The sequence below is a fragment of the Paenibacillus sp. FSL K6-0108 genome (genome assembly GCF_045040695.1).
GTDB classification, from domain to species: Bacteria; Bacillota; Bacilli; order Paenibacillales; family Paenibacillaceae; genus Paenibacillus; species Paenibacillus pabuli_B.
In genome coordinates this window covers 173014-230684 of sequence record NZ_CP150288.1, presented here as the reverse complement: position 1 = coordinate 230684, position 57671 = coordinate 173014, and the positions used below count along the sequence as shown (strand labels likewise).

The 57671-nt window shown below is 44.7% G+C and carries 44 protein-coding genes, 1 tRNA gene, 2 other RNA genes and 1 pseudogene (2 of these 48 only partly in view); 8 read left to right on the top strand and 40 right to left on the bottom strand.

Annotated features, from left to right (window positions below; genetic code table 11):
• The 4 genes from MHB49_RS01065 to MHB49_RS01050 form a co-directional block, all read right to left on the bottom strand.
• Positions 1–164, bottom strand: partial view of a PspA/IM30 family protein gene (locus MHB49_RS01065; protein WP_405157015.1) — the 5' end (the start) only. Its footprint begins 541 nt before the window's first position; only the first 164 of its 705 coding nucleotides appear in the window; the start codon lies at positions 162–164; its stop codon lies off the left edge, out of view.
• Positions 165–369: 205 nt separating this feature from the next.
• Entirely contained in the window at positions 370–1323 is a 954-nt protein-coding gene (locus tag MHB49_RS01060) for an alpha/beta fold hydrolase (protein WP_405154698.1), read from the bottom strand.
• A gap of 189 nt (positions 1324–1512) precedes the next feature.
• Complete coding sequence (locus MHB49_RS01055) at positions 1513–2367, bottom strand: class I SAM-dependent methyltransferase (RefSeq protein WP_405154697.1); 855 nt, start codon at positions 2365–2367, stop codon at positions 1513–1515.
• Positions 2342–2818, bottom strand: a complete 477-nt coding sequence (locus MHB49_RS01050; RefSeq protein WP_405154696.1) for a MarR family winged helix-turn-helix transcriptional regulator — start codon at positions 2816–2818, stop codon at positions 2342–2344. The genes MHB49_RS01055 and MHB49_RS01050 overlap by 26 nt, the downstream gene beginning before the upstream one ends.
• Before the next feature lie 173 nt (positions 2819–2991).
• Between MHB49_RS01050 and MHB49_RS01045 the strand changes: the two genes are divergently transcribed.
• The 4 genes from MHB49_RS01045 to pdxA all read left to right on the top strand — a co-directional run bounded on the left by MHB49_RS01045 (position 2992) and on the right by pdxA (position 8210).
• Positions 2992–4701: a PrpR N-terminal domain-containing protein gene (locus MHB49_RS01045; RefSeq protein ID WP_405154695.1), complete on the top strand. Its 1710-nt coding sequence runs from the start codon at positions 2992–2994 to the stop codon at positions 4699–4701.
• Positions 4702–4867: 166 nt separating this feature from the next.
• Positions 4868–5854 carry a 2-keto-3-deoxygluconate permease gene (locus MHB49_RS01040; protein WP_379386250.1) on the top strand — a complete coding sequence of 329 codons (987 nt, stop codon included), beginning with the start codon at positions 4868–4870 and terminating at the stop codon, positions 5852–5854.
• Between the two features lie 62 nt (positions 5855–5916).
• Positions 5917–7212 carry a four-carbon acid sugar kinase family protein gene (locus MHB49_RS01035; RefSeq protein WP_405154694.1) on the top strand — a complete coding sequence of 432 codons (1296 nt, stop codon included), beginning with the start codon at positions 5917–5919 and terminating at the stop codon, positions 7210–7212.
• Complete coding sequence (gene pdxA, locus MHB49_RS01030) at positions 7209–8210, top strand: 4-hydroxythreonine-4-phosphate dehydrogenase PdxA (protein ID WP_405154693.1); 1002 nt, start codon at positions 7209–7211, stop codon at positions 8208–8210. The genes MHB49_RS01035 and pdxA overlap by 4 nt, the downstream gene beginning before the upstream one ends.
• Before the next feature lie 228 nt (positions 8211–8438).
• Here pdxA and MHB49_RS01025 read toward each other — a convergent pair whose 3' ends face one another.
• The 5 genes from MHB49_RS01025 to MHB49_RS01005 form a co-directional block, all read right to left on the bottom strand.
• Positions 8439–9566 carry a glycoside hydrolase family 88 protein gene (locus MHB49_RS01025; protein WP_405154692.1) on the bottom strand — a complete coding sequence of 376 codons (1128 nt, stop codon included), beginning with the start codon at positions 9564–9566 and terminating at the stop codon, positions 8439–8441.
• 33 nt (positions 9567–9599) lie between these two features.
• A complete protein-coding gene (locus MHB49_RS01020) occupies positions 9600–11933 on the bottom strand; it encodes a helix-turn-helix domain-containing protein (RefSeq protein WP_405154691.1) in 2334 nt (777 codons plus the stop codon).
• 51 nt (positions 11934–11984) lie between these two features.
• On the bottom strand, positions 11985–12869 hold the full coding sequence (locus MHB49_RS01015; RefSeq protein ID WP_144424583.1) for a carbohydrate ABC transporter permease: 885 nt from the start codon (positions 12867–12869) through the stop codon (positions 11985–11987).
• Positions 12870–12898: 29 nt separating this feature from the next.
• A complete protein-coding gene (locus tag MHB49_RS01010) occupies positions 12899–13825 on the bottom strand; it encodes an ABC transporter permease (protein ID WP_405154690.1) in 927 nt (308 codons plus the stop codon).
• An 81-nt stretch (positions 13826–13906) separates the two neighbouring features.
• The gene (locus MHB49_RS01005) at positions 13907–15595 is read right to left on the bottom strand and encodes an extracellular solute-binding protein (RefSeq protein WP_405154689.1); all 1689 of its coding nucleotides are present in this window, start codon (positions 15593–15595) and stop codon (positions 13907–13909) included.
• 246 nt (positions 15596–15841) lie between these two features.
• Between MHB49_RS01005 and MHB49_RS01000 the strand changes: the two genes are divergently transcribed.
• Positions 15842–16993 (top strand): glycosyltransferase family 2 protein, encoded by a 1152-nt coding sequence (locus tag MHB49_RS01000; RefSeq protein ID WP_405154688.1) that lies wholly within the window; start codon positions 15842–15844, stop codon positions 16991–16993.
• A 180-nt stretch (positions 16994–17173) separates the two neighbouring features.
• Here the strand turns inward: MHB49_RS01000 and MHB49_RS00995 are convergent, their stop codons facing one another.
• The 3 genes from MHB49_RS00995 to MHB49_RS00985 form a co-directional block, all read right to left on the bottom strand.
• Entirely contained in the window at positions 17174–18028 is an 855-nt protein-coding gene (locus MHB49_RS00995) for an aldo/keto reductase (RefSeq protein WP_405154687.1), read from the bottom strand.
• 165 nt (positions 18029–18193) lie between these two features.
• Positions 18194–19438 carry a macrolide family glycosyltransferase gene (locus tag MHB49_RS00990; protein WP_405154686.1) on the bottom strand — a complete coding sequence of 415 codons (1245 nt, stop codon included), beginning with the start codon at positions 19436–19438 and terminating at the stop codon, positions 18194–18196.
• A gap of 446 nt (positions 19439–19884) precedes the next feature.
• Positions 19885–21138 carry a mechanosensitive ion channel family protein gene (locus MHB49_RS00985; protein WP_405154685.1) on the bottom strand — a complete coding sequence of 418 codons (1254 nt, stop codon included), beginning with the start codon at positions 21136–21138 and terminating at the stop codon, positions 19885–19887.
• A 200-nt stretch (positions 21139–21338) separates the two neighbouring features.
• Between MHB49_RS00985 and MHB49_RS00980 the strand changes: the two genes are divergently transcribed.
• Complete coding sequence (locus tag MHB49_RS00980) at positions 21339–22061, top strand: hypothetical protein (RefSeq protein WP_405154684.1); 723 nt, start codon at positions 21339–21341, stop codon at positions 22059–22061.
• An 89-nt stretch (positions 22062–22150) separates the two neighbouring features.
• Here MHB49_RS00980 and MHB49_RS00975 read toward each other — a convergent pair whose 3' ends face one another.
• The 18 genes and pseudogenes from MHB49_RS00975 to MHB49_RS00890 all read right to left on the bottom strand — a co-directional run bounded on the left by MHB49_RS00975 (position 22151) and on the right by MHB49_RS00890 (position 45351).
• Complete coding sequence (locus MHB49_RS00975; protein WP_405154683.1) at positions 22151–22771, bottom strand: polysaccharide deacetylase family protein; 621 nt, start codon at positions 22769–22771, stop codon at positions 22151–22153.
• 355 nt (positions 22772–23126) lie between these two features.
• Positions 23127–23469, bottom strand: a transfer-messenger RNA (tmRNA) gene (gene ssrA / locus MHB49_RS00970).
• Positions 23470–24182: 713 nt separating this feature from the next.
• Positions 24183–24461, bottom strand: a pseudogene (locus MHB49_RS00965) (endonuclease NucS domain-containing protein); the annotation flags it as partial.
• A 297-nt stretch (positions 24462–24758) separates the two neighbouring features.
• Positions 24759–25004, bottom strand: a complete 246-nt coding sequence (locus tag MHB49_RS00960) for a hypothetical protein (RefSeq protein WP_405154682.1) — start codon at positions 25002–25004, stop codon at positions 24759–24761.
• A gap of 331 nt (positions 25005–25335) precedes the next feature.
• A complete protein-coding gene (locus MHB49_RS00955) occupies positions 25336–25515 on the bottom strand; it encodes a hypothetical protein (RefSeq protein ID WP_405154681.1) in 180 nt (59 codons plus the stop codon).
• A gap of 531 nt (positions 25516–26046) precedes the next feature.
• The gene (locus MHB49_RS00950; RefSeq protein ID WP_405154680.1) at positions 26047–29037 is read right to left on the bottom strand and encodes a type I restriction endonuclease subunit R; all 2991 of its coding nucleotides are present in this window, start codon (positions 29035–29037) and stop codon (positions 26047–26049) included.
• A 15-nt stretch (positions 29038–29052) separates the two neighbouring features.
• Entirely contained in the window at positions 29053–30372 is a 1320-nt protein-coding gene (locus MHB49_RS00945; RefSeq protein WP_405154679.1) for a restriction endonuclease subunit S, read from the bottom strand.
• A complete protein-coding gene (locus MHB49_RS00940; RefSeq protein ID WP_405154678.1) occupies positions 30369–32381 on the bottom strand; it encodes an N-6 DNA methylase in 2013 nt (670 codons plus the stop codon). The genes MHB49_RS00945 and MHB49_RS00940 overlap by 4 nt, the downstream gene beginning before the upstream one ends.
• Positions 32382–32640: 259 nt before the next feature.
• Positions 32641–33005, bottom strand: a transfer-messenger RNA (tmRNA) gene (ssrA, locus tag MHB49_RS00935).
• Between the two features lie 683 nt (positions 33006–33688).
• Positions 33689–34171: an SsrA-binding protein SmpB gene (gene smpB / locus MHB49_RS00930; RefSeq protein ID WP_247900242.1), complete on the bottom strand. Its 483-nt coding sequence runs from the start codon at positions 34169–34171 to the stop codon at positions 33689–33691.
• A 179-nt stretch (positions 34172–34350) separates the two neighbouring features.
• Positions 34351–37125 (bottom strand): ribonuclease R, encoded by a 2775-nt coding sequence (rnr, locus tag MHB49_RS00925; RefSeq protein WP_405154677.1) that lies wholly within the window; start codon positions 37123–37125, stop codon positions 34351–34353.
• A 447-nt stretch (positions 37126–37572) separates the two neighbouring features.
• On the bottom strand, positions 37573–37806 hold the full coding sequence (secG, locus tag MHB49_RS00920) for a preprotein translocase subunit SecG (protein WP_053782964.1): 234 nt from the start codon (positions 37804–37806) through the stop codon (positions 37573–37575).
• Between the two features lie 217 nt (positions 37807–38023).
• Positions 38024–39310: a phosphopyruvate hydratase gene (gene eno, locus MHB49_RS00915; RefSeq protein ID WP_090904989.1), complete on the bottom strand. Its 1287-nt coding sequence runs from the start codon at positions 39308–39310 to the stop codon at positions 38024–38026.
• Between the two features lie 239 nt (positions 39311–39549).
• Positions 39550–41094: a 2,3-bisphosphoglycerate-independent phosphoglycerate mutase gene (gene gpmI / locus MHB49_RS00910; protein WP_405154676.1), complete on the bottom strand. Its 1545-nt coding sequence runs from the start codon at positions 41092–41094 to the stop codon at positions 39550–39552.
• Entirely contained in the window at positions 41094–41846 is a 753-nt protein-coding gene (gene tpiA, locus MHB49_RS00905) for a triose-phosphate isomerase (RefSeq protein ID WP_247900239.1), read from the bottom strand. The genes gpmI and tpiA overlap by 1 nt, the downstream gene beginning before the upstream one ends.
• 33 nt (positions 41847–41879) lie before the next feature.
• Positions 41880–43061, bottom strand: coding sequence for a phosphoglycerate kinase (locus MHB49_RS00900; RefSeq protein ID WP_247900238.1), 1182 nt, complete (start codon positions 43059–43061; stop codon positions 41880–41882).
• Between the two features lie 149 nt (positions 43062–43210).
• Entirely contained in the window at positions 43211–44218 is a 1008-nt protein-coding gene (gap, locus tag MHB49_RS00895) for a type I glyceraldehyde-3-phosphate dehydrogenase (protein ID WP_056695277.1), read from the bottom strand.
• A gap of 107 nt (positions 44219–44325) precedes the next feature.
• Positions 44326–45351, bottom strand: coding sequence for a sugar-binding transcriptional regulator (locus MHB49_RS00890; RefSeq protein ID WP_405154675.1), 1026 nt, complete (start codon positions 45349–45351; stop codon positions 44326–44328).
• A 484-nt stretch (positions 45352–45835) separates the two neighbouring features.
• On the opposite strand from MHB49_RS00890, the gene MHB49_RS00885 reads away from it, so the two are divergent.
• Positions 45836–45910: transfer RNA gene (locus MHB49_RS00885), tRNA-Arg, on the top strand.
• A gap of 179 nt (positions 45911–46089) precedes the next feature.
• The gene (clpP, locus tag MHB49_RS00880) at positions 46090–46686 is read left to right on the top strand and encodes an ATP-dependent Clp endopeptidase proteolytic subunit ClpP (RefSeq protein ID WP_072735760.1); all 597 of its coding nucleotides are present in this window, start codon (positions 46090–46092) and stop codon (positions 46684–46686) included.
• A 488-nt stretch (positions 46687–47174) separates the two neighbouring features.
• Here clpP and MHB49_RS00875 read toward each other — a convergent pair whose 3' ends face one another.
• The 10 genes from MHB49_RS00875 to MHB49_RS00830 all read right to left on the bottom strand — a co-directional run.
• On the bottom strand, positions 47175–48272 hold the full coding sequence (locus MHB49_RS00875; RefSeq protein WP_405154674.1) for a PdaC/SigV domain-containing protein: 1098 nt from the start codon (positions 48270–48272) through the stop codon (positions 47175–47177).
• 365 nt (positions 48273–48637) lie between these two features.
• Positions 48638–49393, bottom strand: a complete 756-nt coding sequence (locus MHB49_RS00870; RefSeq protein WP_405154673.1) for an SIMPL domain-containing protein — start codon at positions 49391–49393, stop codon at positions 48638–48640.
• A gap of 146 nt (positions 49394–49539) precedes the next feature.
• Positions 49540–49809 carry an HPr family phosphocarrier protein gene (locus MHB49_RS00865; protein WP_017691248.1) on the bottom strand — a complete coding sequence of 90 codons (270 nt, stop codon included), beginning with the start codon at positions 49807–49809 and terminating at the stop codon, positions 49540–49542.
• 183 nt (positions 49810–49992) lie between these two features.
• Positions 49993–50931, bottom strand: a complete 939-nt coding sequence (gene whiA, locus MHB49_RS00860) for a DNA-binding protein WhiA (RefSeq protein WP_405154672.1) — start codon at positions 50929–50931, stop codon at positions 49993–49995.
• A 6-nt stretch (positions 50932–50937) separates the two neighbouring features.
• A complete protein-coding gene (gene yvcK, locus MHB49_RS00855; protein WP_247900233.1) occupies positions 50938–51924 on the bottom strand; it encodes a YvcK family protein in 987 nt (328 codons plus the stop codon).
• Positions 51925–51937: 13 nt separating this feature from the next.
• Positions 51938–52837, bottom strand: coding sequence for an RNase adapter RapZ (gene rapZ / locus MHB49_RS00850; protein ID WP_053782949.1), 900 nt, complete (start codon positions 52835–52837; stop codon positions 51938–51940).
• A 54-nt stretch (positions 52838–52891) separates the two neighbouring features.
• Entirely contained in the window at positions 52892–53842 is a 951-nt protein-coding gene (locus MHB49_RS00845; RefSeq protein WP_405154671.1) for an ROK family glucokinase, read from the bottom strand.
• Between the two features lie 500 nt (positions 53843–54342).
• Positions 54343–55374: an AI-2E family transporter gene (locus MHB49_RS00840; protein WP_348773237.1), complete on the bottom strand. Its 1032-nt coding sequence runs from the start codon at positions 55372–55374 to the stop codon at positions 54343–54345.
• A gap of 160 nt (positions 55375–55534) precedes the next feature.
• A complete protein-coding gene (gene trxB / locus MHB49_RS00835) occupies positions 55535–56494 on the bottom strand; it encodes a thioredoxin-disulfide reductase (RefSeq protein WP_405154670.1) in 960 nt (319 codons plus the stop codon).
• 170 nt (positions 56495–56664) lie between these two features.
• Positions 56665–57671 carry the 3' portion of a tetratricopeptide repeat protein gene (locus tag MHB49_RS00830; RefSeq protein ID WP_405154669.1) on the bottom strand. 727 nt of this gene lie beyond the right edge of the window, so 1007 of the gene's 1734 nt are visible here — the last part of the coding sequence; its start codon lies off the right edge, out of view; it ends in the stop codon at positions 56665–56667.

Genomic DNA, 57671 nt, shown 5'->3' with positions numbered 1-57671 from the left:
CTCTCATCCGAGAGAACCGCAGCCGTCTCTGCCTTGACCTGACCCAGATCACTGCTCAAGCTCCGCATATATTCATTCACCGTCTTCTCCGGATCTTGTGCCCGAGCCAGCACATGGTTCACATTCGCTTTCATTACGTCCCTAAACCTCGATAAGATTCCCATCATTCGTTCCTCCTTCGATCAGTTCATATGTACTATAATACATGAATATGAGGTTGAAGGTTTCATTTACTGCCACTGCAACAATAAATTTGAAATAATCCAAGCGTGACATAATCTCCTTAGATTATAAAAGAAAAGACGATCGCCTATGGCGTCGCCTCATTAACTAAAACTCTCCCGAAATCTTTGTGTTCCTGTTCGTCATTCATAGTTCTCCTATAAATTTGATACTTTCCTCTGCAATTAGATCAGGATCAGTATCATGAACGTAATGACCGTTATGTAATAACAGATAGCGCCCATTCTTCACAGACTCAACATACTTCACTAAGTAATTTTTCCAGTTCTCAACAGGTAATTCCTCTCCATTCGATATAAAAAAATACATGGGCACATCCGGAATACCTCTTTCTAAAACTTGTTCTGCATTATTCCTAATCATTTTAACTTCTTCATTCATATTCAGTGTCTGGGTTCTCTTATAAAATAATGCCCTATAGATTTCCTCCTCTTTGGAAGACAACCGCTCCTCTTCAATGGCGGCGGACGAGTTAACGATGTCGGGGAAAAAACGAGTTATTCCAACACGAGCTCCTATGCCTGTAAGGCTCATCATACCTACTGAAGGTAGAGGATACTCCTCATAAACCTCTGGAATAGCAGGATCAAGACCAATGATAGCCTCAATTTCATTTGGATACATTTGTGCCCAATATAGCGCTTCTATGCCCGACATAGAATGCGGAAATAACACATAGGGCGGTGTTTCTCCCGCTAAGGTCAGAGCTGTTCTGGTTTCTTCCAACATCGTATCAATATCACGCGAGACTTTGGCCGTAGCACTGAAACCGTAGCCTGCCTTCTCAACAACAGCAATCTTGTATTGCTCCGACAATCTAGAATAGAGCGACTTAAAATCCAATACAGGAGAGGATGTGCCCCCACCTGACATAAAGACCAATGTATGTTCTCCGGAACCTTCTGTATAGACATGCATTGGGTGATTATTAACATCAACCATTACACCTGGGGGTGACAATATAGCCGCTTCTTTCTTTAATTTAATTGTATGATTCGTGAAACTAATCGCTATGAACAAAAGCAGGATACCCAATAAAGCCAAGGCACCATAACCCATTCGTTTAAGTACAATTTTCATTACATCCCCCCAAAAATTCTGTCCCATTTCCAATTATTATAACATGTGTTCATAGACGTATACTTCACCAGGATCCTACAGTAAGGCTACTGGAGCTGAAAGCATCGGGTACCGCCAATGTCATCACCGTGAATATGGCAAAACCTACAGTTTGAATCCATTGCTGATCCAATCTGGCAAGGAATCCATCTAGGATGGATTCCTTGAAGAATGAACCATTCTGGCGTTTGTACAAGAGAACATTCCGGAAGCCTTGCTAATGTGTATCTTCCCATTTGATTCTTTCATTTTCCTATCTAAAAAGACTTTAAAAGCTTGGGCCTCCTGAAGACTCATGACCTGTTCATTTCCTTCCAACCCATTCATGGATAATACATATTCGACGATGGCGTCTGGGCTTGTTATGGATAGCGAATCTTCATACACATGTAATTGCACATCAGCAAAGACATTTTCAAGTTGTTGCTTTCCGTTCTCCAAGGAAAATTTCGACTCAATCGTGCCAAGAATGCTGTCATATTGGCTATCCGGATTAAAAACTTTTATCAGCTCTTTCATCTCGGCCATATTTCGGGAACCGATGGTACTTGCATAGAAGGTCCCGTCCTTCTTAAGCACTCTCCCTATTTCGGACAATGCCCTCTCCAGGTTTCCGAGATGATATAACATATGATTAGCGATTACGATATCAAAGCTGTCTTCGGGAAAATGAATTTCCTCTGCATCCATGACACTCCATTGGACATTTGCCCCAAGATGGGCAAGATTGCGCTCGGCATCCTGAAGCATCCCCGACGATTTGTCTGTAATGGTTACATCCCAATGACCGGGAATGCGCCCGGCATTGGCCATCCACAACAATCCGTTTCCACCACCCAATTCTAAGACCCTGAGATCATCCATCTTTGGAAATTGGTCAAAGACCCAAAGAGGCCAAGGATATGGGTTGGTGCTGTATGTTTTATGCAAATGAATTCGCGCATTGAAATTACCGGAGTTTGCATATTGCTGAGCTTGCTCAGGATTTTCTTTTTTCCCCGACATTGGAGTCCGCTCCTTTAGCCAGACGCCATGTACGCATGGCATCCGCATAGTTTAATAACTGTTTGGCAAACCTCTGTACCTCACTGTCGTTCCAATCGCGCAAAATATGTGCCAAACCATCAATACTCACTTTAAGGAAATCAGACAATTCCTCTTCTCCCAATGGAGATAAGGTAACCAAACTGGATCGTAAATCATTCGGATCGGAGACCGCGACGATATGACCAGACTGCTTCAATCCTTGAATTCTCCGGGTGATTGATGAGGGATTCAGATCCAGTTTGCTGGCAATATCCGTGATCCTTACAGCTCCCTGTTCCTTGACATACAACAGAATTTCAAACGTTAAACGGTCCAGATCTGATCGAAGATTTTGTGCATGCGTAAATTCTTTAACTATTCTTAACGTACCGTAGGCCAATTTCTCAAGCTCATCTCGATTGCTTGCCAAAAATGATCACCTCCGATTTGATCATAATTTATTTGTTTGCGCAAAGCAAATAAATATTTTTTGAGTTTTGGTAGGTTGTTATAATAGCTCGACAGGCATAGGGATGCCATTCCCCTGCAAGTTGGCTATAATAAGGAAAGTCCTCTGGTCTGATGTACCAGAAGGAACCATGAATGATTTTTATAAAAGGCAGGAAAATTATGCGTACACGAGTTCATATTATCGCTCCTTACGAATCCATGACTACTATTATAGAAGAATGCATTCCGCTATTCCCCCAGTTAGCCATTCAATATGAGGTGGGTGACCTGACGAAAGGCGCCGAATTGGCGGCCCAGGCTGAACGAAACGGGGCAGAGATTATGATTAGCCGCGGTGGTACTGCCCAGCTGATTAAGGAAGCCGTAACCATTCCCGTCATTGATGTACAGTTGTCGGGATACGACATGATTCGTTCGCTGACACTGGCCAGCCAGTTCAACGGCCAGACGGCTATCGTTGGATTTGCCAACATTACTTCAGGGGCACAGTCCATTATCGATCTGATGGAATTACCTTTAAAGGTATATACCATACGCAGCTCTGAGGATGTGGCAAGGCTGCTGCTGGAGCTGAAGGCATCGGGCTACCGCCAGATTGTTGGGGATGTCATCACCGTGAATACAGCCAAATCGTATGGTTTGGAAGGCTTGCTGATCCAATCTGGCAAAGAATCCATTCTCAGAGCTCTTGAAGATGCACAGCTGGTATATCGGCATTTAAGCAAAAATCACGCGATATCCGTCATACTGAACAATCTGGTCACTCAAGAACATCCAAATCTTCTTGTTTTCAACGAACAGAACGAAGTTGTATTTGAGAACCTGACGGATTTTGAGCAAAATCCACTGTCCGACAATCACATTTATCTCACCAATACCAATCTGGAATTCCACCAGTCCCAAGTTCAAAATGTGTTCATGGTGGACGATTACCAGCTTACGGTGACCGCCTATGAAACGACATTAAGCAACAAGAGCTATAAAGTATATTTTCTTGAAAAAGGACAGCCGTACGCTTTTGCACAATTTGGCATAACGGCGTATACCGATATATCCATGGAACCGATTGTTGCCGAATCGCCTGCCATGCAGGCCGTGTTGAAGAACATCCGGGCGCTTTACGAGAATCATGAACCCATTTATCTGCTAGGTGAAGCGGATTCGGGCAAGTCTTTTCTGGTCAAACATATTCATCAGATGTACTCCAGCGGTGGGCTGATGCTCCAAATGGATCTGGACAAGGTACCTCCGGGTCATTTGCACAAAATTCCACTCTCTAAGGTACGCAACGTAGAAATTAATTATTGGGAAAACGGCTCGAAGGACGAGGAATTGATCGCATTCATTCAGACCTGTCTACAGAGGCAGATCGGGGTATTTATCCTCGGGGAACAGCAATTGAATTTTAGTGGAGCTTTGGACATCGAGCTGAATACGATCATTATGCCAAGCCTTATGGACAGACAGGAGGATCTTGCGCCTCTCATCCAGCATTTCCTCAGCGATTACTACCAGAAGTATGGGACAGTTGCAGTGAAGATGAAAGAGGACGCATTGCAGCTAATCAGAGATCAAGTTCCGCATATGACAGTGAACCAGTTGAGGCATCTGATCAAACAGGCTGCACTGAATGAACAGGACTACGTGATCTCAGCCGAGACCTTATCACATCTGCTTGGTGAGCAACCCTCATCCAATACGATGAAGCTCAGTGGTACGCTGAAAGAAATTGAAAAAGAAATTATTCAACTCGTTCTACATGAGGAAAACAACAATCAGTCCAAGGCGGCCGAACGCTTGGGGATTAACCGTGCCACGTTATGGCGTAAACTTAAAGAGTGACTTTAGGTTTACGCCTTTTTTATAATTATATGTGTTGCATATTTAAACATTTATAACTATTACTTAAAATTTACAATAAATAAGTGTTGCTAAAATAAACAATATGGGATAACATAATCCCTGCAAACGCTTTATAAAAACGATTACTTCATAAGGAGCCACTACTATGAACATTAAAGCAACATTAGATCGTATTCCTGGCGGCATGATGGTTGTTCCCCTGTTGCTCGGTGCAACCATTAACACATTCTTTCCGAATGCTTTGCGGATTGGGGGGTTCACAGAAGCCCTGTTCGTAAACAGTTCAAGCACATTGATCGCCCTGTTCCTGTTGATTGCCGGTACGCAAATCACGTTCAAGACGGCCGGTTCTTCGGTTGGTAAGGGCGTTACACTACTTGTGTTCAAGTGGGCAGTTGGTGCAATATTAGGTTTGATCGCCATATTCTTTGCAGACTCCAATGGTTTATTCCTTGGTTTGGCGCCACTCGCCATTATCGCCGCAATGACGAATTCTAATGGTGGACTGTACATCGCGCTGGCCGGACAATACGGCAAAGAAGATGACAAAGCGGCTTATCCGTTCCTCGCGCTCAGCGACGGACCGTTTCTCACCATGGTTGCTCTTTCCATCTTTGGTGCGATGGGCTTCGCCAACGGCATGTTCTCCCCGATGTCCTTTGTAGCTGTACTGCTTCCGCTAATCGTCGGCGTTGTTATTGGTAACCTGGATCGCAACATGGCTGAATGGCTGCATAAAGGCAGTGATAAGCTCGTTCCATTCTTCGCCTTTTCACTGGGTATGGGAATTAACTTCTCATCGATCATTCAAGGCGGACTCAGCGGTATCTTGCTGGGTGTACTGACTGTATTGATCACTGGTGGCATCGGTTTCTTGTTGTTCAGAGCTATTGGCTGGAACCCGATTGTCGGTGCTTCCGAAGGCTCCACAGCCGGTAACGCTGTAGGTACGCCTGCTGCCATCGTGGCTGCAAACGCTTCGTTTGCTCCAATTGCAGAGATTGCAACGGTGCAGATTGCTGCGAGTGTTGTGACAACTGCCATCCTGCTGCCGATCTTCATCGGATTCCTCTCCAAAAGGCTGGAGAAATCAGGCGGCGTCGAGAAATACAATCAAAGACCGTCCACATAAATGCAATGAACTTAGCTGACCGGACTTATATTTAATTTTGCTTTTCAAGGAGGGATGACTGCATGAAATTAGCCATTATTGCAGATGATTTGACCGGCGCCAATGACAGCGGGGTGCAGCTTGCCCGTCATGGATTAAAGACAAGCGTGCTTTTCAACATGGACGAAGATAACATTCGTCATTACGATGCGGTTGTGTTTGATACCGATAGCCGTTCCATCACACCGGAGGATGCGTATCAGCGGGTTCACCGGGCAGCCGAACTGCTGCTCAGGAACGGATTTGGCACCATTTTCAAAAAAATGGATTCGACCATGCGCGGTAACATCGGGATCGAGATCGACGCTCTGTATGATGTGGTCAAACCGGACTTCATGATGATCGCCCCGGGTTATCCCAAGAATAACCGCACCATTCTTAATGGCACGCATTATCTGAACGGTGTTCCACTGGCCGATACCGAGATTGCGAATGATCCAAAGACACCTGTGACCCATTCGTATCTTCCGGATTTGCTCAAGCTCCAGACCAAGTATGAAGTGGGCGAGATTTCAGTGAGTGATCTTGAATCGGGGACAGCTCATATACAGGCACAACTGGAAACCTTTAAGGCAAACGGCGTTCCTTACATTCTCGTCGACTCGACGGATGAGCAGCATTTGGAACAGGTTCTCAGGATCACCAGCGAGCTGGATTATTCATTCGCCTGGGCAGGCTCGGCGGGCATCGCGAACTACCTTCCCACTCATTACGGTTTGGGGGCACAGTCCGCGGAATTGACCATTCCGACGAATCCGGGACCAATCCTCACAGTCGTAGGGAGTGTGAACAAAAACTCTCGTGAACAACTCAAGCAGTTGCTACAGAAAACCAACGTATCCTCCATCCCGTTCCACTCCTTCAAAGCCGTATCGGAATCTGCAGATCGTGAGCAAGAAATCGATCGGGTGTATGAAGAAGTGAAGGCCAAAGCCGTGGAAGGCAATGATGTGGTCCTCTACTCGACCGCCGAACAGGTGGATATTGAACTGGCACGTGCTACAGGTGAGGTCCGAGGGCTTAATCACACCGAGGTCAGCAATGAAATTGTACGAGCCATAGGTGAAATCTGTGCCAAGCTGCTGGAGAATGGGTATTTCAAAGGGGTATCCATGACGGGCGGAGATACGGCCAAACAAATCTGTATGAAGTGGAATATCAGCGGTTTCGAACTGCTCGATGAGCTTGAAATTGGTGTACCGATATCGAAATTTATTGGAATTGAAGATTTGCACGTGATTACCAAAGCAGGCGGTTTCGGCCAGCCCGACGTCTTCATCCATGCGATTGAAAAATTAAAAGGAGGAGTTACCGTATGAAACCAACCGTTGGAATTACAATGGGTGATGCAGCAGGCATTGGACCCGAGATCATCATGAAAGCATTGGGCCATCAGGAGGTCTACAACAACTGCAATCCACTCGTCATTGGCGATGCCAAAATTTTGGAGCGTGTCCTGCCTGTTATCGGATCGAATCTGAAGGTAAATGCCATTCATGAGCCATCCGACGCCAAGTATGCATTCGGTACTGTGGACGTTATTGATCTGGACCTCGTTCCAGCTGATCTGGAATATGGTAAAGTATCTGCCGTTGCGGGTGATGCAGCGTTTCAGTTTCTGGCGAAAGCCATTGATCTGGCCAAAAAACAGCAGATTCACTCCATCTGCACAGCACCTCTGAACAAGGAAGCTCTGCATCTGGGTGGGCACCTGTATCCAGGTCACACCGAGATTTTGGCTGATCTGACCGATACCGAGGATTTCTCCATGATGTTGACTACACCCAATCTGCGCGTAATTCACCTTACGACACATATGGGCCTGATTGATGCCATTGCGAGCATCAACCCGGAAAGAACGTACACTGTGGTTAAACTGGCCCATGATACATTGAAAAAAGCCGGCTTCGAGAATCCGCGCGTTGCAGTATGCGGTATTAACCCGCATGCAGGTGAGAACGGACTGTTCGGTAATGGTGAAGAGGAAGAAAAACTGCAGCCCGGCATCGAACGTGCGCAGAAAGAAGGCATTAACGTCGTTGGTCCACTCCCAGCGGACACGTTATTCTTCCGTGCCGGTCGTGGCGATTTTGATATCGTTGTTGCTTGTTATCACGACCAGGGACATGCACCGATCAAAGTTATGGGTATTGAAGAGGGTGTGAACATTACAGTAGGTCTCAAAGGCGGTATTATCCGCACCTCTGTAGACCATGGAACGGCCTTTGACATCGCAGGCAAAAACATCGCTGACGATAAAAGCATGCTGGCTGCTATCCGTTCTGCCATTGAGCTTGCTCCCAAAACGCAAGTTTAAAGTAATAAAAGAGATTGTTACAGCAACGACCGTTTCCCATTCTTCTACTGGGCAACGGTCGTTTTTTTGTATAAGTCGTAGTAAGTGGAAATGGACGCCTATGCTACTTCGCAGATGATAACCATCCAGCACTGGATGATGCAACTTCTGGATGAACAGCAGCAACAAAAACGTCTGTATCCTCATCAACCTAGGATATAGGGGGATACAAAAACAACAACTCTCACCTTATCGATCATACCAATAGCCAGGAATGCCTCGTTCCAGACGCATCAACGCTTCAAGATAAAAATAATCGCCCCAGATCGTGTAATCGTCAGGTGAATCTCCACCTCTCACGGAGTAAGAACCATGCTTCAGCAGACCCTCGGCTGTGTCCGATCCCTGCGTGGAATAATGATGAATTAAGGATTTCATGGACGATTCCGCTGCTTTACGAAAAACCTCCCGCTCAGGATCAGCCTCATCAAGCCGTCCGGAAATTTCCAGCAGACCACAGGCAACAATGGCCGATGCAGAACTGTCCCGTTTCGGTTCAGGTGTCTGCGGGGCATCAAAATCCCAATACGCTACTTCGTCCTCCGGAAGATGGGCAAGGAAATAACGTGCGAGACGCTTCGCTGTCTCTAACATCTCTGCACTTTGCAGATAGCGGCTGCACAGTGCAAAACCATATATCCCCCATGCCTGTCCGCGAGTCCAGGTAGAGCCGTCATGGTAACCCTGATGCGTACCACCTCGAATAGCCTCTCCGGTAGCCTGGTCAAAATAAAACGTATGATAGCTTGAGTCGTCCCCACGTACAAGGAACCGGCGGCTTTTGAGCGCATGCAGCTCGGCAACGCGGCGATACTCCTCGTTATTCGTTTGTTCATACGCCCAGAACAGCAGTGGAAGGTTGAGCAGGCAATCGATAATGATTCGCCCTCCGTTGTTCACATCGCCTTTGCGCCCCCAAGCCTGGATCAGTCCGGCTTCTTCCCTCCAGCGTTTCATCAGCATATCCGCAGCTTCCAGCGTCAGTTTCCTTGCGGCATCATCTTGCTCCACAATCCATTGTGCCTTGGAAGACAACGAATAAAGGAAACCAATATCATGATGATCAAAAATGATTTTCTGATCCATTCGGCGACGGAAGTTATCGACGCTTTTTACGGCTGCCTCATGAAATTCAGGATCGTGGGTATACTCCGTGCATAACCATAGGATGCCTGACCAGAATCCAGCCGTCCATTCTGTATTATCGTTAAGCACATAATGCTCATCGCCGTTGCTAACATGGGGAAAGCGTCCCCCAAATCGATCTATATTACGTCGGGTGACATGTAACGCATCATCAATAGCTTTTTTCCACATGGAACAGTTCCTCCTCTAGGCAAGTATTATGCTTCAACCCTCTTGCTGGACAAGTCTTCTGTTTTGCTTATATTGGCCGGGTGTGATTCCCTCATACTTCTTAAAGACACGAATGAACGAATTGCTGTTCAGGAAACCCACCCGCTCGGAAACGTCCTGAATCGTCAGTTCCTCTGCCTGTAAAATTTTCTTGGATTGCTCAATTCGATATTGATTGATGTAATCGATCACGTTGACTCCAGTCTGTTCCTTGAAGTACTTAGAAACATAAGTTGGATGAAAACGAAAGCGCTCGGATAAATGGGTCAAGCCCAAATTGACATCCGCATAACTCTCATGGATAAATTCCACCAGTTGATCCTTCAATTCCTCACTGCGGGATCGCTTGCGTTCATGCACCGTCTGGCATACCGTCTCCAGTACTTGCAACAGCTCAGCCTCGATCTCCTCAAAGGTCTCACATGCAAACAATTGCCGGATCAGTTCGTTGCGCTGCGTCATCTCGTTCTGGTGGTCCGTCTTGATCTGTTCGGTAGCTTTCAGAAAGGTACCGATCAACTCAAACATCAGACAGCGAGCCAGTTCAACAGACAAGGGTTCTCCTGCAAAATTGGTCATGAGAATTTCGTTCATCACTTCCGTGGAACGGGCATAATTGCCTGTAGCGATATAATTGATAAGCTGTCTCTCCAGATCGAGAGGGTAATACAGCTCCTCCTTGGGCCGACGAATCCGGTTCGGATCAATAATCTGACCGATCCCCAGAATCAGCCTGTATTCCAGCGCTTCTTCCGATTCTCGGAAACAATCCGCGATCTCCGCCATACGGTGATGAACATGGCTAACGCCAACAGAAAAGTAGACACAGAATCGGGAGCCGATGAAACGCTGGGCTTCTTCGACTGCACGAATCAACCGCTGACTGGTGTCCTCCTCACAATCCCGAATATTAATCAGGAACGCGATCCTTCCATCAATGTCGGCAGAGTAGACATGGCCGATCGAGCCGATCATCTCCTCCAGCACATTGGTCAGAATCAGGTGTACAAATTGATGCTTCTCCTCCTGATCTTGCTCACGTACTCTGGAACGGAACAGCCCTTCAACATCCTCAATGTGAAGGAGCAATACGGCAAACGAATTTGTCTCGAACCGGATGCCCGAACGTTCCAGCGTTGAAGCAAAATCCTCACCCACCTGAACCCTTCCCTTCATCAGCTTGGAGAGCAGACTGCTCCGTATAACGCTTTGCTGATCCTTAAGCCTATTCGCAAATTGATCCTGCTCTTCCCAGGCTTGGATCAGAACAGATTGCAAAATGCCATATTCATCGTCCGGCTGTTCCAGTTTCCATTTGACCTTATCCGAGATAATGTTCATGATCCGTCCCAGCGGACGGTAATTCCGTCTGGTGAACCACCAGGCTGCCACCCCGCCAAGAAGAAGTCCTGCGGCAACGCCTCCAATCGTAATATCGCGGATAACCGTCAGCTTCTTGGCATAGATTCGGGTAGGTATGATGGATACATACTTCCAGTCCTGAATCTTGGAAGAAATCTGCGATATGGTCACGGATTCTCCGTTCCAATCGATCGTTTCCGTTCTTTTTCCAGCATCATCGAAAAGGTTAAGATCCTCCCCATTCATGTAAGGGGTTTCAAGTGATCCGGTAGAAAATAACGTTTGACCGTCGTGATCCAGAATGAACACGGTGCTCTCTTTTTCCAAACGTACGTTATCAATGGCTTGCTGGAATCGATTAGGGTCCAGGTTAACAACGAAGGTTGCAGGGCTGTCAGCGCCATTCTGAATAGGGAACGGCTGAATATAGACAAGCGTATCTTCAATCCGTCGATCTTCGCTCCGAACCTCCATCTTTCTGTACATACTCTTGCCGGAATCGTGCATAAGCCGGGTCCACGCTTCCTCGGTTACATTGGTGCCCTGATAGAATATGTCATATAGATACTTTTTCTGAATGAGTGAGGAAGAGGATAAGGCAATATCGGGTTGTTTGATATATATATACAGTTCACTAATCAAGCCGTTTCCGACGCGTGTGGATTTCAGGTTTTTGATCAGATCAATCCCCATGAACCTCCAGCGGGCATCCTGTTCAGACGCGTGATTAATGAAGCTCATCAGTTGTGAGTCGGCCATTAATTGATTGCTAATGCTGCCAATATCGCCAATCTGGTTATCAATGGTTTCCTGCACCTGAGATAACAGCACCATGTTGGAACGATTCACTTCTTCCTCAAGCAGCATACGAGACTCGGCAAATACAGCAGCACCGATCACAATGGGAATGAGCAGAATGACCATGTAAGAAATGCTCCAGGACAACAGGATGCTTTTCCTCTTCATTCGTCTCCTCCTCACACTGTGTTATTTGGCATGGCATGGCCTAAAGCAACTCTATTCTTTGATTGCTCCGATCATAACACCTTTAACAAAGTATTTCTGCAGAAACGGATAGATGAACAATATAGGCAGAGTGGCTACCATGACGGTTGCGTATTTTACACTTTCACCGATGGCCTCTTTGTCCATTGCGGTCGCTCCTGTCGTCATCGAGTCCGTACTGTTCTGAATCAGAATTTCGCGCAGCACCAGTTGAAGCGGAAACAGGTTCCGGTCCCGAATGTACAGGATGGCACTGAACCATGAATTCCAGTGACCGACACCGTAAAAGAGAATCATCACCGCAATGACGGGCATGGACAATGGTACAACGATCCGCCAGAGAATAAGCATCTCACCTGCCCCGTCTATACGGGCCGACTCTAACAGACTTTCCGAGATTTCTGCAAAGGAAGTCCGCATAATAATCAGATTATAGCTGCTGATCAGACCAGGTACAATCAGAGCCCACAGGCTGTTACCCATATGGAGCGTGTTATTGATCAACAGATAGGACGGGATGATTCCGCCGTTAAAAAACATCGTAAATACAATCGCCAGCATGATCGGATTGCGGAGCATAAAGCTTTTGCGGGACAACGTATACGCCCCCAGAATAGTGAACAGCAGATTCAGCGCCGTGCCCACCACCACAATGAATATCGTATTCCGGTATCCGGACAGAATGTTGGGGTTGCTCAGCACCAGCTTGTAGCTCTCCATCGTAATGCCTTTGGGGAAAAGCAGCAGACCTCGATGGGCCATGAGCTGACTTGAATCGCTAAGCGATGCATTTAGCACATGCAGCAGCGGATACAAGGTGACGATAATCAGCCCTGTCATCAGAATCGCGTTCGCACCGCCAAACAACCGCTCTCCAATGGATCTTTTCATTCGCAAAAAAATCCCTCCCTTCACCTCGTTCTTCGTTAGAACAGCTTCGTATTGGATATCACCTTGGACAGGCGGTTGGCACCGATTAGCAGCGCAAAGTTAATGACCGACTGGAACAAACCCACCGCAGTTGTATAGCTGAATTCGGCACTTTCACTAATCCCTTTGCGGTAGACAAACGTCGAGATCACATCTGCTGTATCATACACGTTCGGATTATAGAGCAGAATAATTTTCTCGAACCCAATCTCCATCAGTCCACCAATGCGGAGTATGAGGAGAATCATAATCATCGGAATGATGCCAGGCAGCGTGATATGCCACACCTGGCGAAGCCGACTCGCTCCATCCACGTTGGCAGCATCGTAGAGCTCGGGGTTAATGCCGCTAAGCGCAGCCAAATAAATGATGCTGGAGAAACCAAGCTCCTGCCAGATCGATGAGGCGGTATATATGGTACGGAAATTAGCCGGGTCACTGAGAAGCGCGCTGCTCTGACCGCCAAAATAACCAATAATGGTGTTAAACAGTCCATCCCGGGATGAGAAATCAACAATCATGCCGCAGACGACAACAAGGGAAATAAAGTGAGGAATGTATGAGATCGTCTGCACCGTGCGTTTGAAGATTTCATGCCTGAGTTCATTCAGCAGAAGGGCAAGAAGAATGGGAGCCGGGAAACCGAACAACAGCTGATAAAAGCTTAGCAAAAGAGTATTCTTCAGAATCCGCCAGAAATAATAACTCTGGAAGAAATCCCGAAAATGCTGCAATCCGACCCAATCACTGCCCCATATACCTTTGCCCACCGAGTAGTCTTTGAATGCAATGATGGCTCCGTACATCGGCAAGTATTTGAAAACGAGAAAATATAAAACGACGGGAAGAGCCATCCAGTAGATGGCCTTATTCTTTTTGTAATTGAGCCATAACAAGGAAAGCTTGTGCGACAACTCCTTCATCCCCTTCCTTTTTCATTCCAAAGAGGGCGTCCACGGCGGTAAAACCGTAAAAAGGCTTCACCATCCGTGGGCATCTCTTCCTTATCTGGCGTTATACCGGTCCAGGGCCGCTTGCTGAATTTCAATAGCCCGTTTCACGTTAAACTTGTTGATCTGATCCACAAACTTGTCAAAGTTCTCAATCGGCTCAACCCCAATGACAAACTTGACGAACATTTCGTCCCGATAGGTTCCAATATCACTCATGATTTTGCTGTACTCCGTGGATTCTTCTGTCGTCAGACTGGTCGGAGGAAGGCCCACCTTCAACGTATTCTCGCTGTATTTGGAGAACAGAACCGCCGCATCCTTCTGCTGTTGGAGCTGATAATACTGCTCGTTGTATCGGTCGTCATCCTCCCCAACGAAGGGATAGTTCGCAATAAAATGTTTGGCCATGGCTTGAGCAACTGACAGGCCGTCCGGATTTTTCAAAATCTCATCCGTATAGGTCGGGTAACCGTCCTTCATCGTGTAGGTGAGGCCCTCCACCCCAAAATTTTTGAGCATATGTCCTTCTTCACTGAAGAAATAATCGAGTGCTTTGACCGTTTCCTCCGGATGTTTGTTGCTATTGGTTAGCACAACGCCGCTACTGCTCCATTCCCAGGAACGTCCGGTAAACAGTGGTTCATCCCCCTTATTCAACACCGGATACTGGGTGGCAGTCAGATTGGCGTTCGGATCCGTTTCCTGCAGAGCGGGCAGATAGCGGCCTACACCTCCACCGATGAAGGTGAAAAAAGCACCCGCTTGACTGCTCAAAATTTTGGCGTCGTATGTTTTCTGGTCATTGGTAGCAAAATCGGGATCAATCAATCCCTCCTGATACCAGCGATGGAACATCGTTAGAAATTCCTTATATTCCGGCTCGATGGGTCCATAGACCACCTTGCCATCTTTCATGAACGTATTATTAGTGATACCGTAAGCCTCCAGATACGTCGGTGCGGCAGGTCCCATCGTGGTCATTTTGGGTGGCGCACCAAACAATAGCGGCGCTGCTACGCCTTTTTTCTCCTTAAAGGCCTTGAGTACCGTCTCCCATTCCTCAATCGTTTCCGGTTTCTCCAGCTTCAGCTCATCCAGCCAATCCTGACGGATGAATGTACCGCCGAAGGTTTTGTATTCCCCCAGTCGCAGATGCGGTATCGCATAGATATCTCCGTTATCGGCTTTTAACTGTTTGGCAACCTCGGGATTCTCCTCCAGGATCTTTTTCAAATTGGGAGCGTATTCATCAATGAGTTCGTTAAGTCGAATGATGATACCATCATTGAACAGCTTGGCGTAATCTCCATTGACAAACATGGCATCAGGCAGCTGATTCGAGGCAATCATGACATTGAACTGTTCGGTCTCGGCACCCACAGCGGGATGCTGGAATTCGATTTTGGTATTGGTTTTCTTCTCCCATTCCTTAATCGCCGTAATTTCATTCATGCTCTTGAGTGTGATGGAAGCATTGGTATTCATCGACATCCAGATTGAAATGGGGGTAGGTCCATCTCCTCCTGCTTCACCTGTACTTCCATTTCCCCCTGAACAGCCCCCGAGAGCAGTAATACTCATCATCAGGCAGATTCCAATTGCCAGTCGTTTTCTCCATGACCGTTTCATTGCTTCACGTCCCCCCATTGAATGTGTATCGTGGATAAGCAGCCCTGTTATTGCTCCCCATAAAGTTACCGCTTGCCCGCTATATTGGCTATCCTCCATTCTTGCCGACATATCTAAAATTTGATATTCCCTTGTGCAGCGCAGGATTTGCACATGAATGCAAGAGATTAAGATCATATTTCCAGATTGAACGGTGAGCGTGAACAAAAGAAGGAGATCGATCAAGCCCGTTTCCAAAATCATAAGGTGTTTGACCAGTCGCTGCCACATATATGGAATAAACTAATATCACTTCTTAATTGAGCGTGTTCGTTTTTTTCATAAGGAGCGTCCAACAACGTGAAGGAGGAAACAGGAATGGCGATCCGCTACAGCATCATTATCCCAACCTATAATCGGGCCCATCAGTTATCGCTTACTCTGGCAGCCTTAGAGACACAAACCTACCCGAAGCACCTTTTCGAAGTCATCGTAGCTGATGACGGTTCCACTGATGGAACGAAAGAACAGATCCAGGCATTTCAGTCTTCATATTCTTTGACCTACGTATCCCAAACGGAACAACGTGGAAGATCAGCGATTCGAAATTTGGGACTTCAGCATGCCAAAGGGCTATACGTCATCTTCTGTGATGCTGACTTTCTGGCTTTACCCGAATTCATCCGAACAGTGCGTCAATATCATCGTAAAAATCCCAGAGCCGTCGTTTCGGGTTTTCCACATTCCTTTGCCGATGCTTATACCCACTACTATCCGGACTTCTCGCCATCGGAAAAAGATCATTGCCGTTCAATCCTCACCCCTTCAAACTTATGGCGTCCCGAATTTGATGCAGCGAATGAAATCGTCCCACTGGTCACACCGGAAGATATCATTCATCAGACAGATACATTGTCCAAAGTAATTTTCCCAACCAAAATACCGCCTGGTGTCATCAAGCAATTTGCCAGCACCGATGTGGCTCCATGGATGCTGCTCGTTACGCGGTGTGTTTCCATCCGCCGAAGCCTTCTAAATCGAGTTGGAGGTTTCAATGAAAGGTTTGTACTGTATGGGCTTGAAGACTGGGATCTGGGCTACAGACTGCATCGTTTGAAAGTGCCCTTCTACTGTATGAAGGAGGTCGTAGGTTATCATCAAGAACATCCTACCCATTTCCGAGGGGAAGTGCTCAATACAGAAAATCTGAAAATCATGCTCGAAACCTATGGATTCAATGATTCCGCACTCAATTTATTCTGCGTAGTACCACCATCAGCTGACCTCCAAACCTACAAAAAAACGCTGCGAATCTTGCGCAGAGGCTTCCGGTCCAGAACAACACGTTCTTCCGCACGATTGTTAAAGAAAACATTGCGGATTGCTGCCAAACACTTCGCGCTTCAAACAGATGTGGAAGCGTATAAAAGATCGCTCGCAAGAATACAGAGAAAAGCAAAGGGCAGAAAAAGTCGGGTGGCTCGCGTTTTACAGGATATGGCGCAGAGATCTAAGGAATTGGTTGAGTAGTTAGCTGTATCACTAACTTCGCCCATATTACTCCTGCTCCAATTGCACTCACTTTTTTAATACAACAAAAAGCCTCCTATCTACATTCCTGTAGAATAGGAGGCCATATTTATTTTATACTCATTCTATCCACTGTAAGGTGAATTGAACTTTTCCTTATCTATCCTATAAATAAACCTTTTAAAACTCTTCGTACTCACTCGGGTCCTGATTCCACAACCGTCCATCCTTACGATTATAAGAAGAAATGACTTGCATCTCCTTCTCGTCCAGCTCGAAATCGAAAATATTGATATTCTCTTGCTGGTGTTGAAGCGAGCCTGCTTTAGGGATCGGAATGGAACCAAGTTGGGTATGCCAGCGCAAGATAACCTGAGTAGCCGTTTTGCCATGAGCTTCGGCAATGCGAAGGATCTGCTCATCTTTTACGATATCCTGTACCGCATCATTACCACGCCCAATGGGACTCCACGATTCGTTAACAATGCCATGCTGCGAATCCTTCTCCCGCTGATCCGCTTGGTCAAAGAATGGATGCAGCTCAATCTGATTCAGACTTGGCGCCACTCCCGTCTCCTTAATCAGACGTTCGTTATGTTCCGGTAGGAAATTGCTAACTCCAATTGATCGGATGTATCCGCGTTTCTTCGCCTCAATGAGTGCCTGCCACGCTTCCACATACATATCCTGCTTGGGATTTGGCCAGTGAATCAGATATAGATCATAATAGTCCAGATCTGCTCTGTATAGAGATTCTTGGATGGCTACAATCGCCTTTTCAAAAGCATGGTAACGCCCTGGCAGCTTGGATGAGATCAGCAGCTCTTCTCTGGAAACAGAGCTCTGCTTGATCGCCTTTCCGACAGTTGCCTCGTTCTCATAGTTATACGCGGTGTCAATCAGCCGGTAACCTGCATCCATCGCGGACGCTATGGATTTGACGCCTTTTTCTCCTTTTAAGCTATAGGTACCAAAGCCAATGGCAGGCACTTTCAAGCCATCATTCAACGTATATTCCGGGATGGTATGATTCATCTGTAAACTCTCCTTTGCGAAAGGGTTACTAAACGATATAGAAAAAGTGGTATGCTCTCTCATTTATTCTACCCCTCCATACGCGGATGAATCAAATATAGCCACCAACCCGTTATGCCGGGTGGTGGCTTTCTTGTCTAATTTTAATAAAGGCAAGTTGCCTCTTTATTCATGCGAAGAGATCGGCGTGGCCGATAACGACCGATCGTCCATAAAGTTCTGAATGGCGATAGCAGCCTGCTGGTACCCGCCAGCATCGCGTAACGTTTTCCCAATAACCTCAGCATGTTCCTTATAGGAGGCATTCCCGAGCACTTCTAATAACGCGTTTCTAAGTACGTCGGGTGTAAGGTTATTTTTATCCACGATGATCCCTGCTCCGAGCTCATGCACCCGGCCTGCTACACGCGGCTGATCTGAGGTTAACGGAAGCATGACCAATGGTACATTGTAATACAAAGCTTCGCTTGTACTGTTCATGCCCGCATGTGTCAGAAAGGCATCTACACTTTGCAGCACTTCCAGTTGTGGGAGGTAGGGTCTGATGATGAAATTGTCAGGAATGAGATCAGCAATCGGCTCCAAATCAGTATCCTTCCCTGAAGACAGTATAAACTGCACAGGCAAATCACCGAAAGCTGTAAAGCACAGCTTATAGAATTCAAGATCTTTGTTTAAAATGGTCCCCATCGAAATATATACCGCTTGTTTATAGAGGGCATGCAGGGACTCTTTTGCAAAGGATGGTGCATCCTTACGGGGGATAATAGACGGTCCGGTGAACACATAGCTGTCATCCAGCTTGTCCCCCATGGGTTGAAAATAACGGCTTGTATAAACAATCTTCAGTTGTCCTGGGTGCCCTGAAAGATCCGCCAGAGAAGGCACAGCCACATTGAACTGGGAAGCTAATTGTTGGGACATCTCGATGATGCCGTTATAAAGCTTCTTGACCTCCTCATCGTCATCCTTCAGTTGATTATCTAATTTGAGAGGTTCCACAAAAACAAAGGTGGTGGTTGAGCATACCGTTGGTATACCCAGCTTCTCACCTAAAATCTGTCCTCCCCAGCCTATTAAAGAGTCAAAAATTAAATAATCATAGGTTTCATTTTCGATCAGATTCAGAACATCCGGAATAAATCGTTGAATAATTTTTTTCAAAACCATATATAAAAATTGATACGGATGCTTGAGTTCAAATGGCTTCATATCTGGATTGTTGAGCAGGGTTGCCTCGTTGAAGGAGTACGCTTTAAATTGCGCGCCTAACGCTTCAATCTTCGTCCGATATTTTTCCGTACAACAGTAGACGACCTCATCGCCGTTCTCTATCAGTTCCTTGATTATTCCGAGCGTCGGATTGATATGCCCTTCTGCAGGCATCATTACAACTAATACACGTGCCACGAAATTCACCTCCATTAAATTTTCCAATCTTCAAATCGGGACATTTTATTTCTATATAAATTGAACTAAAAAATAATTAACACTTGCCACTCCGATGACAGAATAACCTTACGATCGCTGTTATCCCCAGATTTTTTTGGATTCCCTTTTTCAAAGGGGAAAATCCGGGGATAAAGGCGAGGCGTATGCTTCCGATGCAGCTTTCTTTCAGAAAACTTTTAGCTCCGCTTCTTCAGGTTATTTCTGTCCTCTACGTTCTCGTGTAAATATTTAGTTGATTTTATATAGCTTCAAAAATAAGAACTGGAAATCATGCCCATATAATTATACTATTAATTATTTCCATTTTTGTAAATGGTATATATGTCACTTTTTAAACACAAAAAAAGCACCTTTACGGTGCTTCCTCTGTTCATATTCATATTGGATTAGGTAAATAACATATCTCAATATCCTCTCGAATATTGGGGGCTTTCTTTGAGTTGCACAATATCATGTCCTGTTGGATTTTGGAAGGCACGAAGTCCAAAGGTCGGCGCAACGGCGAAGATGTGGTCAAAAATATCCGCTTGAACCGATTCATACACGCTCCAGGTGATATCATTGCTGAATGCATAAATTTCAAGTGGCAGTCCGTTATCTCCCGGCGCTAACTGTCTCACGATCAACGTCATATCCTTATGAATTTTCGGATGATTCCTCAAATATTGATGGATATATTCCCTGAATACACCCACATTCGTAAGCTGTCTACCATTTACAATGCTTTCCGTATTAATGTGGTGTTCTATGTTGTATTCGTTAATTTCATTTAATTTGGTCTCGAGATAGTCTGTAAGATAGTGAATCTTCTGAAACTCCCCAATCATTTCCTTTGTGCAGAAGCTGATGCTGCTTGTATCGATATAGACGCTTCGTTTAATTCTTCTGCCACCGGATACTTGCATGCCTCTCCAATTTTTGAATGAATCCGAGATGAGCGCGTAGCTTGGAATCATCGTAATTGTTTTATCGAAATTCATAACCTTTACCGTGTTTAACGTAATATCGATGACGTCGCCGTCGGCATTATATTTGGGCATTTCAATCCAGTCACCCACACGCACCATGTCATTCGATGATAATTGCACACCCGCCACCAGTCCCAATATGGAATCCTTAAAGACGAGCATCAGAACGGCTGATAAAGCGCCAAGTCCACTGAGAATAATTAACGGATTCTGACCAATCAGGCTCGAAATAACGATAATGCCCCCAATAATGAAAAGAACGATTTTGGCCACCTGAATGTATCCCTTAATCGGTCTGATCTTGGAGACTTCATAGGAACGATATATGGTATCAAAGGCATTAAGTAACGCATTTAATACCGTGATGGTGATGACGATCATATACGTTAAAGCTGCTTTTTCAATCAAAGCTTGATAGGACGGGAAGACATACGCAGAATAATAAATGATAATCGCCGGTACCAGATGCGAGAGGTTGTGGAACACTTTTTTCTCCACAATGATTTTATCCCACGTGTACCGATTGTTGTTGATGATTTGGATAATAATCTTCAGTACGATTTTTTTGGCTATAAAATTGGCCAGTATGGAGACCACAGCTATAAATACCACCATGATCAAATTCGAAAGATATCCAATGGTTTGTTCACTCATGCCAGTTCCGTCTAGTTGATTTTTGATAAAGTCCATTGTATCCTCCTGACGCGGTTTATATTAACTTATTATTATAAGTTACATTCTAGTACGAAGTAAAATTTCAAAAAATTACAGTAATCGGTTGATGGGTAAAGGATACATACCCCTTTATGAGTATCACGTCACACAAATGGGCTAATGTGCATAGACTGGGGCTAAATAAAAACCAGATCCTTGCATTGGAGATGTGAACATTGAGTAATACAAAAAATAAGGCTAAGACGCAGCATATTGCCATGAAAAAGCTTTCCCCCGTAAGCATGGTAACGGAGCTTCCACCCGTCCGTGGCCATTTGAGAACTTCCGCCTCAAATGCGAATAAGCCCATCCATAATGAAAAGGGCACATCATCGGCTATCGATGCCTGCGTGGACCGAGCTTTTCGTATTCCTATATTTTTGAGTACAACCAACACGGTAAATGACCTGCAAGAACAATTTTTAAACCGTCTCATTGCGGAAATTGAGGATGCATTGCTCTTTCCCCGCACATTGCCCGTTAGTGAACAATACCCGGAAAACATCCTGACGAATATACGACGCCTGGTTTTTTCAAGCTATGGTTTGCTCGCAATCAACTTCCGCAGATTTTATGTTCAAATTCTTGAATCCAATGTAGGGAAGCCTCCAACGACCACTCCGTTCTGGGAAGGATCGACCTTTTCTCAAATTGAGCCTGCTATGGCTTTTCAATTCGGCATTCCAATCTTATTGGTGAGAGAAAAGGGAACGGACGTCAGCAATGGCATCTGGGCCGGAGGAATCACACCTCTTAACATATTTGTAGACTGGGATTCCGACAATCAATCCGTAGAAGATTTCTTTAACAGTGTTCAATGGAGAGAAGTCTTTGCCAATTGGGCCGCGGAGGTAAGGGGTAACTATTTGCTTCGCACGGAACCCATTTTTAATAATTAAACTTCTGGGGCTGGTGGATACTGGACAAGAAAGAGGACCCTATCATTCCAATGAATGATGGGCCCAATCTACAATACTCTGTTTATCGATTACGAAGAAAATCTCAACAATTCACTTACCGTGACCAATCGGTACCCTTCCGCGACAAGTTCATCCACCAGCACTCGAACCGCCTCCACCGTCTGGGAACGATCCCCGTACCCGTCATGGAATATGAGCACGCTACCGGGTTTCACCGCAGACCGGGTATGCTCCAGAATGTGCTCAACGCCGGGATTGTCCCAATCCCTCGCATCGCCGTTGACCGCACCAATCGTTTGATATCCGCGCTCCGCCGCCAGAGACAGAATGTCATCATTTACGCCAAAATACGGAGGGCGGAAGCAGCGGGCAGGTTGCCCTGTAATTTCTTGAACAAGACTTTCTGCGCGTTGCAGTTCCTCTCCGGCTTCCTTCAGCGTCAGCTTTGTCAGGTCCGGATGCGTGTACGTATGGTTTCCGATCTCATGCCCTTCACGGTGCACCTCCGCCGCAATCTCCGGGTGAGCCTCCATCTCTTTGCCAATCATGAAAAACGTCGCCCGCCCACTCGCACTGCGGAATATCTCAAGCATTTGACGTGTATACACCGGATGAGGCCCATCATCAAACGTGAACGCCACAACCTTTTCCCGAACAGATTCCTGCTCTACCAAAGCGATATTGACCATAAAGCAATGCCCCTCTCTGCAACTGCCTGTCTACATTCTCCCTTATTATTCCATGATTATATGCTCTGGTCTAGTCCAGAGATCACAGTATGCAATTGGAATAGGATGGCGGTCAGTGCCACGATTCGAGCATCAGGATTCCATTACATAAGCTGTCTGGCAAAGGCAAACCATCCTCCAACTCTGCCAAAGTCGGCTTCGATTCGTCATCATGTTTTCAGAAGATTGCCAAGGATAAAAGGGATAGTTATTCCAAAATATGAAGTCAGTTTGGCTTTCACCTTGAGCGCCTGACTCCTTTTTTTAAATGAAATGCCATCATCCAGATCACTGGTTGGCGGCTCTTGCTTAACTCTAATGGAGGCGAGGGGAGTCGAACCCCTGTCCGAAGATAACGACACATAAGCTTCTACGGGTGTAGTCACAGTTTTAATGTCACCCGAGTATTACCCCGTAACAAGGTCTTTATAAGGTCAGTCTGATTGTCTTCTTCAGCACACCCCAGGCGGAGATGTGACAGCGTATCCCACTACTTGTTAGCTCCTAATCCTGTCACATGGGCGATTCAGGGTAGAAGCACGCATATTCTAAGACACTACTGTATCTTCCAAATGCTTTTTAAGCGATTAATGGTATGCATCCATTTAGAAGCACGCGGCTTACAAACGGTGTTTTGGTTTCCAAAAAAACCAATCTCCGATATAGCTGCATTCGCAGGCAGAGCCTTAATCCAATCCACTTTTACAATGAACTCAGCACGATCATCATCATATAAGAACTCTTTATAGTAATTTGCATTATTGCTAAGTTGATATATATTCTGTTCGACTCCATTTTCTTCAAAGAAAACTTCATCTGCCTTTTTGGCTGTATCCGTAACTTTTCCAACACCAGCATAACCAACACCAGGAATATTAACCCACACTCGGTCACCAATAGATAATTGATTAAGTGTACGTGAGTACCACTCTCCGCCGCCCCCTGAGATAAATCCGTATTTTAAAGCGTCAGACCAACTACGACTCATTCCATCACCAAAAGAAACATAATACTCTCCGTTCCAAGGCTCCTTATCTTTAACTACAATAGATGCATTATCTAAGGTCTCTTGTGGATCAATCATCCATGCACGGCTTATATATCTAGTTGATTCCTCTTCAAAGACAGTGAAAAAGATGACGTTTATCGGTATAAGAGAGTCACTCAAATACTCTACAATTCTTTCAGTGCTTGAATCCAATTCAGCCGCTACAATAACAATCTGATGAGAGTGATTAATACTTTCTTCTTCGAGTTTAATCTTAAATTTTTCGTAATATTCTTCCTCTAAACTATTTTGTTTTTGAGAGTATCTGGCTATATAAGACTCATATATTGCGGAAATTTGACTTGCTGACAAGCTTTTAACCCATGATGCATAATCTAGTCCCTGTGCCACAACTTCTCGACTTGTTTTATGTTTTTTTAATTCAATAATAATTATTGAGCCGCTGTTATCAATTGCTAATAAATCAATGTATGTATTAAACTCAGTCATGACTTGTCTTCCGATAATCAGCCAATTGTCATCTAGTACAGCTGGATTGGATTGGATAATTTTTTCAAGCTCGATTTCTAAATCTAAAGTAACATTTTTTACTTCTCTAACCTCATCATCGGTAACTCTCCATATTCCATGCTTAATCGCCATTATAATCATCTCATTTCATTTCATTTTCAATTTAGATTTAGCGTTTTATAAATTTTATCAATTCATAAAATCATTTGCTAGGTTTAAATCTATATCTTTTTAGATTTTCTGTTCTCGATTTATAATCATCTCGAGTCCCTCTATAAATTGAGCATAAATAAAAAACCACCAACCAGAATAACTGGTTGATGGTTTTTTGCTAATTCTAATGGAGGCGAGGGGAGTCGAACCCCTGTCCGAAGATAACGACACATAAGCTTCTACGGGTGTAGTCACAGTTTTGATGTCACCCAAGTATCAGTAACCCACAAGAACAGGATTAGCCCAACCAGGTATGGACTCAACAGAATAGACCAAATTACTCTGTTTAATTTCAGCAACAATTAAAGGCTCGTATGTATTATCAATGATGATAACCTGATCTGCAATGGCTAGAGCCGGTTTAAGATTCTTCAATGACTGACCATATCGATAACGAATGTCTTCTTCTGCAATCCAATGTCCACCTTGTTCAACACGAGATGCAACACGATCTATATGCATTTGAACATCCTCAAGGCCGATATAGTAAACGACAATTTCGTAACTGTTTTCTTTAGAAATTCCATATGTTTTAAAACAAATGATCCGGACAATGTCGTTTCAATAGCGAAGTTTACACCACTTTTAATGAGAGATTGGATTCTTTTCACAGCTTCCCTGCCAGCAGACAAGTCAGCACTGCGCGGATTCTCTGGCTTCAACTCTCTTGCAATTTGATCCGGATCAACCAGTTCACCAAGCTACTCTCTCATTTGCATACTGAGTGTACTTTTCCCCGCTCCATTTGTTCCAGCAAACACAGTCATAACTGGTCTGATTTCACTCATGATACTCAAAACTCCTGGCGTTTCCCAGTAACATCAAATATAATTTCGAATTTATTACCGGCAGCATCCACACGTTTGTTGTTCTTTATATAATAAATAGAGGCACCTGATTCTTTAGCTTGTTTCCGTGCATGTTGATTTGCTTTATTTAAAATTTCTTGGAGCTGTTCTCGATTTTCAAACATCTGGAGTCCCCCCAATCTAAATTTATGCTTATTATATCATAAACAGAAAAACCACCAACTAGAACGCTGGTTGATGGTTCCTTGACTCTAATGGGAGCAAACCGTGACTGTTCAAAACCACAATTCGGCGACTAGTTTTGTTGAGACTGTTCGGGATAGTCCAAAGAGGTAACGTACATCCTCTTCATTTCCCTAATGAGATCCCTTCATATTTAAACCGAACGCAACAGCATCCTAAATAAAACGATATTTTGCTGACTAACATAAGAATGCGATTGATATACGACCGCAATGAATGTATGTAGCTTTTCCAAAGAGGGTATCTTTAAGTCTTTCTGATATGAGTAGTGCCCTTTCGAAATATATCTGCTTAAAAAAAACGTAAATGTTTATAGATGTTAAATGCCAGAATGAAATAAATTATTTTCGATCAGACAATAATTGCTTTATATCTTATTTGAAAGATTCGTAAAAGTAAATGTTTTATAATTTTTATATATTTTAGGTAAATATACATAAATGATTATTATATCAACTGTTTACTTCCATATAAACTTCATTCATCATATCTTCCATAATCACCGTTTTAAATTCATTATTTTCCAATATCTTCATAAAAAACTCTTGATTACTGCTCATACGGTCAATAACAAAATTCATAAAAGATTTTTCAAAGGCAAATTTAAAATTTTCTTTTGTATTGTTTTTTGCTCTTCGGCGAAGGTCTTCATCATTTAAAATATCTTCTTTTACTTGCTCGCGAGAAAGGAAATCCGTTTCTGTGAATTGTGTACCGAAGCGCTCATTTAACTTATCTAACACGCTCGATAAACGAACTATTTCATCTTCAGCTACACCACTAGCACCATGTTTCTGAGGATCTAAGTCGTAGCCGCCTGTTTTCTCAAGCACAATGCTACCTTCAAACATTTTCTGATTACGATAATATTCAAGTGCTACATCATCAGCCAAGTAAACGTCTTTGTCTCCTTGTCCACGTGGTAATTTACGCAAAAAGTACGTTAAGTAAATGTATTCTTTGTGCAAACCTAAATCTATAAATGTTACAACTTGCAATATAAAGCCATAAGTACGTATGAATTTTGTAGCCGCTTGTTTAAATGCGAATTGTTCTTCTACCGAAAGCTTTTTAAAACGCTCCACACCTTTATCGAGGACCGCATTTAACTCGGCTTGAGCCTTCGTAGACTTCTTCACACCGCCTATTACCTCAAGCTCATTCACCCTTTGCACTTCTTCTTCCGTAAACACTTGATATGGCTCTAGCTCGGCCTGCATATCATAAAGGATATTTGGATCAGTAATTTCTGATAGACTTGTCGATTCATAATAAGGCTGGAAAGACGCCTTCATTTCTTCTGGGTCATTTACAAAATCCAATACGAATGTATCGTCTTTACCAGGGCATGTACGATTTAAACGAGATAGTGTTTGCACCGCCTTAATACCGCTTAATGGCTTGTCTACATACATTGTGTGCAACAGTGGTTCATCAAATCCAGTTTGATATTTTTCCGCAACAAGTAGCACTTTGTATTCGTCAGAGTTAAATTTTTCAGGTAACTCTTTTTCAGAGAACTGATTCATTTCTGGCTCGGTATAATTAATCTCGCTATCTTTCACCGTACCTGAGAAAGCGACTACTGTTTTTAAATCATTGTAGTTCATTTCATTAATATACTTATCGAAAGCCAGTTTGTAACGTACTGCATGTAAACGGCTCGCTGTTACAACCATTGCCTTTGCACGACCACCAATTTTGCGCTGTACAAAATTACGATAATGCTCGATAATAATTTCTGTTTTTTGTGCGATGCTATGCGGATGTAGTGACACGTATTGCGCTAGCTTTTTCGTTGCTTGTTTTTGTGATACCTCTGGGTCATCGTCTACTGTCTTTGCAATTTTCCAGAATGTTTTATAGGTCGTATAGTTTTCAAGCACATCTAAAATAAAACCTTCTTCAATTGCTTGTCGCATTGTGTACTGATGGAATGCTGCTGGCTTACCATCTACACCAACTGTACCGAATTTCTCTAATGTCTTCGGCTTTGGTGTCGCCGTAAATGCAAAGAAAGATACGTTATCTTGCTTACCACTTTTCATGATTGCTTCAACGATTTTTTCGTCCACATCATCTAAGTTTTCTTCCGCAATACGGTCTTCCTCATAAGCTGCTTCTAACGTTTTATCCGATAACACATTCGTTAATGCAGTTGAAGCTTTACCGCCTTGGGATGAGTGCGCCTCATCAATAATGACCGCATACTTTTTACGCTCTAAGCCCGTTACTTTTTCTAAAATGAACGGGAACTTTTGAAGCGTCGTAATAATAATACGAGTCTCATTATTAATAGCACGTGCTAATTGCTCTGAATCCTTATCAATCGGCTCTACCATCCCTGCTTTATGCTCCAGCTGATACACTGCATCTTGTAATTGCTTATCTAACACTCGGCGATCGGTAATAACGATTACACTACTAAAAATGGATTTATTGTCCTCGTTATGTAGCTTCGCTAAACGGTGTGCAAGCCACGAAATTGAGTTCGTCTTGCCCGATCCCGCAGAGTGCTGAATTAAATAATTATGACCGACAAGCTTTTGTGCAACATCTGCTTCTAACCTACGTACAACATCCAGCTGATGGAAACGGGGGAAAATGAGCATCTGACGCTCACCTATCGTTTCGCCGTTTGAATCTTTAATGTCGTCCTTCTTAATAAAGATGAAGCGGTATAAAATATCGAGCAAGCTATCTGGGGCTAAAATTTCTTCCCATAAATAATGCGTACGATAATTGTCACCGTAAGTTAACGGATTACCTTTACCACCATTATTGCCTTTGTTAAAAGGTAGGAAGTATGTTTTGTCTTTATCAAGCTTTGTCGTCATAAATACTTCATCTGGGTCAACAGCAAAGTAAACGGCAACCCGCTCATTAAATTTAAACAGTTGCTCACGTGGATTACGGTCTGTCTTTAGCTGCTTCATCGCATGCTCAACTGTTTGATTTGTTAATGGATTTTTTAGCTCCATCACAACAAGCGGCAAACCGTTTAAAAATAGCACCATATCTAAGCTATTGTTATGCTTATCACTGTAATACACTTGGCGAGCAACGTTAAAGCGGTTTTTCCCATACTGCTCATTTAATGTTTTATTCATAGCCGTAGGTGGCTTATTATACGCAAGCTGTAATGTCACACCACGGTCTTTAATCCCTTTACGTAGACATTCGACCAAACCTTGACGATGTAGCTGGTCTTTAATACGTTTTAAAACTTCTCCTTTATATGAAGGACCATACGATTTCTCTAGCGTACGCATACGTTTTTCCTGCGTAGCCTCTAAAAAAGAAAATAGCTCTTCTACGTCGATAGCATGCTGCTTGAATGCAGCACTCTCTTCTCCTTCTAACACACGCTTTTTATAGCCATTCGCAATTAATGCTATTTCGATATTCGTTTCAAAACCTTTTTCTGAAGTATCCACAGCCATCACAACTCACCTCACTTAATCGAGTTCCATATCACGTACATCAATTTTGCCCGTTACCGCCTCGTAGATTAGGGATTGGCGATATTCTTTTAATTTTTCAATCTGTCCGTTGATTAACTTTTTAATACATTCAAGCTCTGTACATTTCTCATTCAAAAACTCTACGATTTCATTTTGTTCTGATACAGATGGCATTGCAAACTTGTAATTTAAAATAAATTCACTCGGAATTCGCTTTAATCCACCAACACCATACATCGTTGAAACGCCTTCTTGTTTAAATGGGGCAGACTGTGCCAAATAAAAATAAAAATAAATATTTTGCTTAGGTTTTGCTCTAAGAACATGTAATTCAGTAGTACCAAAACCAATACTATTTTTTAAGTTTTGCATAACAGCTATATTTCCATTTTCAAAACAAGGTGTTACCTTTGCCACTACTAAATCATTATTTTTAAAATACGTATATCCAGAATAAACTTCTTCAATATTCTTAGTTATACTAATATTAACTTCATTTGGTGCTAAGATATTTTCCATAGGTAAGAATGTCACTCCAAGTCCTTTTAGAGCATCTACTTCATTTTTACTTGGATTTAAAGCTAAAACATTTTTTAAACGTTTAACCTCCCAATGCTCTGGAATCTCACCAATCCATTCAACACCTGAATCTTTCATTTTCACATCCGGATTTAAACCTTTTGTAACAGATTCTGTGATGATTGATTGGCGTTGTTGTTCTAATAAATGAATTATTTCCCCCTTCATCTCAATTAGTTTATCAATCTGCACTACTTTACTTTCCATGTACTGCACTAACTTTTCTTGAAAATGTAAAGATGGTACTGAAAGAAATAAATTCTCAATTACCTTCATTCCTATATTTTGCTGAGTACCAAAGCTCCAACTAATTTCTACTTGCTCTCTAAATGCAGATGAACCAATGAAATAATATAAATATTTCGGAATTATTTTCTCTTTATCTGCTCTAATTAATGCAAGTGGAGACCAAATACTAAACTCCTCATCAGTTTCCACCATTGCTACGTTGCCAGTAGTAGCACCTGACTTAATCATAAAAATATCATCTCGTTGTGGCTTACACTTCTTTATATACTTTTTATGGTCTTCTCGAGAAATATATCCTCGCTTTAAGTTAAAATCTAACTTTCCCTTTTTTACAGACTCAGCTGATAAGAAAGGAATACCCTCATCCAATAGTTCTGGCGTTTCATGAGGTCCATCAGTAATAGGTATATCTAATACTCGTTTTATTTTTAACACTTTCCAATCAATATTAATTGACGTTTTCTCTATTTCGAATAAAGGCCTCATTCCATCACCTTCTTCAACTGCTCAGCAAGCTCCGCTTCTAACGCACGAATCTCGTCCATAATTTTAGCTGAGCTGCGTAGTGCTGTGTATTTATAAAACTGACGAGTGAATGGAATTTCGTAGCCGATTTTTGTTTTTGTCTCGTCAATCCATGCATCATGTACATGTGGTAATACTTCTCGTTCAAAGAAGGTATAGATGTCTTCTTTTAATGGTACATTTTCAGTATCACGTAAATCCGTATCTGGCTCGATTTGTGTTTTATTTTTCATACATACATCAGCTGTTTCATCTTTTTCAGAGAGCCCTGCTAAAATTGCTTTTAATACTGGAGCTCCGATAGTAATACCAGCTTGCTTCAATGCATCTTTTACTACTTTCGTGAACTCGTCACGATTTCTATATACTTTGTCATTTTCTAACGTACGTAAAACATATAATAATTGCGTTTGCAGCTTTTTACCTTCTTCGATTTCAAAATGACCTGCGTCACCCTTTTTCTTTGATGTTGCTAAGTTCTCAAAGCCTTTCTCCTCTACTACATGTGCAAGACGCTCTTCATTTACTTGGAAGTTTAAACGTAATGGACGTTCTACTGTAATTTTTGCGTAGCCAAAGTTTTCATTATCAAAAATCTTCACGTATTCGTTTGGCTGTGCGTCACCATATAAACGAACAATTTCGTTTATTTGCTCTTCTGTGATTTCGTTACGTTTACTCCCCATCGACTTTTTCATTTTTTTCGAGAAATCTACGGCGTTGACCAAACGTACTTTCCCTTTATGAAGAGGTGCTTTATTGTTCGTTAAAATCCAAATGTACGTTGCAATACCTGTATTGTAGAAAAGGTCGTTCGGTAACGCCACAATGCCTTCTACTAAATCATTCTCAAGAATATACTTACGAATTTCACTTTCACCAGATCCCGCATCACCTGTAAATAATGGTGAACCGTTCATAATAATCGCTAAACGAGATCCTTGTGGGTTATCCGCTGTTACTGGCTTCATTTTTGATAATAAGTGCATTAGGAATAATAGTTGCCCGTCACTTGTACGAGGTGTACCAGGACCGAAACGTCCATCAAAACCTTGTTTCTCATGTTCTTCTTTAATTGGCTTCTCATATGATTTCCAGTCCACACCATAAGGGGGATTTGATATTAAGTAATCGAATTTTTCACGTGGGAATTGATCGTTTGACAACGTATTGCCTAAACGGATATTGCGTGCGTCTTCTCCCTTTATAAGCAAATCTGCTTTACAAATTGCATATGATTCAGGATTGATTTCCTGACCAAAGAACTCCAAGTGTGCTGTTGGATTTTGACTTAGTAAATACTCTTGTGCCACAGAACCCATACCACCTGTACCAGCTGCACAGTCATATAACGTTTGTGTTAAGCCTGGCTTCCTTAAAATACTCGCATCATCATGGAGGAACAATAAATGCGTCATTAAACGAATTACTTCACGTGGTGTGTAGTGATCCCCTGCTTCTGCATTCTCATTGAAACGACGAATTAGTTCCTCAAATACATAACCCATTTCAATGTTTGAAACTGTTTCTGGATGTAAGTCAATCTCACTAAAGCGTTTAATCGTTAAGTATAATAAGTTGTTCTGCTCTAGTTTATCGATTTGGCGGTCAAAATCAAAGTGATCCATAATATCACGAGCCACTTTTGAGAAACCATTCATATAGTCACGCAAGTTATCAGCAATGTTATCAGAATCTGTTAATAACTTATCAAAATCATATTTACTTGTGTTGTGGAAGTTTTGCTTTGAAACACGATTTAAAATCGGCTCACGAGCATCTTCATTCATTGCAGCAAACTGCTCTGCCTTTGCTAATACTTCCTCTTTGGTGCTCTCTAATACGCAGTCAAATCGACGTAATACAGCTAATGGTAAGACAATTTTACCATAGTCCTCTGGTTTATACGGTCCACGCAAGATCTCTGCGATTGACCAAATGAAACTTACTTTATCTTGGAAGTTGATCATGAGTAATCTCCTTAATTGGTTAGAGAGTTTTTTCGAATAATAATATATAATTGAAGTATATCGAGCAATTTATATGTAAAGAAAACTCAATAAAAAACAAACTACTTTGATAATTCTTTACACTTCGTTACTAAATACAATTATAACTGCTATAGCAACAAAAATTAAGAGAATTCAGGACACCTGCTTGCAGGGAGTAGAAAAGATGACGTAAGTACATATTAAAAAATCCACACCTGTTTTCAGGTGTGGATTTACAGAATGGAGGCGAGGGGAGTCGAACCCCTGTCCGAAGATAACGACACATAAGCTTCTACGGGTGTAGTCACAGTTTTGATGTCACCCGAGTATCGCCCCGTAACCGGCTATACGTTGGGTCAGCCTGATTGTCTTCTTCAGCACACCCCAGGCGGAGATGTGACAGCGTATCCCACTACTTGTTAGCCCCTAATCCTGTCACATGGGCGATGCAGGTTAGAAGCACGCACACAGTTTCTTAGGCTGCGAAAGCGTAGTTTGTTTGTTGTTTGCCGTTTAATAGGCTTTAGCGTTGATGAAGTGGACGCGTCCCCACTACCCGCTACCCATGCTCGAACTATCCCCGTCGAATCCATAAACGCCCCCTCATATAAGAAGGGCTCCAGGATTAATCCGTGAATACGGAGCAAAGGTGCTGCACATCTTTTTCCTCCAAGGTAAAAAGATGCTTCTTTCAAACTCGGCATTCCTGCTTGCTACAAGAACATCATAACACAGGACAAATCACCGATATAGTACAGATTGCTGGAAGACATTCCAGCAGGCTGAGCAACTGTGCAAGTTTAACCAATACACATATAATGCTCTAGCGTCTACATATTATACCGCGTCCCTCAAGGGAAGTAAAGTTGAGTACCGAAGTGCAGACAATTCATGAGCATGAACAAACTTTTCTTAACTATCTTACCCACGATCCCAACAAACTACGCACCCATCAGCAAACTTACAACAACGATTCTTTCCAGCATCATCAAAAAAGCATACCCGGTACCGCTCAGCCATCTTAATAGACAGGATACGTGGCAAACTGGCGTATCTCATATCATAACCGGCACAATAATCTGACAGCTTGACCGCACGTCAGGTCAGCGTGATGCTCCAAACTCATTACACCCCATCCTCTTAACAAATGGGACCTCTAATCAAACTTAAAAAATCTCAAGCTCCACCCATTACGGGCAAAACTTGAGATCCTAATTTCTAACATAACTCGCGCCTCACACCAACTACCATGTGCATTTCAACACACAGCAATCCGCAAATCCCAATCAACGAGCAACCTTCTGCTTCTCGCGCAGAACCCGTTGAATATCACGTTGTGCATCCCGCTTGGCTGCAGTCTCCCGTTTATCGTACTGCTTCTTACCTTTACCAAGTCCAAGCAACAACTTGGCGTACCCGTTGCGAATATAGATCTTCAGCGGTACAATGCTGTATCCGTCCTGCTTCGACAGCCCCAGCAGCTTGTGAATCTGCACTTTATGCATCAGCAACTTGCGCGTACGTGTTGGATCAATTGGATTATGACGGTTCCCTTGTTCAAAAGGACTAATATGCATATTATGAATATGAATCTCACCGTTTCGAATCGTGGCAAATGCATCGCCAATATTCGCACGGCCGTTACGAAGAGATTTAATCTCCGTTCCGGTAAGCACCATGCCCGCTTCATACGTATCTTCAATGAAGTAGTCATGGGAAGCCTTTTTATTTTGTGCAAGCACTTTACTCTGTCCATCATTCTTGCCCATGTCCTCACTCCTTCTCCGTAAAATAAGCCGGTACCATGCTCTACAGCAGCGCACCACACATTTCCTCAGCTACCACATGCCAGACCTTAATTGTAGCAAGGACCGCTGTTAAAATCAAGAAAGAGGCGGTCTGCGCCGCCCCTTCTCATTACACTCATTTCATGCTCAGCGAAACGCGATTACTTTTTCTTCTTCCGTACAAAAGCCGCCGTTCCGTTGGCAGATGCGCCTTTATTCTTCTTGCGCTTGCGGCGTGGTGCTCCACCTTCCTGAACACCGCCCGGTGTAGCTCCTTCTCCGATAAACACACCGGTAGGTGAGGTGTTTTTGCGTCCACTACCGCCTTTGCCACCTTTACCTCCGCCTTTACCCGATTTGAAGCTGCCTTCACCACGACTGCTGCTGTTCAGAGCATTCCCTTGTCCACCAGCTGAAGTGCCTTCCTGGCCACCCGCTGTAGAACTATAGCCGCCTTTGCCCGAGCCAAAACCAAAGCTTACCGCTCCCTTGCTCCGACCCACTGATGCACCAGCATCTCCAGCATGACGCTCACCTCTCGGTTTACCGCCACCTTTGACACCCGTGCTTCCTGCAGTGTTCGATGCTCCGCTACGACCGCCACGTCCGCCTTTGCTGCTCTCATCGGCAGGACGTCCACCACGTTTGCCGCCCGTACCAGCTGGTCCGCCTTTACCACCACGGGAGCTACCGAATCCACCGGAACCGCTCTTCGCGCCGCCGCGTCCGCCGCCACCAGCAGGACGTCCACCTTTACCGCCACGTCCACCACTGAAGCCACCTGGACGTTCGCCGCGAGGTTTCATGTCAACCATTTCAAAGTCAATCGTGTACTCTTCCATGCTTACACGCGCCACACGAATCTTCACCTCATCACCAATGCGGAAGACCTTGGAGGTACGTTCGCCAATCAGAGCCATATGCTGATCGTCAAAATGGTAATAGTCGTCTGTGAGCGCACTCAGGCGAATCAGACCTTCTACCGTATTTTCCAGTTCAATGAACATACCGAAGCTGGTAACACTGCTGATCATGCCTTCGAACTCTTCGCCGACTTTATCAAGCATGTACTCGGCTTTCTTCATTTTCTCCGTATCCCGCTCAGCTTCAACCGCCACACGCTCACGTTCCGAAGACTGCTGCGCAATGTCGGCCATACGTCCAGCCAAATACTCCTGACGGTTCTCAGGCAAAGCCCCATTGTTCTCAATCACTTCCCGAATAACACGGTGAATGACGAGATCGGGATATCGACGGATTGGCGATGTGAAGTGACTGTAGAACTCTGCCGCCAGACCAAAGTGACCCGACATCTCGGAATCATACTTCGCCTGTTTCATGGAACGCAGCATCATTGTACTGATAACCGTCTGTTCCTTGGTTCCGTTAATGTCCTCAAGCAGGGATTGAAGCGCTCGTGGATGAATCGCGTTGCCACGTCCTTTGACATGGTGTCCGAAATTCGCCGCAAAGGCGAGAAAATTTTGCAGTTTTTCCTGATCCGGATCTTCATGCACACGGTAGATGAACGGAACCTTCAACCAGTGGAAATGCTCTGCTACCGTTTCATTGGCTGCCAGCATGAATTCCTCAATGATTTGCTCCGCAATCGAACGCTCCCGTTTCACGATGTCCACCGGCTTGCATTCCGCGTCCACAATGATTTTGGATTCTTCAAAATCAAAGTCAACCGCACCACGGCGCATACGCATCGCACGAAGCTTCAAGGCAATCTCTTTCATCAAGTGGAAATCATCCACCAGATCCTTGTAACGCTCCAATAATTCAGGCTCTTCACCTTCAAGAATTTTGCGAACGTTGGAATACGTCATCCGCTCTTTGGTCTTGATTACGCTCGTGAAAATATCGTGTTTCACAACCTTCATCTGGTCGTTGAACTCCATCTCACAAGACAGGGTCAAGCGGTCCACCTGCGGGTTCAAACTACATATCCCGTTGGACAAACGCTGCGGCAGCATCGGAATAACCCGGTCCACCAGATATACGCTGCATCCACGGTTGTATGCTTCCTGATCCAGTTTGGAGTTTTCCCGTACATAATAGCCTACATCGGCAATATGAACGCCCAGACGGTAGTTGCCGTTAGGCAGCTTCTCCACATTGACTGCATCATCGAGATCCTTGGCGTCTTCGCCATCAATCGTAACGATATTCAGCCCACGCAGATCGCGGCGACCCTGCTGGATAATTTCTTCTTCCGTAATGGCATCTGGGGCTTTTTCCGCTTCTTCCACTACTTCATCCGGGAAAGCTTCTGGCAGCTGATGTTTACGGATCACTGACAAAATATCAATGCCAGGTTCATCCTTATGACCGAGGATCTCGATCACTTCACCTTCTGCTGCTGCCCGGCCCTCTGGATAGCTGACGATTTTTGCAACAACCTTTTGTCCATCAACAGCCCCATGAAAATTTGTACGCGGTATGAAGATATCTCGGTTAATCCGCTTGTCGTCCGGAATGACGAAGCCATAAACCTCGTGGCTTTGGAATACTCCAACCACCTGCGTGACCGCACGGGTAACAATACGGACAATCTCACCCTCCAAACGCCCACCGGAAGGACCTTGAGAAGTCACTTTAACAAATACCGTGTCGCCGTTCATCGCGCTTTTCATATCATTGGCGTGGATGTACACATCCGGGTGTTCCCGATCCTCAGGGATGAGGAAAGCAAACCCCTTCGCATGAGCCTGCAAACGTCCCCGCACCAAATCCATACGTTCTGGCATTCCATAGCGGTTATTGCGGGTCAGCAGGACTTTGCCGGATTCCTCCAGCGAATTAAGCATAATTAAAAAGGCTTTGAAATCAGCCGCATCTTCAATCTCAAAGTGCTGTTCCAGTTCCTGATAAGTCATCGGTTTATAAGCGGTTTCCCGCATGAAGTCGAGCAATTGTTGTTCTGTTATCATTAATATTCACCTCGGGAAACATAAAAGTGTAATCTTGTCTCATCTCTCTATGTATCAGAAACCTTACCATAGAAAGCCATCTAACTCAGGCCTCACTATCTCATACCCTAGTATACACGAATTCAATCCAGCGCATCCGTACCCTGCAAAATAAACCAAGCATGTGTGGCTCCTCGCATAACCGCGCTTTCATGCATCATAACAGCATTTATGCTACATGTGTATTGCTCTTAAACAGACAGGAAAGAAATGGCCCAGAACAGGGCGAATATGTAGGAAGGTAACCGAACGGAAGTGAGAAGATTCGAAGATCGGAATCGTGTGGTTCATTGGAAAAGACTGGACATGAATATATTTATTAAAAAACCTCCGTTTCTTCTCGAAACGAAGGTTAATCATTCAAGCGTCATGCTCGAAACTATCGAGTTATATAAGGAATTCCATTTCTTACTTGGAGAAAACCGTAACTACGATAGACAAAATGAAGAATCCTGCACCCAGTACAACCGTTGCACGTTGCAGGAAAAGATCCAGTCCGCGCGCTTTCGTTTTACCGAAAAGATGTTCCGCACCACCGGAGATGGCACCCGCCAAACCAGCGCTTTTCCCGTGCTGCAGCAATACTACAGTGATTAGACCGATCGAAAATACGACGAGCAGCAATTTCAAAGCAATATCCATTCTTTCCACCTCCTACCCATGTGGGCATAACATCTCACCATAAAAACAGTTACTTTAATTGTAACACAGCAATTAGCGTGATACAAGTAGTGACTCTCTCTCAGTTCATTTACAATCTAACCCCTTGAGCAGCATCCGTACTCATTCGAATTGCAATGCACTTAATAAAAAAGACAAGCCGGTTACCCGGCTTGCCCGTGAGTTGTCGTAAGACAACTTATTTTTTGAGGTTGTAGAAACCTTTAAGACCATTGTATTGAGCCAGTTCACCCAGTTGATCCTCAATACGGAGCAATTGGTTGTACTTCGCGATACGGTCTGTACGGGAAGGAGCGCCCGTTTTGATTTGACCCGCATTTGTTGCAACAGCGATGTCAGCGATTGTGCTGTCTTCGGACTCACCGGAACGGTGGGAGATTACAGCTGTGTATCCTGCACGTTTAGCCATTTCGATTGCATCGAATGTTTCAGTCAATGTACCGATTTGGTTCACTTTGATCAGGATGGAGTTACCGATACCTTCTTCAATACCTCTACCCAGACGCTCTGTGTTCGTTACGAACAGGTCATCACCAACGAGTTGTACTTTGTCTCCCAATTTCTCAGTGAGCAATTTCCAACCATCCCAGTCATCTTCGGACATACCGTCTTCAATTGTGATGATTGGGTATTTCTCAACCCATGAAGCCAAGAGGTCAACATACTCAGCGGAAGTGTAAGATTTACCTTCGCCAGCAAGTGTATATTTACCATCTTTGTAGAACTCAGTGGAAGCTACGTCCATACCCAGGAATACGTCAACGCCTGGTTTGTAACCAGCTTTTTCGATAGCTTCGATGATTGTTGTGATTGCTTCTTCGTTAGAACCAAGGTTTGGTGCGAAACCGCCTTCGTCACCTACAGCTGTGTTCAAGCCTTTGGAGCTCAGTACGGATTTCAGGTTGTGGAAGATTTCCGCGCCTACGCGAAGAGCTTCTTTAAATGTTGGTGCTCCAACCGGAAGAACCATGAATTCTTGAACGTCGATGTTGTTGTCAGCATGCTCACCACCGTTGATGATGTTCATCATTGGTACTGGAAGAGCTTTAGCGTTGAATCCGCCCAGGTAAACATAGAGTGGCAGGTCCAGAGCGTCAGCAGCTGCGCGAGCTACAGCCATGGATACAGCCAGGATTGCGTTAGCACCCAATTTACCTTTGTTTGGCGTACCATCCAAAGTGATCATCAATTTGTCGATACCCAGTTGATCCAATGCGTCCATACCGATTACTTCTGGAGCGATTGTTTCGTTTACGTTTTTAACAGCTTGCAGAACACCTTTACCGAGGTAACGGGATTTGTCACCATCGCGAAGCTCAACAGCTTCGTGGGCACCAGTGGATGCACCGGATGGAACGATTGCGCGTCCGATTGCGCCGGACTCCAGGTATACTTCAACTTCAACTGTAGGGTTACCGCGGGAGTCGAGGACTTCGCGAGCGTACACGTCAGAAATAATAGTCATGAGTGATAATCTCCTTTAATTTTAAATTTATTTTTAATACGTTCAGAATAGCCTGAGTTTCACCAGTCCACTCCGCACGCAGTACCATCTTCCGATCGCTGTTATCCCCTGATTCCTTTGAAATCATTTCCATAAGTTGGAATCATGTGATAAAGGCGAACGCTTCGCTTCTTCAGATCGGTTCTGCTTGCTTCGTTCCGGGTTCCACTTTGTATTATTCAACAACCTATTAAAACTAATTATTTACGGGTAGCAATAACAGATGTTCCCGTCATTTCTTCCGGTTTAGGCAATTGCATCAAGTCAAGAATCGTTGGCGCGATATCCGCGAGGATTCCGCCTTCACGCAGGGTAACATTAGCATCTGTAACGATGAATGGAACCGGGTTCGTTGTGTGAGCTGTGAACGGACGTCCTTGCTCATCAAACACCATATCCGCGTTACCATGATCCGCAGTAATCAGCACAACGCCGCCTTTTGCGAGAACTGCGTCTACAACACGTCCCATGCACTCGTCCGTTACTTCAACCGCTTTGATTGTAGGCTCCAGCATGCCAGAGTGTCCAACCATATCAGGGTTAGCGAAGTTCAGAATGATTGCATCGTGTTTGTCTGCTTCAATCTCGCGTACACATGCGTCTGCCACTTCATAAGCACTCATCTCTGGTTGCAAGTCATATGTTGCAACTTTTGGTGAGTTGATCAGCACGCGAGTTTCGCCTGGAAGCTCAACATCACGGCCGCCGCTGAAGAAGAAGGTTACGTGCGGATATTTCTCGGTTTCTGCAATACGCAGTTGTTTCTTATTGTTCTGTACCAGAACTTCACCCAGCGTGTTATCGAGGTTTTTAGGCGAATAAGCCACATAACCTTCAACAGTCTCGCTGAACAAGGTCAGGCACACAAAGTGCAAGCCCACAGGGAACTTCGGACCACGGTCGAAACCACGGAAATCCTGGTTCGTGAATACTTGCGACAGTTGGATCGCACGGTCAGGACGGAAGTTGAGGAAAATGACGGAATCCCCGCTCTCCACCAAACCTACCGGCTGGCCATCCGCTTTAACGATAACCGTTGGTTCAACGAATTCGTCAAATACCGATTTTTCATACGATTCTTCAACTGCTTTGAGTGGATCAGTATATTTGGGCCCATCACCATAAACGATGGCACGATATGATTTCTCAACACGTTCCCAACGTTTGTCACGGTCCATCGCATAGTAGCGACCTTGAACCGTTGCGATTTGTCCTACACCGACTTCCTCGATTTTGGCAATCAGCTTCTGCATGAACTCTTTACCGCTATCTGGCATAACATCACGGCCATCCAGGAAGGCATGAATGTATACGTCATTCATTTCTTCTTTTTTGGCGAGATCCAGCATGGCAAACAAGTGGTCGATGTGACTATGTACGCCGCCATCGGACAACAAACCATACAAGTGGAGTTTCTTACCGCTTTGTTTCGCTTCGCGAACAGCTTTAACGAGTGTTTCGTTATCGAAAAACTCACCGTCACGAATCGATTTGGAGATACGAGTCAAATCCTGGTATACGATCCGGCCGGCACCAATGTTCAGGTGACCTACCTCGGAGTTCCCCATTTGCCCTTCAGGCAAACCTACAGCTTCACCGCAAGCAGTGAGAGTTGTGTGTGGGAATTGGCTCATAAAACGGTCATAGTTCGGTTTCTTGGCTTGCGCAACCGCATTGCCTTCCACCGTGTTACGAAGGCCAAAGCCATCCATAATGATCAGTGCTACAGGTTTTGGAGCCGTCATTACTTCGCCCCCTCAACAAGCGCGATGAACGAAGCCGGCTGCAAGCTGGCACCGCCAACAAGCGCGCCGTCGATGTCGCTTTGTCCGAGGTATTCTGTTACGTTCTCAGGTTTAACACTGCCGCCGTATTGAATACGAACTGCGTCAGCAACCTTCTCGTCATACAGACCTTTCACAAGGCTGCGGATGTAAGCAATAACTTCATTCGCATCTTGGGAAGTGGAAGACTTGCCTGTACCAATCGCCCAGATTGGCTCATAAGCGATAACCACTTGCGCTGCCTGATCTGCGGACAGACCTGCAAAAGCAGCTTCCGTTTGCACTTTGCATACGTCTTTTGTTTGGTTCGCTTCGCGCTCTTCAAGCGTCTCACCAAGGCAAAAGATTGGAGTCAATCCGTGACGGAATGCTGCATGCAATTTTTTATTAACAGTCTCATCGGTTTCCGCAAAATATTGACGGCGCTCCGAGTGACCAATAATGACATAATCCACACCCAGGTCTTTCAGCATAACGCCGCTGATTTCACCTGTGAATGCACCGTTGTCTTCAAAATGAAGATTTTGTGCACCAATTTTGATGTTTGTGCCTTTAACGGCTTCTACCAGGGATGGCAGGTTCGTAAACGGTGCGCAAATCACAGTCTCTACGCCTTCAACTTCCGCTTTTCCTTTAACTTCCTGAATGAAGTCATTGGATTCGGAAACCGTTTTGAACATTTTCCAGTTACCTGCGATAATCGGTGTTCTCATGGTTTTCAACTCCTTCATGCTATAGCTTAAAGCTTACTTGTCGTTCAATGCAACTACGCCAGGAAGCGCTTTGCCTTCCATGAACTCGAGGGATGCACCGCCACCTGTAGAGATGTGGTCCATTTTGTCAGCCAATTTGAACTTCTCAGCTGCTGCTGCGGAGTCACCACCACCAATGATGGTGTATGCTTCTGTCTCAGCGCAAGCTTCCGCTACTGCACGAGTACCGTGGGAGAAAGGTTCAATTTCGAACACACCCATTGGTCCGTTCCAAACAACGAGTTTGGAGTTTTTAACGACGTCGGCATAGATCTCACGTGTTTTAGGACCGATGTCGATACCTTCCCAATCTGCAGGAATGTCGCCAACTTCAACGATCTTCGTGTTTGCATTCGCACTGAAATCATCAGAAATCACGATATCCACTGGCAAATAGAAGTTCTTGCCCAATTTTTTCGCTTTTTCGATAAAGCCCAGAGCAACATCCAGTTTGGACTCATCCAGCAGGGATTGACCTACTTCATGACCTTGAGCCTTCATGAATGTGTAGGACAGGCCGCCACCGATGATTACGTTGTCCGCAATGTTAAGCAGGTTGTCGATTACATCGATTTTGTCTTTAACTTTGGAACCACCGATGATTGCAGTGAAAGGACGCTCAGGGTTGGAGATTGCTTTACCCAACACTTCCAGTTCTTTCTCCATCAACAGACCGGATACTGCTGGCAGCAAGTGAGCGATACCTTCAGTTGAAGCGTGTGCTCTGTGAGCCGCTCCGAAAGCATCGTTAACGAAAACGTCAGCCAGTTCAGCAAATTGTTTTGCGAGTTCCGGATCGTTTTTCTCTTCACCTGCGTGGAAACGAACGTTTTCAAGCAGCAATACGTCGCCGTTGTTCAGTTCAGCGACTTGTGCTTTTACGGTTTCGCCAACGGAATCATCCGCTTTAACGACTTTTTTACCGAGCAATTCGGACAAACGCTCAGCAGCTGGAGTCAAACGCATGGATTCAACCACTTCCCCTTTTGGACGACCCATGTGGCTTGCCAAAATAACTTTAGCGCCTTTTTCGATCAAGTAGTTGATCGTAGGAAGCGTGGCACGAATACGTTTGTCATCTGTAATTTTACCATCTTCGAGCGGCACATTAAAATCTACACGGACAAAAGCCCGTTTTCCTGTCAATTCGATATCGCGTACACTTTTTTTGTTCATCTGTATTTCCTCCGCACCCATGTATTTGTTGGACCAATCAAGGGCCCAAATCCCTTGTCAATCCTGGTGTTTTTGAGAAATTTGCAAAATATTGATATATAAAGAGCGGAAACAATAGCATCTGTTTCCGCTCTATGTTATTGCAGATATTACTTGATCATTTTTGCAAAGTGCTCCAAAGTGCGAACCAGTTGAGCAGTGTAGGACATTTCATTGTCATACCAAGCTACAGTTTTAACCAATTGTTGGTCGCCAACAGTCAGAACTTTAGTTTGAGTTGCATCAAACAGGGAACCGAAAGTGATACCTTGGATATCGGAAGATACGATTTCGTCTTCTGTATATCCGAAAGTTTGTGGATCGGAAGCTTCTTTCATTACTGCGTTAACTTCTTCAGCAGTAACTTTTTTACCCAATACAGTTACGAGCTCAGTCAGGGAACCAGTAGCTACTGGTACACGTTGAGCTGCACCGTCGAGTTTACCTTGCAGTTCAGGGATAACCAAACCGATTGCTTTAGCAGCACCAGTTGTGTTAGGAATGATGTTTTCAGCCGCTGCGCGAGCACGACGGAAGTCACCTTTAGGGTGTGGAGCATCCAATGTGTTTTGGTCGCCAGTGTAAGCGTGAATTGTAGTCATCAAACCTTGAACGATTCCGAATTTGTCTTGCAGTGTTTTTGCCATAGGTGCCAGGCAGTTTGTTGTGCAAGATGCGCCGGAGATTACAGTTTCAGTACCGTCGAGGATTTCATGGTTTACGTTGTAAACGATGGTTTTCATGTCGCCAGTAGCTGGTGCGGAGATAACAACTTTCTTAGCTCCACCTTTCAAGTGTTTCTCAGCTGCTTCTTTAGTTGTGAAGAAACCAGTACATTCCAGAACGATATCTACGCCCAGGTCGCCCCAAGGAAGTTCTTCTGGGTTACGGTTAGCCAATACTTTAACTTCTTTGCCGTTCACTTTGAAGAAGCCATCGTGTACTTCAACATCGCCATCGAAGCGACCTTGAGTTGTATCATATTTGAGCAAATGAGCCAGCATTTTAGCATCAGTCAAGTCGTTGATTGCTACAACTTCAATGCCCTCTACATTTTGAATACGGCGGAATGCCAAACGACCAATACGTCCAAAACCGTTAATACCTACTTTAATCATGAGTAAGTTCCTCCCAAGTTTTGATTGATTTTTTTATGAAGCTTATATATTCAAGACAGACGGTGAAGTCCGTCAAGACAACAATGATTGTGGTGCAAAATAAAGCCTTATTCCATTTCAGCGACGATGACTTCAGCAGCAGCCTCATCAATAATCAGAATATCTTCCTGACCAAATCGCAGGACGGAATGTATGGCAGCAGCCTTGCTCTTGCCACCTGCAATCCCGATCACGACATCAGTTCGTTCAATATCCTGTAGTCGCATGCCCAGCGTAAGCATGGTATGTACCACCTCACCCTGATCATTAAAGTAATAACCGAAGGACTCCGATACGGCCCCTTGCTCCTGAAGTTCATCTATGATCTCTGTCGCAAGTTTGCGGCGCCGTGCCATCTCTACGGCATCACCAATTCCATGAATGACGATCCGCGATTTACGGATTAGCTGCAGAATCTCCTGAACACTCGGGTCCTGGATTAGTGATTCGTAGGCATGATCACTAAGCAAATCCGGTACATGTAGGAGTTTGTATTGGGCTCCTACCCGCTTTGCCATCGTGGATGCAATCGTATTGGCCTGAATTTCGAGGCTTTCTCCCAGCCCGCCGCGTGCCGGTACAAACCAGACACCTTTCAGCGATGTTGGCGGAGTCAGCTGCTCAGCGACTTCAGCCGTTGTTGAACCGCCAGTAACGGCGACAACATCGTTATCACTCATAATGTTACCCAGAGCCTTCGCTCCGGCTCTGCCCAGTTCCCGTTTGGCAAATGGAGAAATGTCCGAATCGCCAGGAACCACAACTACCTTTTGCAGACCGTAGGCTTGCTTGATGCGTTCTTCCAGTTCGGATAATCCAAACAGCTCTTTGGCGACGGGTTCCAACTGCTGCAGCAATTCATGCCCTGCCTCACTGATCTTCATTCCTGCACTGTCAATTTCAATAAGTCCCTGAGCCTTTAACAAATCGGTCTCAGCCCTCAGAACCCGCTCGGTCATCTGCATGGAATTGGCTAACGTTCTTCGTCCGATCACATCCGATAACATGATCTGTTGGAGAATCGTATACCTCTTCTTCAAGACATCCATGAGATCAGGCAGAAGCTGCTTTTGCACTTCTAAAATCGTTCGCATGCTTTCCACTCCCGCAAGCTTCTCGTTCCAAGCTCTCTTTCATGGCCCTAAAACGTCCCGGGTTAACTTTTTAAGTCCCACGTCTATTCTACCTAAAACTGACGCGACATGCAAGTGTTTCGAAACGTAAATTCGACACGTTTCAGGCGTTTGTACGCGCCTATTTTCACAATGTCAAACTCCCATGATCGAGAACAACCTGTTCCATACCATATATAGAAGCAAAGCGAAATTTCCATCTACATATTGCTCATTATTGTTTTTCATATGGCATGTCCAAAACCTCTTTTAGCATTTACCTATTTGCATTCTTTATCCACTTATTTTCATCATGATCCAATTCAGGGTAATCCAAACCAAAACGGCGAACATTTGCTTGCAATTCAATTATTCATGAGCTATAATCATTATTGCTGTCACATATTCTGAAACTTCTATTTCAAAACTGCTTTTATGCAGCTATGCTTGCAGCAATAATCAATGTGCGCCCGTGGTCCAATGGATATGACGTAGGCCTCCGAAGCCTGAGATCCAAGTTCGATTCTTGGCGGGCGCGCCATTCTTAATTAGCAGCTCATAACCCTTTTAACCAATGAAACCGGATAGGTTTCTTTTTTTTCAAACTTAGTTTGACTTTCTTTGACTTTTTGTTTGAAATTGTTTATGATGTGGGTAATACGGTAACAGTTTATATATAAACACCAATTTAACATTTACATTTCCGAGGAGGTTTTTCACGTGAGTTATATTCCAATGGTCGTTGAACAGAGCAACCGCGGTGAGCGCGCCTATGACATCTATTCCAGATTGCTGAAGGATCGTATCATCTTCCTTGGCAGTGATGTAAATGACGTTGTGGCGAATGCCATCATGGCACAGATGTTGTTCCTAGCTGCGGAAGATCCGGAGAAAGACATTCACTTATACATCAACAGCCCCGGCGGATCCATTACAGCTGGTATGGCGATTTACGATACAATGCAATTCATCAAACCAGATGTATCTACCATTTGTGTAGGTATGGCGGCTTCCATGGGTGCATTCCTGTTGAACGCAGGTGCCAAAGGCAAACGTTTTGCATTGCCTAACAGCGAAATCATGATTCACCAGCCACTTGGTGGTGCGCAAGGTCAAGCTTCGGACATCGAAATCCGTGCCCGCCGCATCCTGAAAATGCGTGATACCTTGAACCGCATCATCGCTGAGCGCTCAGGCCAACCGCTGGAGCGTATCGAGAAAGATACAGATCGTGACTACTTTATGAGTGCTGCTGAAGCTGCTGATTACGGTATCATCGATAAAGTTATCGAAAACGTAGGTTCCCAAGGCATCTAAGCCGAGGCGAACGCCAATTAAACGGATATACCATATAGCCAACTCAAATGGCATCACCAGTTGAGTTGGCTATATGAAAAAAGGACGCCCTCGTCAATATGACGAGGGCGTCCTTTTTTTGAAGATAATTTAAGAGTGCATAATTCGTTTAAATCTAATAGCATTACAATGGCCCTAGAACCTATGTGAAGACGGACACTACAACAACACGAACACAGCTAATATTAACGTACATCACATCTGACGAACTGAGCACACGCTATTGACCATCATTTCAACGAAATGGAATTCTAACGAATCACAGAAATGTTATCGTTGCTAAATGTGCCCGTTTTCTTTCGATTTCCCCGTTTTTTCACTCCATAGCCTCTCTAAGATTCGTTACAATATCCCAAGCCTCATATCTAGCCTTATAAGATGCAACAGGTTCGTTAGAGTTCAAGATATCCAATGAATTACTTAAGGAATGACTGATACTTCCGATACTCTTACTTGCTGGACGTTAAGCCACTAAATGGCGCTGTGCCTTTAGGCAGCAACTCTTTATATGTGAATGTGAATTCCGGGAAACCCTCCGCGTAAGCTGTGTACTCATACAACTGGAAGAATACAACTACACCTGTTGGAGTTACATAGAAATCCTGATCTTTATTCAGACCTTTATAACCTTCAAGATATCCACCGCGAGCTTTAAGCTGATCTCCCACTTTTTTGCTCACCGTTTCACGCACGGTTTTGTTATTTTGAATCACATCGTCCAGACTCAGTTCCTTACCAGAATCCAGGGCAAAGGTGTGTCCTGAACGAGTCGTCATGCCATGTGCACCAGCGTAGTCCTCATAACGCTGAGTAACCAGACCCAACACACCATTTTCATTGTACGTCACGACATAAGTGCTCTCAAATGCATATGGACGGTTAGCTGCTGCGTCGCCTAATTCCTTGGTTTGTTTTTTGAAATCTGCTACAAAAGCATTGGCTTCATCTTTGAGCACTTTATTGATTGCCGCTTCTGCTTTATCGTTAGCCAGTCCGCTTACCTGAGGATATTGAATATCGACTTCAGCGTTCTTGATGCTGACTTTTACTGTTGCCGCTTTGACCGTTACGCTATTTTGCTTCACTTTGCTCAGCGTTAATGTCTTGGCTTTTCCATCCCAGCTGCCCTGAACACCCAAATAATCTCTCATTGCAGAAAATGGAACATACAAACGGCCATTAATCAGCTTCGCTTCGAATTGTGGGTAGTAGTTGTTAATTCTAACACTCGGTGCCCCATCAATCATGCTGATCGTCATCGTATTATTAGCTGCCGTTAAGGCGTACTCCTTAGCCTTTGCATCATATTTCAAACTTCCACCTGCAACATCTTTCACCGCAGTAAGCGATACCCAAGTAGAGCCACCTTGAAGGAGTCCTTTTTGAGTAAGCGTTTTGCCTCCCGATTTCAGAGTTACCTCCGTAGGTGTTGTCACTTTTGTCGATACCGAAGCTGCTTGTACGGAACTATCCTGCCATACAGCCCCGCTCCCCACAATAATTCCTGCCGCCAGTAGTGCACTAGTCCATTTTTTCCATGATGTCATATATATAACTCCTCTCTCGAATTCAAATTTGAGTGTCTTTGCGTATGTATCCTGATTTGATCGTATGCCTCATACGCTCACCTCTTTATTATAATTAACCCAATTCCGGAAAGGTTTACAGCTCCAGTTACAATGTTGTTCAATCCAGATGCGTATAATGAAGGTTTTGTTACGAACAAATGGACAAAAAAGATACCAAATATCAGCAATATATTTCGTCATATTTCATCTTTTCTTTTCAAACTTCATCAAAGTTTGCCTTTACAACAAAAAAAGACGCTGTCCATTGGACAACGTCTTTGTCACTATTGCCTTTCGCCCGCCCGAGCATCTCTTTAACGGACCTTCGGCAATCATCATTTTGCTTATTTCATTTCATAAGTAATATTCAGCGTTGTGCTTACTTTAACCTGACCCGTTTCAATGGCTGTACCGCCATCTGCCTCTGACTTCGCTTGGGACATCAGAGACTCACTTGCATAGAATACTGGTACATTAGCGTTGCCTTGGCTTACAGAAAGAACAGCACCCAGTTGGCGTTTAACTGCTTTTGCAATCGCTCCAGCTTTTACATCGGCATTAGCAACAGCTTTCTCAATCACTTGAGCTTCATAGTTCTCCGGTTTTTCGACCGTGAAACGCACATTTTCAATGTTGTTTGCACCTGCTTGAGATGCAGCATCCAGGAGTTCACCAATCTTGTCCATTTCCCGGTAAGTTACAGTAAGCGTGTGATGAGCTGTGTACCCTTTGATCTTCTGTCCGTCTTTATCGCTATACGTGTAGTTAGGCTGTACGTAGAACTGGCTGGTTTGAATATCATCCGCACTGATTTTCCACGTACTTTTCAGCAGATTGCTAACCTTTTGAATTTTCGCTGCATTCGCTTTTTGTGCAGAGGCTGCGGTATCTGCCGTACTGTTCACTCCGATGGAAAGATAAGCGATGTCAGGCTTTACCTGAATCTCACCTGTACCCACAACGTTAATCATGTTTTGCTGTACCCCCTGTACCTCAGCAGCATATGCATAATTACTAGGTGCCACCCACGCAGTACCCCCTACTAGCAATGTACCTGCGACCATCACCGCGCCAAGCGGTTTCATCCATAATTTACTCATCACGTTAGCCTCCTCAAGTTTTAACATCTCTAACTCAAATCGATTTGATACCTAACAGACGGGCTTAATTCCATAATGTTGCACTTGACAGCCTTAAAACGCAAAAAAGCCCCTTTCGGGACTTCTTCATTGGTTCAAATCATATCTTATTGGTTCTCAAGCTCTTCCTTGCTAACCAGACTAACTAAAGCGTTTACAGCCTGTTCGGCGTCCGCGCCCTCTGCACTAATCTGGATTTCCGTACCAGTACTGATTGCAAGGCTCATGATCCCCATGATACTTTTTGCATTTACTTTTTTGTCGTCCTTCTCGACGAACACTTCAGATGAGTACTTATTCGCTTCTTGAACGAACAGTGCCGCAGGTCTGGCATGGAGACCCGTTTTCAAACGGACAACTACCGGGTGCTTTGTCATGGAAACTTACCCCCTATTATGAAATCTGGACATTAAATACACAATTATATTTATAACATTATACCATATAACCAGAGCAGGACACTAGAAGAAAAAACTCAGGGTGATTGGGATGTCATTATTATGACCCATTTTAGCCTTTTTACATCACCTCATTACACCTGAGCCGTCCTCTTCTTAATATTAAACGTAACGCTCGGTACGAACCTTTTCTGCCAGCTCATCAATCTTGCGAAGCCGGTGATTCACTCCGGACTTGCTGACTGTACCCTTAAGCAGTTCGCCTACTTCCTTCAAGTTGATATCCGGATGGGCGAGTCTGACTTCAGCCACTTCACGAAGCTTTTCGGGCAGCGACTCCAGGCCAACTTCCTTCTGCAACAATTTGATATTATCGATCTGTCTGACTGCTGCTCCAATCGTTTTGTTCAGGTTAGCCGTCTCGCAATTGACGATTCGATTGACAGAATTACGCATATCTCGCATGATACGTACATCCTCGAACTTGAAAAGGGCTTGATGTGCTCCAATGATACTGAGCAACTCAATGATCTTCTCGCCTTCCTTGATGTATAGGATGAATCCTTTTTTGCGTTCTATACACCGGGCATTGAGATGAAATTCATTCGCCAGATCCACCAGGGCCTGACAATGCTCCTCATACATGGATGCAATCTCCAGGTGGTAAGATGAACCTTCTGGATTGTTCACTGAGCCTCCTGCCATAAATGCTCCGCGAAGATAAGCACGTTTACAGCAGTTTTTGTTAAACAGCTCTCCATTGATCCCGGGAGTAAACAGAAATCCTTCAGAAACAATGAACAGATCTTTTAAAATCTCCTGTACCATGGTCGGAATCCGAACAATATACACATTGTTCTTTTTCAGCCGCATTTTTTTGCGGACAAGCAATTCCGTATGCACTTGAAAATGCTTTTTAAGCAGAGAGTATGCCCGTCTTGCAATGGCGGCATTCTCCGTCGAAATATCCAAGATGACTTTTTTATTCGATAACTGCACCGCACCAAGCATACGGATGAGGGCTGAAAGTTCCGCCTTTTCGCAGCACGGTTCGCTTTCAATCATCGTTAGTTCTTTTTTGGTCTGTGCTGCAAACGACATGGGACTTCACCTCTTCCGTAACATCCAATTTTGTACAAGCTGGTAGATGTGATGGCTCAGTTTGTCGGCATCATGACGCAGATAGGTTCGGAATAAGACCAACGTATCCGCAACGACTTGATAACCGGAACTTTTCAGCACATCCATATCCAACACAACCGGTTTAGCTCCTTTTTCCGCATACTTATTCTGCACTTGCAGCGGAATTTCACCATTATTTACAATGACATAGTCAAAAATTTGGTGCCCAACATGTTCATGTACAGCTTTGAGGTGGTCACTCACCGTGTAATTATCCGTCTCTCCCGGCTGTGTCATCACATTGCAAATAAACATTTTCATAGCGTCAGCCTCTACAACAGCTTCAGCAAGCTTAGGCACAAGCAGATTGGGCAGAATGCTTGTGTAAAGACTACCCGGTCCGATCAGGATAGCGTCTGCCTGACGAATGGCCTCGACAGCCTCTGGCAACGGCTCCACGTGATCCGGTTCAAGGAAAACGCGTTTGATCCTCAGTCCAGCTTCAGGGATCTTGGACTCGCCCGTAACAATTGAGCCATCTTCCATCTCTGCATGCAGAATAACGGCCTGCCCTGCTGCGGGCAACACCTCACCCCGAACGGCAAACACGCGGCTAAGTTCCCGCACAGCGGTTACGAAGTCGCCCGATATATCCGTCATTGCAGCCAAAATCAAATTACCCAGGCTGTGGCCTGCAAGCCCCGCGCCTGTGTTGAAGCGATAATTCAGCATATCCGACAATAACGGTTCTACATCAGCAAGCGCCGTAAGTACGTTACGAATGTCGCCCGGAGGCGGCATTTGCAACTCATTACGTAGGATGCCCGAACTTCCTCCGTCATCCGCCACCGTCACGATGGCCGTGATGTCCAGCGGCTTTTCCTTCAAACCGCGCAGCATCACGGATAATCCGGTTCCGCCGCCCATTACTACAATTCTCGGACGTTCTCTTCGTGGTCCGGCTTCTTTCATCCCTTCACCCTCTTCAATGACGGTCCCGGTCGGCGTCGCGATGGCTCACGGTGACAGCCTCAGTTTCGCTGCTTCCCAACATTTTGCCCAAATATTCCGATATTGCTACCGAACGATGCTTGCCTCCGGTACAGCCGATTCCAATAATAACCTGGCTTTTGCCTTCCTTCCGGTATTGCGGAATCAGAAAATGCAGCATATCCAGCAGCTTGGTCAGAAAGGCCTGCGTCTCCGGCCATTTCATAACATATTCATATACATCACTATTCTGTCCCGTATTCGGACGTAAATGTTCAATATAATGCGGATTTGGCAAAAAACGAACATCAAATACCAAATCCGCATCAATTGGAATACCGTATTTGAACCCAAATGACGTAATATTTACCGACAGCATATGGCTTTCCAGATGAGAAAAGCGTGATATGATGCGCTCTTTCAGTTGAGCAGGCTTCATCGTACTGGTATTCAGTACTTGAGTCGCGGAATTTTTAAGTTCCTCCAGCATTTTACGTTCCAGCCGGATGCCATCCAGCGGCATACCCTCAGGTGCAAGCGGATGTCTGCGTCTGCTCTCTTTATAGCGCTGGACTAATACAGAGTCTGTCGCGTCCAGGAATAATATTTCGCAATGAATGGTAAAATGATCTTTAATATAGTTCAGTGACTCGGACAAAGCCGTAAAGAACTCACGCCCGCGAAGGTCAATAACCAGTGCGACCTTGCCAATTTTGCCGTTCGATTGTTCAATCAACTCCGCGAATTTTGGAATCAATACTGGTGGAAGATTATCCACACAGAAAAAACCAAGATCCTCCAGGCTTTGTACTGCAATCGTCTTGCCTGCTCCGGACATGCCCGTAATGATAATGAGCGTGGCGCCTGTGCCCGGTGATACTTCACCTTCAAGCATAATTGTCCCCTCCTTATCATATTGCTGTCGGATTATACTTTACGTACGAGGTTACTAGGAACGCAAGAGAAGACCAGCCGCGCCAACAATCCCTGCATTATTGCCCAACGTTGCTTCGAGAATTGTAACCCCTTCTTGCAGCGGTTCAGGTGTCAGTTTCGCAAATACAGCACGCACTTCATCAAACAAAATGTTACCCGCTTTGGATACTCCGCCACCGATAATGAACATCTCAGGGTTAATCACAGCCGCTACAGCCGCCATTGATTTACCCAGATAGAACGCTGCACGGTTGACGATACGAAGCGCAACTTCATCGCCCGCTTTGGCTGCATCAAATACTTCCTTGGCTGCAATCTTGTCGACGAGTGCCAGTGATGTATGATCTCCACGCTCTACAGCGTCTTTGGCCATACGAATAATACCGGTTGCCGAAGATACAGTTTCCACGCATCCCATTTTACCGCATCCACACTGGATTGCTTCCAGATCAGGGACAACACTGACATGACCGAGCTCACCAGCCATACCGGAGAAACCCTGATAGATCTTGCCATTCAGAATCAGTCCGCCGCCAACGCCTGTACCAAGCGTATAGCATACACAATTGTCAACGCCCTTACCAGCGCCTGCCCAGGCTTCGCCCAGTGCAGCCACGTTTGCATCGTTATCTATTTTGACCGGCTTGCCCAGACGTTCTTCCAGAATCGAACGAATGGCTACATTCCGAAATCCGATGTTAGGGGCAAGAACGATAATTCCCTCGCGTACATTGGTGAACCCGGCCACGCCCGCTCCCACACCTACAAGCTGTTCCCAGCTATATGGCGATTCGGCAACGATATGACGGACATACTTCTCGATGTTGGCAATGACCGTGTCAACGCCCTTATCCACTTCAGTCGGTCCTTCATACGTATGCATAAGCTGACCGTGTTCATCACATATACCGACTTTAATTGCTGTTCCGCCGAGATCGACCCCAACGTAGATTTTCTCAGACATGCTACAAGCCACCTTTATCTATCTATAATAGTTTAATCCTACGTACCAACTATAATTGAAGGATACGCCTGGGTCAAGACGATAAGACCTTTGCTGTGATTAGCTTCCTCGCTATTGTGAACAACATCACAGGCTATTTTTGAATACGTATACAACCTCATTTGTCTCTATTAAAAACGCAAGCTCTATTCCTTCCTCCATATAGGAGGAATCCTCAACTCATGATATTGCATCTCCACTCGTTCCATGCGTAAAAGATGACAATTGTCATCTGAATTTCATGACAATCCTTACTAATTACGTCTCAGGCAGTTCGGCAAGATGGAAATATCTTATAGAACAGAACAAGGACGTGATTCAAGATGAGCTCACCCGTGGTTCAGTTGTTGCAACCCTTAGCCTTAACGGCGCAAAAACGCCTTCCCAATAACAGAAGGCGTTTCTCTACTTTTATGAACATTACCTAAAACCGTTACCTTCAGCAGCTATTCAGCAACTGGTCACAACTTCGTTTCCACACGCACGGGCTCTTCCGTCTTCTCCATCTTGTTGACGTCCAGAATATCCAGCAGGAAGACAAAGATGGGAATACCGATAATGAGTCCCCAGATCCCCAGGAAATGTTGAGACAGGATCAGTACGATAAACGTGTAGAACATCGGCAATTTGGTCTTGTGTGCCATCAGCTTTGGATTCAGGAAGTACGTCTCCAGCGCATGAATGATAATGATCATGATGACCACGATAACGCTGAGCTGTAATCCACCCAGTTGATAACCGATCAGACACAGTGGAATCAGTGAGATGATAACCCCCGCAACAGGTACCAGGCTCAGCATGAATACCAGAATGGTCAAGGCGAACAAATACGGGAAACCGAGTATCCATAATCCCAGAATCGTCAAACCTGTATTGAACACTGCAATCAACAACTGTGCCTCGATCACTTTACCAAAAGAAGAGACAAATTTATCTCCGAGATAAGCCACTTCATTATAGAACCAGCCGATCTTGCTTGTTTTGAACTTGGAGGTGAACTTGGAAATCTCCCGCTTCTGCAACAAGAAGAACAGACTCAGGATAATGACCAGCAGAATGAACTCCAACCATTTGCTTAACGCAAAAATATACTTCAGTGCGTCGTTGGTATAGTTTTTGATATCGAACGATTGAAGATAACCTGCAATTTTGGAAGCAAAATTATCTCCGTCAGCAGTATCAAGGAACTTCATGATCTCATTCGTTAACTGAACAACCTGATCCACAATTCGTGGTGAATACCTGGAGATGCCCAGTACAATGGCTGCAATAACGATAAGATAGAGCAGAATGACTACGACTTTATAGTTAACCGGAAATAAACGATTTAACTTCTCTGTGATAAAATGCTGCAGCCTGTTCATGACATACGTCACCAGGAATAACAGCAAAATCATGTGCAGCATACTCCCCATGCTGAAAAGCACCAAACAAAACAACAGCAGGATCAAAAATCGCCGCACTGTTGCATTCTGTAACCAATCTTTTATCATTTCCCCCAAAGTCTTCACCTCACAGCTAATATGCCCATTATGTATACGATCTCATGCCCATTTTGGTTTCAAAAAAAGAGAAGCCTTCCGGCTTCTCACATCATGAGACTTCCCGTTGTCTCTTATACTTAATTTATGCCAGATCATATCCTTTTCATGCTTACTTATCCAGTGTTTCGCTCCAGTCATGTACAATGCTGCCTTCAAGAAATTTCTCGCAGTCCATTGCTGCCATACATCCTGAACCTGCTGCTGTAATAGCCTGACGATACTTCGTATCCTGGACATCACCACAGGCAAATACACCCGGAATGTTGGTTTCGGTGGTACCCGGTTTAACAACAACATAGCCATGTTCATCCAAAGTAATCTGGTTACCCAGAAAACCCGTATTCGGTGTATGTCCAATCGCAACGAATACGCCATCCGCTTCAAGCAGCTCTTCCTGTCCGGTCTCGTTATTGCGGACCTTAAGCCCCTTAACGCCAAGAGCCTCAGGCACCACTTCGAGTGGCGTACGGTTCAAAGCCCATTTCACCTTCTCGTTGCTGCGAGCCCGATCCTGCATAATTTTCGATGCACGTAATTCGTCCCGGCGGTGGACCAAGGTAACATCTGTTGCAAAACGGGTCAGGAAGCTGGCTTCTTCCATAGCGGAGTCTCCACCGCCAACAACGACGATCTTTTTACCACGGAAAAAGAATCCGTCACATGTGGCGCATGTACTTACCCCACGTCCCACATTTTCCTGCTCTCCCGGAATGCCGAGATAACGGGCCGAAGCGCCGGTAGAGATAATGATCGAATCGGCTTCCAGTTCACCGATGCCTCCAACTTTAACCTTGAAGGGCGGTTTGCTGAAATCCACTTCTTCCACCCAGCCATTTTTGAACTCAGCTCCAAAACGCTCCGCTTGCTTACGCATATTGTCCATCAGTTCCGGACCCATAATGCCTTGCGGGAAACCAGGGAAATTCTCAACTTCCGTTGTTGTCGTCAATTGACCGCCCGGCTGAAGACCTTCGATTACCAGTGGGTTTAGATTAGCACGAGCCAGATATATCGCTGCTGTCAGACCCGCAGGTCCGGTACCGATCACAATCGTTCTGTATTTAGACATATAGATACAGCCTCCTTAATAAGGTTGAGAGTGTGTTGAGTGGCGATTAACTTGCTATGATGATATCCTACAGGCATGTCGAGACCTATCGTTAAGTTTACCCGTTTTCCAGGCCTATGTATCCTTCACGCAATGAAGTCTATCCCCAAGCGAGAAATTTCAAGGAACATTTACTGGACCGGTGGGTTGGAATTGCACACTTTATTAATTTGCCGTGCATATTTGCTGACTGTGGCAGCTGATATGCCATACCGTTCGGCTATGCTTTGGTAGGTCACTGGACGACTGTGAATTTTGGCAGCCAGATATTCCAATCCTGCAGCCAAGCCTTCAATTTGTTTCGCGCCAGGCACCTCCGGGTGTACGCGAGATACATAGTCGGTCCACAGCCGCTCCATTTCTTGCTGCAATTCGGCTTTGGCTTCAGACATCTGTAACGCCCGGTCCACGACCGCCTGCCAATGCGATGAAGGCTTCGTCTCCGCTTGTTCCGTCATCGACTCCATCTTCGGAATGGTGCGATTGCTCAATGCAGTTAGCGGCCGCAGAACAGAAGATTCATCCTGCTCAGCTCCTTCTGCATCCAGACCGTTTAATACGGAACGAGCGGCTTCCACCAGTTCCTGCTCTTCACCAGGTTCCTGGATGAAGGATTGCAGTGCCTGCTGCACCTCATAATCACCGATCATGCCAAGGGCATGAATGACCTGAAGCTTGGTTGCCCGATCCCCATGTCGCAATGCCCAGAAGAAAGAGGAACGGATCAAGGGATCAGTTTTCATCTCTTCAGGTATGCCGTTGCCATAGTTCTCCCATTGTCTGAATTGCTCGTCAAATGGCAGATGATAGTGATAGCTTAGTTTCTCCGGATCTTTCTCTCCCTGTCTCACAGCCTCAAGACCTGATAGATAGTACCGGGATACTTCCGAACCCGGGTCCAGCTTGCCCACATGACGCCACAGACGTTCAGCGGAATCGTAACGTTCCGTATTATAAGCCGCGACTGCTGCATAATGGGCGAGAGCCGGGTCCGCAGCGGTTTCTTCATCCTTCAACAGGCGACGGAAATGTACATAAGCCGTATCATGTTGGCCCAGAATACCCATCGTGGTAGCCAGCTTGTAGACCTGTTCGTGCTGGAACGGCACGATGACACGCAATTTTTTGATCAGAAGCA

Coding starts and splice junctions, on each gene's coding strand:
- rnr (WP_405154677.1), bottom strand. CDS start 37,125: ATGATAACAGAACAACAATTGCTCGACTTCATGCGGGAAACCGCTTAT.
- MHB49_RS00840 (WP_348773237.1), bottom strand. CDS start 55,374: ATGATAAAAGATTGGTTACAGAATGCAACAGTGCGGCGATTTTTGATC.
- MHB49_RS00900 (WP_247900238.1), bottom strand. CDS start 43,061: ATGAACAAAAAAAGTGTACGCGATATCGAATTGACAGGAAAACGGGCT.
- eno (WP_090904989.1), bottom strand. CDS start 39,310: ATGACTATTATTTCTGACGTGTACGCTCGCGAAGTCCTCGACTCCCGC.
- MHB49_RS00955 (WP_405154681.1), bottom strand. CDS start 25,515: ATGTTTGAAAATCGAGAACAGCTCCAAGAAATTTTAAATAAAGCAAAT.
- MHB49_RS01000 (WP_405154688.1), top strand. CDS start 15,842: ATGGCGATCCGCTACAGCATCATTATCCCAACCTATAATCGGGCCCAT.
- tpiA (WP_247900239.1), bottom strand. CDS start 41,846: ATGAGAACACCGATTATCGCAGGTAACTGGAAAATGTTCAAAACGGTT.
- MHB49_RS01045 (WP_405154695.1), top strand. CDS start 2,992: ATGATTTTTATAAAAGGCAGGAAAATTATGCGTACACGAGTTCATATT.
- whiA (WP_405154672.1), bottom strand. CDS start 50,931: ATGTCGTTTGCAGCACAGACCAAAAAAGAACTAACGATGATTGAAAGC.
- MHB49_RS01035 (WP_405154694.1), top strand. CDS start 5,917: ATGAAATTAGCCATTATTGCAGATGATTTGACCGGCGCCAATGACAGC.
- MHB49_RS01010 (WP_405154690.1), bottom strand. CDS start 13,825: ATGAAGGAGTTGTCGCACAAGCTTTCCTTGTTATGGCTCAATTACAAA.
- MHB49_RS00870 (WP_405154673.1), bottom strand. CDS start 49,393: ATGAGTAAATTATGGATGAAACCGCTTGGCGCGGTGATGGTCGCAGGT.
- MHB49_RS00865 (WP_017691248.1), bottom strand. CDS start 49,809: ATGACAAAGCACCCGGTAGTTGTCCGTTTGAAAACGGGTCTCCATGCC.
- MHB49_RS01040 (WP_379386250.1), top strand. CDS start 4,868: ATGAACATTAAAGCAACATTAGATCGTATTCCTGGCGGCATGATGGTT.
- secG (WP_053782964.1), bottom strand. CDS start 37,806: ATGGATATTGCTTTGAAATTGCTGCTCGTCGTATTTTCGATCGGTCTA.
- MHB49_RS00945 (WP_405154679.1), bottom strand. CDS start 30,372: ATGAGGCCTTTATTCGAAATAGAGAAAACGTCAATTAATATTGATTGG.
- MHB49_RS01005 (WP_405154689.1), bottom strand. CDS start 15,595: ATGTCGGCAAGAATGGAGGATAGCCAATATAGCGGGCAAGCGGTAACT.
- MHB49_RS00960 (WP_405154682.1), bottom strand. CDS start 25,004: ATGCATATAGATCGTGTTGCATCTCGTGTTGAACAAGGTGGACATTGG.
- pdxA (WP_405154693.1), top strand. CDS start 7,209: ATGAAACCAACCGTTGGAATTACAATGGGTGATGCAGCAGGCATTGGA.
- MHB49_RS00890 (WP_405154675.1), bottom strand. CDS start 45,351: ATGCGAACGATTTTAGAAGTGCAAAAGCAGCTTCTGCCTGATCTCATG.
- trxB (WP_405154670.1), bottom strand. CDS start 56,494: ATGTCTAAATACAGAACGATTGTGATCGGTACCGGACCTGCGGGTCTG.
- MHB49_RS00985 (WP_405154685.1), bottom strand. CDS start 21,138: ATGGACTTTATCAAAAATCAACTAGACGGAACTGGCATGAGTGAACAA.
- MHB49_RS01025 (WP_405154692.1), bottom strand. CDS start 9,566: ATGTGGAAAAAAGCTATTGATGATGCGTTACATGTCACCCGACGTAAT.
- MHB49_RS00975 (WP_405154683.1), bottom strand. CDS start 22,771: ATGGTCAATATCGCTTTGGTAGAGCAGGAATCTGTTCGGGAAAAGGTT.
- rapZ (WP_053782949.1), bottom strand. CDS start 52,837: ATGCTTGAAGGTGAAGTATCACCGGGCACAGGCGCCACGCTCATTATC.
- MHB49_RS01055 (WP_405154697.1), bottom strand. CDS start 2,367: ATGTCGGGGAAAAAAGAAAATCCTGAGCAAGCTCAGCAATATGCAAAC.
- MHB49_RS00995 (WP_405154687.1), bottom strand. CDS start 18,028: ATGAATCATACCATCCCGGAATATACGTTGAATGATGGCTTGAAAGTG.
- gap (WP_056695277.1), bottom strand. CDS start 44,218: ATGATTAAAGTAGGTATTAACGGTTTTGGACGTATTGGTCGTTTGGCA.
- MHB49_RS00845 (WP_405154671.1), bottom strand. CDS start 53,842: ATGTCTGAGAAAATCTACGTTGGGGTCGATCTCGGCGGAACAGCAATT.
- smpB (WP_247900242.1), bottom strand. CDS start 34,171: ATGGGCAAGAATGATGGACAGAGTAAAGTGCTTGCACAAAATAAAAAG.
- MHB49_RS00950 (WP_405154680.1), bottom strand. CDS start 29,037: ATGGCTGTGGATACTTCAGAAAAAGGTTTTGAAACGAATATCGAAATA.
- MHB49_RS01020 (WP_405154691.1), bottom strand. CDS start 11,933: ATGAAGAGGAAAAGCATCCTGTTGTCCTGGAGCATTTCTTACATGGTC.
- yvcK (WP_247900233.1), bottom strand. CDS start 51,924: ATGAAAGAAGCCGGACCACGAAGAGAACGTCCGAGAATTGTAGTAATG.
- MHB49_RS01060 (WP_405154698.1), bottom strand. CDS start 1,323: ATGAAAATTGTACTTAAACGAATGGGTTATGGTGCCTTGGCTTTATTG.
- gpmI (WP_405154676.1), bottom strand. CDS start 41,094: ATGACGGCTCCAAAACCTGTAGCACTGATCATTATGGATGGCTTTGGC.
- MHB49_RS00875 (WP_405154674.1), bottom strand. CDS start 48,272: ATGACATCATGGAAAAAATGGACTAGTGCACTACTGGCGGCAGGAATT.
- MHB49_RS00940 (WP_405154678.1), bottom strand. CDS start 32,381: ATGATCAACTTCCAAGATAAAGTAAGTTTCATTTGGTCAATCGCAGAG.